The organism is Parasphingomonas frigoris, assembly GCF_036663815.1.
Taxonomy (GTDB): domain Bacteria; phylum Pseudomonadota; class Alphaproteobacteria; order Sphingomonadales; family Sphingomonadaceae; genus Sphingomonas.
Genome location: NZ_JAXOJQ010000013.1, coordinates 1 through 43,804, shown reverse-complemented (window position 1 = coordinate 43,804; position 43,804 = coordinate 1). Strand labels below are relative to the sequence as shown.

32 protein-coding genes and 2 pseudogenes are annotated in these 43,804 nt (G+C 62.2%); 17 read left to right on the top strand and 17 right to left on the bottom strand.

Features of this window, described 5'->3' with window-relative positions; translation table 11 throughout:
• Window positions 1-445 precede the first annotated feature (445 nt).
• The 4 genes from U1872_RS21160 (at window position 446) to U1872_RS21145 (ending at window position 6,406) form a co-directional block, all read left to right on the top strand.
• Complete coding sequence (locus tag U1872_RS21160) at window positions 446-1,150, top strand: ImuA family protein (protein ID WP_332794871.1); 705 nt, start codon at window positions 446-448, stop codon at window positions 1,148-1,150.
• A gap of 163 nt (window positions 1,151-1,313) precedes the next feature.
• Window positions 1,314-2,852 carry a Y-family DNA polymerase gene (locus U1872_RS21155; protein ID WP_332794870.1) on the top strand — a complete coding sequence of 513 codons (1,539 nt, stop codon included), beginning with the start codon at window positions 1,314-1,316 and terminating at the stop codon, window positions 2,850-2,852.
• Window positions 2,849-6,115, top strand: coding sequence for an error-prone DNA polymerase (locus tag U1872_RS21150; protein WP_332794869.1), 3,267 nt, complete (start codon window positions 2,849-2,851; stop codon window positions 6,113-6,115). The genes U1872_RS21155 and U1872_RS21150 overlap by 4 nt, the downstream gene beginning before the upstream one ends.
• A 3-nt stretch (window positions 6,116-6,118) precedes the next feature.
• Window positions 6,119-6,406, top strand: a complete 288-nt coding sequence (locus U1872_RS21145) for a hypothetical protein (protein ID WP_332794868.1) — start codon at window positions 6,119-6,121, stop codon at window positions 6,404-6,406.
• 89 nt (window positions 6,407-6,495) lie between these two features.
• On the opposite strand, the gene U1872_RS21140 is transcribed toward U1872_RS21145, so the two are convergent.
• The 3 genes from U1872_RS21140 to U1872_RS21130 all read right to left on the bottom strand — a co-directional run bounded on the left by U1872_RS21140 (window position 6,496) and on the right by U1872_RS21130 (window position 7,388).
• The gene (locus tag U1872_RS21140) at window positions 6,496-6,786 is read right to left on the bottom strand and encodes a DUF1488 family protein (protein WP_332794867.1); all 291 of its coding nucleotides are present in this window, start codon (window positions 6,784-6,786) and stop codon (window positions 6,496-6,498) included.
• A 6-nt stretch (window positions 6,787-6,792) separates the two neighbouring features.
• Entirely contained in the window at window positions 6,793-7,080 is a 288-nt protein-coding gene (locus tag U1872_RS21135; RefSeq protein ID WP_131534498.1) for a hypothetical protein, read from the bottom strand.
• A 101-nt stretch (window positions 7,081-7,181) separates the two neighbouring features.
• Window positions 7,182-7,388: a hypothetical protein gene (locus U1872_RS21130; protein WP_332794866.1), complete on the bottom strand. Its 207-nt coding sequence runs from the start codon at window positions 7,386-7,388 to the stop codon at window positions 7,182-7,184.
• Between the two features lie 332 nt (window positions 7,389-7,720).
• Between U1872_RS21130 and U1872_RS21125 the strand changes: the two genes are divergently transcribed.
• Genes U1872_RS21125 through U1872_RS21110 form a run of 4 tightly spaced genes read left to right on the top strand, consistent with a single transcriptional unit; the run spans window position 7,721 to window position 12,981 of the window.
• A complete protein-coding gene (locus tag U1872_RS21125) occupies window positions 7,721-8,005 on the top strand; it encodes a helix-turn-helix domain-containing protein (protein WP_332794865.1) in 285 nt (94 codons plus the stop codon).
• A complete protein-coding gene (locus tag U1872_RS21120; protein ID WP_131534504.1) occupies window positions 8,002-9,288 on the top strand; it encodes a type II toxin-antitoxin system HipA family toxin in 1,287 nt (428 codons plus the stop codon). The genes U1872_RS21125 and U1872_RS21120 overlap by 4 nt, the downstream gene beginning before the upstream one ends.
• Before the next feature lie 44 nt (window positions 9,289-9,332).
• Window positions 9,333-10,982 (top strand): ATP-binding protein, encoded by a 1,650-nt coding sequence (locus U1872_RS21115; protein ID WP_332794864.1) that lies wholly within the window; start codon window positions 9,333-9,335, stop codon window positions 10,980-10,982.
• Window positions 10,963-12,981, top strand: coding sequence for a Druantia anti-phage system protein DruA (locus U1872_RS21110; RefSeq protein WP_332794863.1), 2,019 nt, complete (start codon window positions 10,963-10,965; stop codon window positions 12,979-12,981). The genes U1872_RS21115 and U1872_RS21110 overlap by 20 nt, the downstream gene beginning before the upstream one ends.
• On the opposite strand, the gene U1872_RS21105 is transcribed toward U1872_RS21110, so the two are convergent.
• The 8 genes from U1872_RS21105 to U1872_RS21070 form a co-directional block, all read right to left on the bottom strand.
• A complete protein-coding gene (locus U1872_RS21105) occupies window positions 12,978-13,826 on the bottom strand; it encodes a hypothetical protein (RefSeq protein WP_332794862.1) in 849 nt (282 codons plus the stop codon). The genes U1872_RS21110 and U1872_RS21105 overlap by 4 nt on opposite strands.
• Window positions 13,827-13,973: 147 nt before the next feature.
• On the bottom strand, window positions 13,974-14,984 hold the full coding sequence (locus tag U1872_RS21100; protein ID WP_332794861.1) for a DNA/RNA helicase domain-containing protein: 1,011 nt from the start codon (window positions 14,982-14,984) through the stop codon (window positions 13,974-13,976).
• A 25-nt stretch (window positions 14,985-15,009) separates the two neighbouring features.
• Window positions 15,010-20,556, bottom strand: coding sequence for a DEAD/DEAH box helicase family protein (locus tag U1872_RS21095; protein ID WP_332794860.1), 5,547 nt, complete (start codon window positions 20,554-20,556; stop codon window positions 15,010-15,012).
• Between the two features lies 1 nt (window position 20,557).
• On the bottom strand, window positions 20,558-21,646 hold the full coding sequence (locus U1872_RS21090; RefSeq protein WP_332794859.1) for a hypothetical protein: 1,089 nt from the start codon (window positions 21,644-21,646) through the stop codon (window positions 20,558-20,560).
• Entirely contained in the window at window positions 21,643-24,483 is a 2,841-nt protein-coding gene (locus U1872_RS21085; RefSeq protein ID WP_332794858.1) for a hypothetical protein, read from the bottom strand. Before U1872_RS21085 ends, U1872_RS21090 begins: the two co-directional genes overlap by 4 nt.
• Window positions 24,484-24,832: 349 nt before the next feature.
• Window positions 24,833-25,936, bottom strand: coding sequence for a hypothetical protein (locus U1872_RS21080; protein ID WP_332794857.1), 1,104 nt, complete (start codon window positions 25,934-25,936; stop codon window positions 24,833-24,835).
• Between the two features lie 21 nt (window positions 25,937-25,957).
• Window positions 25,958-26,218, bottom strand: a complete 261-nt coding sequence (locus U1872_RS21075; RefSeq protein ID WP_121905624.1) for a hypothetical protein — start codon at window positions 26,216-26,218, stop codon at window positions 25,958-25,960.
• Between the two features lie 242 nt (window positions 26,219-26,460).
• Entirely contained in the window at window positions 26,461-27,561 is a 1,101-nt protein-coding gene (locus U1872_RS21070) for a hypothetical protein (RefSeq protein WP_332794856.1), read from the bottom strand.
• Between the two features lie 221 nt (window positions 27,562-27,782).
• On the opposite strand from U1872_RS21070, the gene U1872_RS21065 reads away from it, so the two are divergent.
• Complete coding sequence (locus U1872_RS21065) at window positions 27,783-28,556, top strand: hypothetical protein (protein ID WP_332794855.1); 774 nt, start codon at window positions 27,783-27,785, stop codon at window positions 28,554-28,556.
• 21 nt (window positions 28,557-28,577) lie between these two features.
• On the opposite strand, the gene U1872_RS21060 is transcribed toward U1872_RS21065, so the two are convergent.
• Window positions 28,578-29,696: a tyrosine-type recombinase/integrase gene (locus U1872_RS21060; RefSeq protein WP_131534523.1), complete on the bottom strand. Its 1,119-nt coding sequence runs from the start codon at window positions 29,694-29,696 to the stop codon at window positions 28,578-28,580.
• A gap of 221 nt (window positions 29,697-29,917) precedes the next feature.
• Between U1872_RS21060 and U1872_RS21055 the strand changes: the two genes are divergently transcribed.
• Window positions 29,918-30,643: an NAD-dependent epimerase/dehydratase family protein gene (locus tag U1872_RS21055; RefSeq protein WP_332794854.1), complete on the top strand. Its 726-nt coding sequence runs from the start codon at window positions 29,918-29,920 to the stop codon at window positions 30,641-30,643.
• A 124-nt stretch (window positions 30,644-30,767) separates the two neighbouring features.
• Here the strand turns inward: U1872_RS21055 and U1872_RS21050 are convergent, their stop codons facing one another.
• The 3 genes and pseudogenes from U1872_RS21050 to U1872_RS21035 all read right to left on the bottom strand — a co-directional run bounded on the left by U1872_RS21050 (window position 30,768) and on the right by U1872_RS21035 (window position 34,629).
• Window positions 30,768-31,217, bottom strand: coding sequence for an AMP-binding protein (locus U1872_RS21050; RefSeq protein ID WP_332794853.1), 450 nt, complete (start codon window positions 31,215-31,217; stop codon window positions 30,768-30,770).
• Window positions 31,217-32,863: pseudogene (locus tag U1872_RS21045) on the bottom strand (acyl-CoA dehydrogenase family protein). Before U1872_RS21045 ends, U1872_RS21050 begins: the two are co-directional and overlap by 1 nt.
• The gene (locus U1872_RS21035; protein WP_332794852.1) at window positions 32,863-34,629 is read right to left on the bottom strand and encodes a class I adenylate-forming enzyme family protein; all 1,767 of its coding nucleotides are present in this window, start codon (window positions 34,627-34,629) and stop codon (window positions 32,863-32,865) included. Before U1872_RS21035 ends, U1872_RS21045 begins: the two are co-directional and overlap by 1 nt.
• Here U1872_RS21035 and U1872_RS21030 point away from each other — a divergent pair.
• Together U1872_RS21030 and U1872_RS21025 are read left to right on the top strand one after the other, a co-directional pair.
• Window positions 34,592-35,338, top strand: coding sequence for a GntR family transcriptional regulator (locus U1872_RS21030; RefSeq protein ID WP_332794851.1), 747 nt, complete (start codon window positions 34,592-34,594; stop codon window positions 35,336-35,338). The two genes, U1872_RS21035 and U1872_RS21030, sit on opposite strands and share 38 nt — an antisense overlap.
• A gap of 412 nt (window positions 35,339-35,750) precedes the next feature.
• Window positions 35,751-36,032, top strand: coding sequence for a hypothetical protein (locus U1872_RS21025; RefSeq protein ID WP_332794850.1), 282 nt, complete (start codon window positions 35,751-35,753; stop codon window positions 36,030-36,032).
• A gap of 219 nt (window positions 36,033-36,251) precedes the next feature.
• On the opposite strand, the gene U1872_RS21020 is transcribed toward U1872_RS21025, so the two are convergent.
• Window positions 36,252-36,830: a TetR/AcrR family transcriptional regulator gene (locus U1872_RS21020; RefSeq protein WP_332794849.1), complete on the bottom strand. Its 579-nt coding sequence runs from the start codon at window positions 36,828-36,830 to the stop codon at window positions 36,252-36,254.
• A 179-nt stretch (window positions 36,831-37,009) separates the two neighbouring features.
• Here U1872_RS21020 and U1872_RS21015 point away from each other — a divergent pair, with 179 nt between their 5' ends.
• From U1872_RS21015 to U1872_RS20995, 5 genes are all read left to right on the top strand, one after another.
• Window positions 37,010-39,385: a TonB-dependent receptor gene (locus U1872_RS21015; protein ID WP_332794848.1), complete on the top strand. Its 2,376-nt coding sequence runs from the start codon at window positions 37,010-37,012 to the stop codon at window positions 39,383-39,385.
• Window positions 39,386-39,462: 77 nt separating this feature from the next.
• On the top strand, window positions 39,463-40,722 hold the full coding sequence (locus U1872_RS21010) for a glycoside hydrolase family 1 protein (RefSeq protein WP_332794847.1): 1,260 nt from the start codon (window positions 39,463-39,465) through the stop codon (window positions 40,720-40,722).
• Window positions 40,719-42,302, top strand: coding sequence for a carboxylesterase/lipase family protein (locus U1872_RS21005; RefSeq protein ID WP_332794846.1), 1,584 nt, complete (start codon window positions 40,719-40,721; stop codon window positions 42,300-42,302). Before U1872_RS21010 ends, U1872_RS21005 begins: the two co-directional genes overlap by 4 nt.
• A gap of 169 nt (window positions 42,303-42,471) precedes the next feature.
• Window positions 42,472-42,870: a GNAT family N-acetyltransferase gene (locus U1872_RS21000; protein ID WP_332794845.1), complete on the top strand. Its 399-nt coding sequence runs from the start codon at window positions 42,472-42,474 to the stop codon at window positions 42,868-42,870.
• A 326-nt stretch (window positions 42,871-43,196) separates the two neighbouring features.
• The gene (locus tag U1872_RS20995) at window positions 43,197-43,583 is read left to right on the top strand and encodes an STAS/SEC14 domain-containing protein (RefSeq protein ID WP_332794844.1); all 387 of its coding nucleotides are present in this window, start codon (window positions 43,197-43,199) and stop codon (window positions 43,581-43,583) included.
• 104 nt (window positions 43,584-43,687) lie between these two features.
• Here the strand turns inward: U1872_RS20995 and U1872_RS20990 are convergent.
• Window positions 43,688-43,804, bottom strand: a pseudogene (locus U1872_RS20990) (IS5/IS1182 family transposase); the annotation flags it as partial.

Below are 43,804 nucleotides of genomic sequence, written 5' to 3'. Positions count from 1 at the left end.
GGGCAACCGCGGCTCGATCACACGCCACTCAAAGTCCGTCAGATCATATCGGCTCATGCCGAGCATGAATCAGAAAATCCCGATCCTGGGAATCATATTTATGGGTTCACGGCCTAACTCGATACCGAAATCGTCGCGCAACCCCGCTCGTTCGACTCCTTATCACTATGCACTTGCGGGATAGGCTAGACATCCGGCGCCCGAACATGTCGCCGACGCGGCAGGGACTAAGCCTGATCCGCATACTCCCACGAATCCCGTTACGGCTCCGTTCCGACCCGCCATCGAGTGTGGTCAAGCTCAAAGACTCCCCAGCGCATTACATAAAGCCGTTGACCAACCGGCATAGAATACGGAACATAAGGCGAACATTCTGAGTCTAGCCATCATGTCAGCCGTCCAAGAATCCTTGCCCCAGAGTATCGCGCACCTCCGCAGCATCGCCATGCCGGTCGCCGATTTCCGGGTCATGCCGTTCGGCATCGGCAGCCTGGACAGCCGCTTGAACGGGAGCGGACTACGTGCGGGCGCGTTGCATGAGGTCGCGTCCCGCACCTGTGCGCTGGTCGACGATGCGGCTGCCACGCTTTTCCTGGCCGGCATCGCCGCGCGTGAAGCCGAGAGGGCCAAAGGTCCCGTTCTTTGGGCAAGCTGCCGCAACGACCTCTATGCGCCCGGCCTGGCGCAAGCCGGATTGGCCTCGGCCAGCGTGATCTACGCACAACCTCGGGACGATGCCGCTTTGCTGGCCGTCGTCGAGGACGCCATCCGCGACGGCACGCCTGCAGCGGTGGTCGCCGAGGCATCAAGGGTCTCCATGGTCGCGACCCGGAGGCTTCAGCTGGTTGCCGCGGAAGCCGATATTCCGGTGCTGCTCCTGCGGCGCTGGCGAGGTCGCGAACACGACCCGTTGAGCGAGGCATCGGCTGCGTGGACGCGCTGGCGGATCGCCAGCGCCCCATCCGCGCGGCTTGAAGTCGTCGGCGTCGGGCGCGCGCGTTGGGCGGTCGAACTCGCTCGCCAACGGACGGGCGAATCCTTCTCTTTGATCGTGGAGGGGTGCGATGAGACGGGTTGTCTCGCTGTTCCTGCCGCACTTGGCCATCGAGCGGCTGAGACGGCTGGACCGGCACGCCACGCCGCGGCCTGAGACGCCGTCGCTCCAGCTTCCGGTCGACGACGAGCCCGGCGCCTGCTCTGTGCCGCGCGGAGGAGGATGGCGCCCGGGTGCGCGTTGGGCGCAGGCATCGTCGCCGACCCCGGCGGAGGTGGCGCAACGGATAGCGGCACTGCCGGCGCACGCACGCCCGCCGATGCGCGAACTCGGCCGGCGCTCGGAGGCCGCCAGCCACCCGTACAAGACGGCGGCGCCGATCACGCGTGCCGGCATGATCGCGGTAGCGCCTCGGGTTGCGCACGCGCCGTTGGCGCTGGTCGGCAAGGTTGGACGTCGCGAGGAAATCGTGGCTGCATGTCCCGCGGCGAGCGGTCTCGGCATCCACGTCGGGATGGCCGCCACCCATGCTCGCGCGCTGGTGTCGGATCTCGACATACGGCCCTCCGCGCCGGCGGCCGATGCCATGCTGCTAGACCGCTTGGCGTTGCTGGCCGTGCGGCGCTGGTCGCCGATCGCCGCTGCGACGCCGAACGATGGACTGTGGCTCGACCTTGCCGGTTGTGATCATCTGCACGGCGGGGAGGAGCGCTTCTGCCGGCGCCTGCGCGCCTTTTGCGCGCGTGCGGGGTTCACCGCGCGGGTCGCGGTGGCGGAAACGGCCGGCGCTGCCCATGCTTTAGCTCGCTTCGGCCAGGACGACGTTACGATCGTCCCGCCCGGCGACACCGTTCGAGCGATATCGCCGCTGCCGATCGCCGCGCTGCGGCTGACCGGCACGGCGCTCACGGCGGCAAAGCGGTTCGGCTTCGAGCGCGTCGCCGATCTCCTGCCCGTGGCGCGAGGGCCGTTGGCACGGCGGCTCGGCTTGCCTGCCATTACCCGGCTCGATCAGGCGCTAGGCGGCGTGGCCGAACCGATCACGCCGCGCGAGGATGTCGCGGTCCCGGCCGTCGAGCGCCGGCTGCTGGAGCCGATCGGCACGGCGGAAGCAATCGCGCAGGTCATGGCGGATCTGCTTGGCGATCTCGCCGAGGTCCTGCAGGCGAGGGGGCTCGGTGCACGATCGCTGCGCCTTTCGGGGCTCCGCGTCGACGGTACGGAGCAGGTGGTGGCGATCGGCACCTCTCGCCCGACCCGTGAGGTATCGCATCTCCTGCGGCTGATGACGCTTAGAATCGAGCGCATCGATCCCGGTATGGGCCTCGAACAATTCTCGCTGGCGGCGCCGCACACCGAGCCGCTGGATGCGGTGGACCTCGGCGCGGTCCTTGCCGGCGAGGTTCTCGTGCGCGATCCCGCACGGCTCGTCGATGTCGTTGCTGGTCGAATCGGTGCGAATGCGGTTTACCGCATCGCGCCGGTGTCGAGCCACGTGCCGGAGCGCGCGGTCACTCAAGCCGACCCAATCGCATTGCCGGCCGGATGGCCGAAGTGGCGGCGGCCGGTGCGTCTGTTCGCCAGACCGGAACCCTTATGGGGCGTCATCGCGTTGCTGCCCGACCAACCTCCACGGCGGTTCGAATGGCGCGGCCGATCCCACAAGGTCGTCGCAGGCGATGGCCCCGAGCGGATCCACGGCGAGTGGTGGCGCCGCGAAGCCGAGACCTGGGCGGTGCGCGACTATTACCGCGTCGAGGACGAGGCAGGCGGCCGTTTTTGGGTCTTCCGCCGCGGCGACGGCACCCACGACGATACCGGCGATCTTAGCTGGTGGATCCACGGCGTGTTCGCATGACTACGCCCTATGTCGAGCTCCAGGTGCTCACCCACTTCTCGCTGCTGCGTGGGGCGTCGAGCCCTGACGAGCTGTTCGCCGCCGCGGCGCTGCTTGGCTATCCGGCAATCGGGATCGGCGACATCGGCACCGTGGCCGGCATCGTACGCGCCTGGGAGGCACAGAAGGCGACGGGCGTCCGCTCGATCGCCGGCACGCGTATCGACCTGTCGTGCGGACGACGTCTGATCCTCTATCCGACCGATCGTCCCGCCTGGTCGCGGATCACGCGGTTGCTGACCGTCGGCAAGAAGCGGGCAGGGAAGGGCGGCTGTCTCCTGCACTGGCACGACCTCGAGCCGTGGTCGGAAGGCATCGTTGCCATCCTGCTGCCGGACGAGGCGGACCAGGAAAACCTCGCTGCGCTGGCTCAACTGAGCGCCGTCTACGGCCGACGCGGATACATGGCGCTGTTCCAGCGCCGGCGCCCGGACGACGCGGTGCGCATTGATGCGTTGGCGCGGCAGGCAGGGGGCGCCGGGGTTCGCGCGGTCGTGACGGGCGACGTTCTCTACCACGCGCCCGAGGCCCGGCTGCTGCAGGACGTCGTGACCGCCGTTCGCGAGAAATGCACCGTCGACGAACTGGGCTACCGACGCGAGGTGAATGCCGATCGCGCGCTCAAATCACCCGACGAGATGGTTCGGCGCTTCCGCGACTATCCGGACGCGCTGCGCGCCAGCGTCGATATCGCCCGGGCATGTACCTTCGACCTCGGCGAACTGGCGTATCAATACCCCCACGAGCGGCTGATCGACGGCCTGAGTGCGCAGGACGCGCTGCAAAAGCTGGCCCTGGAGGCGGTCGAGCGAATGTTCGATGGTGATGTGCCGGTCGCCTATACCGATCAGATCAGCCATGAGATGCGGCTAATCGGCGAACTCGGTTACGCACCCTACTTCCTGACGGTCTACGCGATCGTGCGCGAGGCGCGCCGGCGTGGGATCCTGTGTCAGGGACGAGGCTCGGCCGCCAATTCCTGCGTGTGCTTCGTGCTTGGCGTCACCTCGATCGACCCGATCAAACACGAGCTTCTCTTCGAGCGCTTCGTGTCGGGCGAGCGGCGCGAGCCGCCCGATATCGATGTCGACTTCGAGCATGAGCGTCGCGAGGAGATCATCCAGTGGATCTACGAGACCTACGGGCGCGATCGATCCGCGCTCACGGCCGTGGTCCAGCGCTACCGCGCGCGCGGTGCGGTGCGCGACGTAGGCAAGGCGCTTGGGTTGCCGGAAGACCTGACGTCGTCGCTGGCCGGGCTGGTATGGGGCTGGTCCGCCGAAGGCGTCGGCGAGAAGCAGGTCGAAGAGCTGAACCTCGATATCGGCGATCGCCGGCTGCGCTTGACGCTGGAGCTCGCCCGAAAGCTGATCGGCGTGCCACGTCACATGAGCCAGCACCCCGGCGGGTTCGTCCTGACCCATGACCGTCTCGACGACCTCGTCCCGATCGAGCCCGCCGCGATGGAAGATCGCCAGATCATCGAGTGGGACAAGGACGACATCGATGCGCTGAAGTTCATGAAGGTCGATGTGCTCGGCCTCGGCATGCTCGGCTGCATGAACCGCGCCTTCAACATGCTCGAGCAGGACAAGGGCATCCGCGTCGGCCTGGCCGACCTCCAGGACGACGATCCGGACGTCTACGCCATGATCCAGAAGGCCGATACGCTCGGCACCTTCCAGATCGAGAGCCGCGCGCAGATGTCGATGCTGCCGCGGATGAAACCACGCCGTTTTTACGACCTCGTGATCCAGGTGGCGATCGTTCGACCGGGCCCCATCCAGGGGGACATGGTCCACCCGTATCTGCGTCGACGAGAGGGGCTCGAAAAGCCCGAATATCCTCGGCCCGAGCTCCGCGCGGTGCTGGAAAAAACGCTCGGCGTGCCGCTGTTTCAGGAGCAGGCGATGAAGGTCGCCATCGTGGGCGCGGGGTTCACGCCGGCCGAGGCGGACCAGCTGCGCCGCGCCATGGCGACGTTCAAGGTCACCGGCGGCGTATCGCATTTTTCGGAGAAGCTGGTCGAGGGCATGGTCGCGCGCGGCTATCCCCGCGATTTCGCCGAGCGCACCTTTCGCCAGCTTGAGGGTTTCGGCTCGTACGGCTTTCCGGAGAGCCATGCCGCGAGCTTCGCCAAGATTTCCTACGCGTCGAGCTGGATGAAGCATCACCATCCCGACGTCTTCTGCGCCTCGCTGCTGAATGCATATCCTATGGGGTTCTACGCACCCGCGCAGATCGTCCGCGATGCTCAGGCGCACGACGTTCAGGTTCGACCACCCTGCATTAATGCCAGCCGATGGGACTGTACGTTGGAGCCGACCGGCGGCCGGTATCTCGCGGTTCGGCTCGGCCTGCGGCAGGTACGCGGGCTGTCGAACGCCGACGGCGCGGCGATCGTCGGCGCGCGCAGCACCACGCTGTTCGATTCCATCGAGGATGTGTGGCGCCGATCGGGCGTCCAGCGTGCCGCGATCGAGAAGCTGGCCGACGCCGATGCGTTTCACGCTTTCGGCGCAGATCGGCGGCAGGGGCTGTGGAAGGTGAGGGGGCTGGGCGAGGCGCCGCTGCCGTTGTTTGCCGCCGCAGATCGCGCCGCAGAGACGATCAGCGCTGAGGGGATCGAGCCGATGGTCGCGCTTCGTCCGCTGACCGACGGTCGCGAGGTGATCGAGGATTACCGTTCGCTGCAGTTGTCTTTGCGGGCGCACCCACTGACGTTCGTCCGTGATGAGTTGGCGCGACGCGGCGTGACCAAATGCGCCGATTTGGCGACCGTCCGGGATGGCCGGCACGTCGAGGTCGCCGGCATCATCCTGGTCCGTCAAAAGCCCGGCTCGGCCAAGGGCGTGCTGTTCATCACGATCGAGGACGAAACGGGGATCGCCAACGGCATCCTGTGGCCGGATCGCTTCGAGCGTCAGCGGCGCACCATCATGTCCGCGTCGATGGTCGGCCTGAAGGGCAGGGTGCAGAAGGAAGGCGAGGTGATCCACGTCATCTGCGACCTGATTATCGACCATGGCGATCTTCTGCACCGCGTCGGCGAGATGTCCTTCCCGCACAAGACGGGCAGGGGGGACGCCGGGCAGCATCCCGGCTCCCCCGATCGCGGCGACAAGGGTTGGAACCCCGAGCCACGAAATTGCTATTGGCCGCCTCACGCCGAGGGCATGGATCCCGAAGACGTGGTTCGCTTCAAATCACACGATTTTCGTTGAGCGATGGCAAAGCTCGCTCGCCACCAGCGCGTCGTCATCGCACTCTCGGTTCACATCCTGCGAAGCGGCGTTGCTCGCTGTTCGGACGCGCGCGTGGACGGCGTGGAGGTCCGTCTGGCACTGCGTTGCCTGCTACCTCATTGCCCGGAACGTTGGCCGTTGGAACTCTACTGGGATGCGGCGCGCCAGGAGAATGAGATCGGCAGGGCACAGGGCGTGACCGCCGCGTTCAATGGCATTGTTCGTCAGCTACGCCGTGCAGGCCGGTATCAAGAGGTGCTGGATCAGTGAGCTAGAGCCGCCCGTGTCATCGGCGGGAGAACGTCGGGTGGATGCCGTCGATCAATCCAGCTGCACCGGCCTTCTGCCGCGTTTGACGTTCAGCCCTCTACGTCCGCGGCCGTCAGCAGGATCGGGGGCTCTCCGCCGAGCCGCTTGACGAACTCGCGCTGCGCTATGCGGTGAATATCGCTTTCGAATTGGATGAACACCTCAAGGGCGGTCTCACGATCAAGCGTATCGCGATCGGGCTCGAGGAGATGCGTCAGTGCTTCGCTGGTGATGAGGAACTCGACGATCCCCAAGTTGGTGGTGCCTGTGAAGCCGACGCTCTCGCGTTCGGCAACCCAGTACCAGTCTCCCATCTCGAAACGGACGCTGGAATTGGCCATGCCAGCTTACTCCTCGGTGGGGTTGGAAGCGGGCAGGTGGTCCGCAAGCGCCGAAATGGCTTCGCCGGCGAACGTCGTGATGGAGGCGCCGTCGATCTGCACGGGATGCTCCACCGTCAAGACCGCCGCAGCTTGATGCTGGGGATCAAGCTCCCGCCAATCGCGAACTGCCCGCTCCAAGTTGGTGACTTCCGCAATGTCGCTGTCGCCGCGAGGGACGTTTTCGAGCGACGCGCTCATCCGCCAGTTGATCTCGGGGGTCTTGGCGCTCTCACCCCAGGTCGCTTCCGTCATGATCGTCTACCTTCTCGCGTCTGGTCCGCGGCATGCCGCGATTGTGGATGTGGCGCGATGGCGCATGTCCTCGTTGCTTCGACGCCTATAGCGTTCGGGCTTCAAGGACCATGAGGAGCGACAGCAATGATATCGAGCTTTCGCAACGCTCGCGCCATGCGTTTCGCATCGAGCAGCCCGATGCCATTGGCACGCAAAGCGCGAGTGAGTTGGCGCTCGGTCAACGGCGCCGATACCTGATCGAGAAGGGCGAGCGTTGCCGCGCGCACCTCAGGGGATGCAGTCTTCAGGGCGTCCAGGGCTTTCATTCTGCCTCGTGAAGGTTGCTTGGTCTTATTGGTACTCCAGCGACATAGCCTCTCGCCATGCGACGTGCACGCGTCACGCTCCGCGGCGCCAGCGACCGGACGACAAAGCTACCGCTGCCGGCCCTCGGTCAGAGATTGCCGTGTATGTTAATGTCGCTCGAGCGGCCCCCGCATCCGGCCCGGTCGAATCCCGGCGACGCGTTCATCCCGCTATCTCGACTGTTAGCATAAGGTCGTGTATAGCGCACCATATTGGCCTCACGGGCGTTTATATGAGACGCTAGATGCGATCTACCATCGTTGACACTCTTCCGCGCCGTGTGAGGCGCAGCTTGACCAAGCTGGGCGCCGATATCGCACTCGCGCGCAAGAAACGCAGCCTCACGGTGGTCATGATGGCCGAACGGGTCGGCGTAGCCAAGAGCACGTATCTCAAACTAGAAAAAGGCGATCCGACCGTGGCGCTAGGCACATACGCCATGGCTTTCTTCGTTCTGGGATTCGGCGAGAGCCTTGGAGAGATCCTCGACGCCAGGAAAGACGAGCAAGGTCTGTTACTCGACGTGGAGCGCATGCCGCAGCGGATCCGCAGACCCAAGCCGCCGGTTTCGCTATGAGGCGGACGATCGGCATCCAGATCGGCGGCGAAGCCCGCAGTGTTGGATCGCTGCACTACAATCAGCAGGGGAGTCGCGAGAGCGCGGGCTTCGAATATGACGCGGGCTGGCTGGCCGCTGCCGACCGCTTCGCTCTGGAGCCCGCACTGCCGCTCGTCGCCGGTCCGCAGTTCCACCGCAAGGTGGGCACCGGTTCTGTATTCCATGCCGCTATAGCCGACACCGAGCCAGACGGCTGGGGCAAGCGCGTCATTCAGCGCGACCATGCCAAGCGGCGGCAGGATGCCCGCCGCCGCGGCGACGAGGTCGACGCACGCGCCCTGAACGGCCTCGATTATCTACTGGCGGTGGATGACGTCAGCCGAGTCGGCGCGTTGCGTCTCGTCGACGACCAAGGGACTGCTCAGCGCGCGACCGAGGATGGTCGCCGCACCACACCGCCCCTCATCGAGCTGGGCCACCTCCTGGCAGCCAGTCGGGCGGTCGAGACCAACACAGAAACCGCAGCCGATCTGGCCTATTTGCGCGGTCGCGGCACATCGCTCGGGGGCCTGCGCCCCAAATGCACCGTCGTCGATGAGGAGGGACGCCTGTCGATCGGCAAATTTCCAAGCGTCGCCGACGAGCGCTCTGTGACGCGAGGGGAGGTGCTGGCGATGCGGCTCGCCCGTCGTGCCGGGATCAATGCCGCCGACGCCCGGCTGATCGACAGCGATGGCGACGCCATCGCACTGATCCGGCGGTTCGATCGCCCCGCAGGGGGCGGGCGGCTCATGTACGTCTCTGCGGCGACGATGATCGGTGCTGAGCCCGGCGACGCGCAGGAGCATGCCTATACCGAGATCGTCGATGCGCTCCGTGTAAATGGGAGCGCCCCCACGGCCGACATCGAGGAGCTATGGCGCAGGATCGCCTTTTCGATCCTGATCACCAACGTCGATGATCATCTGATGAACCACGGCTTCCTTCACGTTGATCGCGGCCTCTGGCGGCTGGCACCTGCCTTCGACATCAATCCGTTCCCCGAGCGCCTCCGCGAATTGAAGACTTGGGTCTCGGAAGAGGTCGGGCCTGAGGCGACCATCGACGCCTTGATGTCGGTGCTGCCTTACTTCCGCATTGCTCTGCCACGTGCCCAAGAGATGCTCATGCACGTCGAGCAGGCTGTTGCAGGTTGGCAGGAAGAGGGACGTGCACTCGGCATGACCGCCGCCGACCTCGAGAGTTTTGCGGAGGCTTTTGAGCACGGGGAACGGGCTGCGGCACGAGCCGTGCTTAAATGAGACGTCTTTGACTTCGTGAAAGCTGACAACAGGAGAACCATGCAATGAAGAATGAAAGCCCTGTTTCGACTCTATCGCGTACACGAAAATATGTCGACCGAAGCACGCCGCACTCAGGCGAGCTTGGGCTTGTCGTTGCAGAAGCCTTCGTGCGCGGCATCAGACACATCGGCTATAAGAGCAACATCGAAGCCTTGGCAGAACTGGTCGATAATTCGATCCAGGCATATGCGGAGCGCATCGACCTTGTCCTCGGGTACGCAGACGGCGGTTCCTCTGCGAAACCAGAGCAACTCGCGGTCATAGATGACGGCCACGGGATGAGCCCAGATATGCTCCGGTTCGCCATGATGTGGGGCGGCACACATCGCGAGAATGATCGGCACGGTCTCGGACGCTTCGGCTATGGCCTACCCTGCGCAACCGTCAGCATAGGCCGCCGCTTTACGATTTATTCTAAGCTTCGAGAGGGAAGGGTCCATTCGGTTAGCCTTGATCTCGAACTCCTCGATCGCGGAGATTACAAAAACAGTAGTTCGGTTATCGCGATCCCGGCGGCTCAGCCTGCTGCGCTCCCTGGGTTCGTCGTTGATGCGATTAAGCGAGACCACCCGCAGGGCTGGAAGTCCGGCACGGTCGTCGTAATCGATAAGCTCGATAGGCTCGACTGGGCGACTGCGACCGGGTTGCGGCGCAATCTGGTCCGCCACTTCGGCGTGACGTACCATAAGCTGCTCGCAGCAACCGCAATCCACGTCGAAGGCGAGCAAGTGCGCCCGATCGATCCGCTCTTCCTCGATCCCACCGCAGAGTTTCATTCGCTAGACGACGATCGGGCCCAAGCGCTTGATCCACTGACATTGACCGTTGAATGCGAGGACGGTCGTTCTGGTGATGTCACGCTACGTTACGCCTGGTTACCACCTACCTTTGGCGCCTCCGACAAGACGCGCGATGCCATTGGCATGAATGCCAACACGCGTTTCCCAATAATTAAGCAGTATCACGGTTTGGTATTTAGTCGGAATGGTCGCGTGGTAGACGTGCAATCGCGCACACCGTGGACTACGTTCATCAACAACGATCGTTATATTCGGATCGAGATCGAGTTCTCGGCATCCTTGGACGAAGCTTTCGGAGTAACGACAGCCAAGCAGCAAGTTTCGTTATCACCAGAAATGTGGAATCGTCTGAGGACTGCTGGACTTTCAAAGGCAATCGAACACCTCAGATCAAAGGTCCGGGTGGCCAAGGCGGAACGACAAGGAACTGCCGCGTTGGCAGGCATCGAGGCCTGCGGTTCACCCACTGCCCCGGGCGTTCCGTTTGCCACAGACGTCTCGGACGTCACTTCTAATACCGAGCTCGAACAACCGGGGGAAAAAGATGAATTAGCCGCACTCCTTCGTACAGCCTCCGAAGCGACAGACCCCTCATTTGCGCTTTCCGCATTGCTAAGAAGGATCGACCGGCGGATGTCGGATAGCGAGCCGCGGGTGGTGGCCGAGTATCAACGTCTTCTCAGAGGCTGGGCGCGGGAGATGGTACGCGTATCGTCCATCGAGGAAACCCAGGACCTTCCGTCAGGCCCGTATGTCGGCGCAATGGCCGCTGGCGCGACCGACGGGATCTTGGCATTGCAGCGTGCGCAATCAATGTGGGCAGGGGAGGGATATGGCGAAAAGCGACGATAACCAGTCCGGTCTGCGGAAGTTCGCACCGTTTCTTGCACCTTGCGAGCGCGATCAACTCCACGGTCTGCTGAGCTTTGCCGGCCCTACACCTGAAGGTTTCGCCGAAAGTCTGCGTGCTCTTGCACGCAGTTTCATCGACGATGGCAGCAGCGCAAAGCTGAGGGCCGTTTGCCTGCTGGTTGCCGACCTGCTTGAGCAGGGCTGGGATGTATTGTTCGAAAGGGAGGGATTGCACTTCAAGCCTCCGGGCATCGAGACCAGCACCGAGCACTCGATGGAGGACGTCAAGCTGCGAATTCGATCGGTCCTGCAGGTCGCCCGTCGCCGGCAACTGGCGGAGCCTTCCGTTCGGAACTTCATCGCTCGGATGGAACGCCGCACCCTGAGGACGCCTGGCGTCAAGAGCTCGGTTCTCGACCTGATCGACGATGGTGGCGCGCTGGCCAACGAGCTAGCGACGGTCAATATTCGTCCCGACGCCGAACGCGACATTGCACTCGCAAAGCTCGTTGATCCGGTCGTCGAGATCTGCCAGCCGGGCAAGCGATGCCAAGACACCGGCTTGCCCCTCAACGACATCTGGCGCTATTTTCGGCACACGTGGGCACACGAGTATCGGCCGATCCCGGGTCGCCAGCTCCTCGTGCTAATTAGAAATGCCGCTCGACCGAACCGACCGGTCATGGGGATCGCCATGCTAGCGAGCCCGGTGATGAGGGTCTCGGTCCGCGACAACTGGATAGGGTGGCTACGCGAGGCGGCCGAGACGCACTTGTTCGACGGCACCTGGCAACCGACGACGTTCGCGCGTGCGATCACCGAACGGCTGGAGAGCTCTATTCATTCAGTGAGATGGGACGACCTCGTGAGCCCAGAGGAGATCGAGACACCGGTCGACAACACGGTGCTAAGACTCGAGCAGAAGGCATCTGGTGCAGCCTTTGCGCGCGACCTTGAACTGCGGGCGCACTATCAGACCCATATCGAGGAGGGCGGCCGGGTAAAGCCGATGCGCGGCTCCCTGAAGATGGCCGGCGACGATACCGACTGGCTAACGGCATCGGAGGACCTGCTGTTCGTGCGCAAGCGCGCTGAGCTGCTGGCGCAACTGCTGTTCGCAAAGCAGGTGTTCCGTGCGGCAGACCTTAGTGGTGATTCAACCGCAGCGCTCGATCAGCTCCTCGCGGCGCGCACCGGGCAGCGTGCGATCGACATTGTGCTGACGGAGTTCCGGAAGGCAGGCCTGTCCAGCCGCGTCGCCGACGTGAGCATCTGCGGCGCAGTGGCACCATACAACGAACTCGTGTGCGGCAAGCTGGTCGCATTGCTGCTGGCCTCGAAAGAAGTGCGCGACCACTATTCGGCGCGTTACGGTAGTCAGGTCAGCGTGATTGCGTCACAGATGGCAGGCCGCGCTATTTCGAAGCCCGCGGATCTCCGGGTGCTGACCACGACGAGCCTCTACGGTGTCGGCTCAAGCCAGTACAATCGACTGAACCTCCGGTCCGCCGACCACCACGACTTAGATCATGATCTGCGCTGGGATTCGATCGGCCGCAGCAAGACCGGCGGCTTCGGTACGCTGCATCTCGGGGCGGACACCGCCCACGCGCTCAGGCAGATGGCGCAGACTCTCCACACCTCAAGGCGCGTAAACAACCGGTTCGGCGAGGGCACAAGCCCACGACTGCGTCAGATCAGGGAAGGGCTGGACGCGATAGGCATAGCAAGCGACACCGTCCTTCACCATGCGACGCCGCGGCTATTCTACGCCTGCGAACTCGGCGCGGACGCGAGGATGTCGCTTATGGGCATGGCATCTGAGCAAGCGGAGCCCGCAACGGCAGCGACGATCGCCGGTGCATGGCGACGCCGCTGGCTGGATGGGCGGGCACGGCGCGACGAGACGCTGGCCGCCATGTCAACACTTGGCCCGAAAAGCGTCCGCAGGTCGCTGATCGCCGGGTCGCAAGACGACCTGCTGTCCGATCTCGACTAAAGGTCTGAGGCGCCCAGATCGATCCACTCCACGAAGTCCGGGCGGCGGTCGGCAACGCGTTGCAACACCGACCGCAGGGGGCCATCCGCCGGGCCGACGTTGATCACGAGCGTATCTATAGCACGCGTCAGCGGGATCATCGTCCAGCGTGCCGCGTGCCGCTCAGCCGCCTCGTCCCTGCTTTCCATAAGTGGATCGTGGACGTGGTCCTCCGACAGCCATTGGCGGACCTTGTAGTCCCAAAGCAGGTCCAGGTCGTAGTTGACGGTGGTCCATCCCTCGAGCCCACGACACGAATCGTACTGGACGAAGCGCAACTCGTCGCGGTCGGTCGGATAGTGCTCGCGCACGTCGCGCGCGGTGCCATCCCAGATCTTGCCTCCCGCCACCAAATAGGCCTCCGCTGCCACGCTGCCGGAGACGCCCAAAGTACGCTTAACCGACTGCGGCGGAACACACGCAAGTAGGTCCACGGGATAGTTGCCCAGATCGCGCGCCTCGCCTACCAGTTCCGCGATGCGCGCCGGCTGCGAGGCGAGATCGCCCTCGTAAATGATCACGCGTCCACCCGCGGCATCGGCGTTCGGGACCAGGTCCCAGTCATCCAGGCCAAGCTCGAGCGCGACGTCGGCAACGAAGGACGCCACGTTCGCCTTCATGCGTAAGCACTTCTTGAGGCGGCGCATGGTCGACTGGCCTTTCTCGAGATTAGACGCCCAGTCGGCCACGGACTCGCGGACGTACTGATCGACGCCGTCCGATACGATGAGGCGTTTCGGCCCATAAATCGCATTGAGGATCGCGATCTCGTCGCCAGGCCAGTCCTGACCTTCGTCGACGAACACGAGGTCCCAGTCAAAATCGGTAGCGTCCGACCTCATCATCCCGGCCAAGTCTTCGGCAGTGACCGTGCCACTCCGGAGATAATCCAGCAGAGTTGCCTTGTGACGTTGGTAGTCCTCAAGGAAGCCGTCGTATCCGCCAATGACACCCTATTTCAGTATCACCCTGCCGATGAAGCTGTGCACCGTTTCAATGGCGACGCCGCCGGCCTCCACTCCGCGAGGCACGCCCAGCAGCGACATCGTCCGACGCATGTCAGCCACCAGCGCCTTGTTGAAGGTAAGGACGATGGACCGCCGGTTGGACTGATCGAAGGCACGGTAGGCCATCTGCAGCAGTATGACGGTCTTGCCGACACCCCCGCGGCCCTTCAACAGGATCTGACGCTCGCCCAGATCACCAAGCCAAGCGTCTGGGAGCGCCGACTTTGCAATAAGATCCATGCGACGCCGATCCAAGGGCGTCGGCTCCAAGGTCATGAACAGCGGTGAGTTCGGCGCCAACATCCGATCGAACGCCTCATCGCTACCGTAGGACAACGTGACCCGCCGATCGTTCTCGCGCGGACTGGTGACCTGCCCGAGTACATTCAGGATCCGCTCGAACCTCGTGTCACTCGCGATGCAGACGTGCGGGCGTGGTGGGAGATCGCGCTCCTTAAGACCCGTGAACAGCACCAAGTTCTGGACGTGCACGTAGTCTAATCCGAATCGGTCGAGCCATTTCTTGAACTCGAACATCTGCGCCCTGTTCTTTTCCGTGACGCACTCCCAAGACACCTCGCCGTTGCGAACGTACCGGACTGACGCGACGGAGTTCTCGAACCGAACGCCAGTGGCGGTGTGGGATTTGACCTCGATCACCAGGGCGAAGTTGCGGACTTTGGCCGACCTCGGTGTGAACGGCTCGGCGTCGCGGGGATAGAACTTCCATTCGACATCAAACGAGCGAGCCTCGGCAAACGTACCGATCACGACCAGATCGAGATCCTCGATCTTCTGCCCGTGCATCTTCAGCCCCACGAAGATCCGGACGTGGTCTGTCTTGCTGCGGGCAAGGTCGGGCCAAAGATCCAGCAGCCGCCTCTCGAGCCGCTTTGCCGCCGCGTACTCGTCGCCCTCCGTCACTCCGGAAACGATTATCACCGCCGGGTCGCCCAATGATCCGCCGAGGCGCCGCGATCGCTCATGCTAGCACCTCATCCTCAACTGCCCTCGTTGCCGCAGGGAGATTGCCCCTGACGAGCAACTCGTTGACCGGGATGACCTGGCCACCGTCCCACTTCTCCCTCAACTCCCCAATCAATGGATCCGCCGGATGATCGGCCGTAAGGGGTCCGGCGATCGCGATAATGCTCTTCGCGCCGTCCGCACGCGTCGCCAGTATGGGCACCGTGACGTCGCCCATGCCGGGTACCATCACCGTCGCGTCCCTGGAGTAGGTCACGCCGCTGTCTGCGTTCCGCTGCAGATCGAGCAGCAGGACCCTCGTCGAGGCCGCGACACGTTGCGGACTGAAGGGCTGCATGTTGTCGGTCAGGAGGAACTCCACGAGTTCCGCACCGACGTGACGATCAAGCTGCCCATGTTCGAACTTGTTTTTGAAGCTGCGGAGGCAGCGGTAGCATGAGGAATCGCAGTCCTCCTTGCATGTCTTCATCACGGTCAGCGCCCGCTGGAAGAGCTCCAATCCACGCCCGGCGAGCTGGCGGGCGAAGCCCGCACCGCCAGGCAGGGTGTCGTAGAGGAAGATCTCGGCCTCAAGCCCCGCCATGCCGGCGGGCGTAAGCGCGGGCCGATACTCTGCCATCATCTCGCCGGGTTCGATCTCAAGGATGCTGCAGGCAGCCTTCGCCATGGCCTCGCTGACGGTCCGTAACGCGACGTCCGTCGGATAGTAGCCCGGCTTGAGCTTGAGCGGTGCCTCCACCCGAAGCGAGAAGAGCGCGATGTCGGTGATGAAATCGGTCCCCAGGACGATGTGCCTGGATGTGCGGTTCCCGGGACAAGTCGGATCCTTGTCGGGGAATGGCTTCAAGTGCGGCGCGAACATTGACGCCGTACCTTCGGCAGAGGATTCGATGCGTCCGCAGATAGTGCAATAATTGTACCCCTCATGCTTCGGGCCCGTATTCGAGACCAGCAGGTGCTCGCGGTTGGGAATCACGCGGATGCGGTCGTTGACAGGAATCCACTTGGCGTCGTCCGCAGGGGTCGGCATCACCAGTTTCGCGCGCGTGGCGTAGCTCGTCTCGGGCATGTCGTCTGGCGAAGTCACCTCTTCCTGGTCAATGCGGTGGGCAAAGCCTGGTGGCCGCAGCCAGTAGCGTGCCGGACCGAACGACTCCTCAGAGCCGCATGCACGGCAATCCGTAATCGTGTCGCGCTCCAGCCCCGTGTCGATCTTGACGGTCTCGGCAAAACCGCATTCGCTGCACTCGCGATAGAGCCGCCGGTTCTGCCAAGCGTCAGAACGATCTTCCTTCATGGCCGCGTAGATTGCACCGGAGGTGTAGCACTTCCCCGAGATCCACACCTGCTTGCCCGGCGCATATTGCGACAGGGCAACCGGCAGCCCCTGCGAAGGCGCAAAGCGCTCGACCGGCTTGTAATGCGTGGACCGCTCCAGATCGAAGACGCTGAACGTCGCCACGTCAGTGGGGAATGCGTAGCGGGGCAGCACGCCCTTGTAGAGCAGGCGGTCGAGCAACGTGCCGGTCAACGCCTTCTGGGGAGGAGCCTCCTCGCCGACCTCCTCCTGGAACTCGGTCCCGTCCCCTTCCTCCGATCCGTCGTCGTCCGCCTTCTCGACCTTAGCGCCGCCAACCGCGTCGTTCGTGATCGCCTTCTCGACCTCTGTCACGCAGTCCTCGAACATGCCATCGAGCAGCGCCCTTCGATTCTCACCCGTCACCTCGTGCGGGATCCAGGCTGCGACCCGGGACTTGAGCCCGTCCTCGTTCTCGGCAAGCCATTGCTTGAAGTCGGCCGCGTTCAGCGTCGTCCCGGCGGCTTTGAAATCCTCAACGGACCCCAGGACAGAGAACAGGTCCGGGCTCGCGCTGGGATCGAATACCGGTAACTTAACCTGGTGATACGACTGCAGCAGGTAGGCTCGAATGTGCCGCTTGACGATGTCCGGATTGTCGAGTGTCAGCTTCGGATCGATGACCTTGCCGGAGATCATCTCCTTGGGTTCGCTGAAATAGTGCTCGTCGTGACTGTCGGCGCTCCCGAAGGCAACGACGGTCGCCACTGCGTTGCCACGACGGCCGGCGCGGCCGGCCCGCTGCTGGTAGTTGGCCCGTCCCGGCGGCATGTTCCTCAAGGCGACGCCGGACAGCGCTCCGATGTCGATGCCGACCTCCATTGTAGTCGTGCTCGACAGCACGTCGATCGCCGTCGATTGGCCGGCCGAAGTTCCCCAATTCAACTCGACATCCTGAAACAGCAACTCGTTCTCCTCGGCCTTGGAGAACACGTCGTCACTCTGCGGCGCGTTGAGCTGCGCGGTGTGCTCGGCGGCGATCAGCGCCATCGGGATCTCTGGAGGATCCTTTAGGGCCCCGAGCACCGGCGAGCGATAGTAACCCTTGCGTGCCGAGAATACGCTGTCCGTCGCGGGGTCGAGGACGAAGACTTCGTCGCTACCGCAATCGAGACAGTGCGGGATTGTGCGGACGGGGCGATGGACTGACTTGCAGTTAGAACATCGCCGCCATTCGCCGCTCAACTCGAGTGACAGGTTCTGTCCGGCAAGTCGCCGGAAGCCGCCGTCCATGTCGGTCGTGAAGATGTTGAGCAGCAGCGGCGTCCAAGCCTTGAACGCCTTGCGCGACGCGGCGTCCTTCAGCACGACGTCCATCGCCTTGAAGGTGCCCTTCCGCGAGTTGACGCTGGTGCCCTTGCCCCGTGGCCGCTTGTACCAGCCGGTGGGCATCGAGTTGAGCCAGAACCCGACCGGGCGCCAACAGCGCAGCCAGGCACGCGCGAGCGCGACCTTGTCCTCGTCGTTCTCTGCGACGCCCGAGATAGGCGGCAGCGCGTGGAGTTCCTTGGTCTTGTTCGCGCGCTCACGAAGGGACGCAAGCGCAAGTGCCTCCAGCCCGAGATACCTGTCCTGAACGGTCTTCACGATGTCGTCGAGCAGGGCTGCCGGCGGGGTCTCCCCTCGGACCTCCATCCAAAGCATTGTCAGGCGCGTTTCGTCAGTCTGCGCGTTCTCGGCGACGGCCTTCGCCACCATCTCTTCGGCGGCGGAGAAGTTCTCACCGGACCTCCTCTCAGGCCGGAGCCGCACGCCCAGAGCCTGGGACGCCAGCAGGACGGCAAGGTACAACTCCTCCAAGCTCAGCATCTGCTGGACCATCTGCGGCTTGGACAGCCGATCGTATCCCCAGATGATGAGGGAGCGGAGCGCGTCGCGGACAGAGTACATCTGGAGGTTTGGGGCGAGCCGGGCGGCCACCTGGCGAGAATCTGAGAAGACCAGCACCTTGCGCCCGCGAAGCGGGGCGAAGCGGCTGGCCGCCTGCTTGCCGGGCGGCTGCACCGAAAGTTGCCGGGACACGATGGCCTGGAAAGGCTGATCGCCTTTCGTCTGGTGGTTCTGGACGGTCGTTCGGCCGCTGGCGGTCTGCCCGCAGACGCCGCAGGGTACGAACTGACCCCGGCGTTCCGAATTCGTGTCGGTCTCCCCTTCGTCATCGACCGGCGACGTTATGCGGTCCTTGCGGATGTATACGGTGCGCGTCCGTAGACCAGCCGAAAGACGCCCCGTGTCGAGATCGTATTCCGCGAGTTCGGCAGCGTCGATCCGCCTGGGCGTCTCCAGCAGAAGGTCGAGGTCCAGGAGCGGCAGGGTGTCGCCCCCCGGCATGCGAAGCCTGCGTCCGGACTCCGACCAGAGCGCATCGGGCGAGTCCAAATCGTCTGAATAGGCCCTGGCGTATGCGGACCCACAACTGCGGCACGTGAATAATTCGAGTACGCGAGATCCACAGCCGCACACTTCGTGGGGTTGACTGTACATCCGACCGCAGAATCCATTCCGCTCCTCCTCGACCATGTCGGTGCACTCCGGATCCATGCAAACCCAGAGGCCGGGCAGGCCGCGGTAAAAGTTGTGGACCCGGCACGGCAACGGACCTGAGGCATCCGGCTGTTCACGGGCGACACTGCCGATCGCGAGCAGGGCCGTGACGGCCGCGTCCGCGGTGTCAGGTGAATCGGGGAAGAGCTCGGTTCCGAGTTCTGCGACCGGCTGCGCCGAACCCATCGTCGTATTGACGAGCTGGCCGAGCGGTGCGAACTCCTTCAACGCCTCGAACAGATCTCGCTCCACGCCCGCCGCGGCGGAGACGCCGCGGTGGGCGAGGAACGGGGCCACGGCTGCCGCGCGGTTAGCCTCGACCGGGGAGTAGAACAGGCCCATGTCCAGCGCGGCGAGAACCTCGGCGTCCGCCTTGGTTCCTGCCGTCGCATGGGAGCGGTGGTCGAGATCGCCGGTAACGGCGACGAACGTATCGGCCGGCACCCCGGATAGTTGAGCCCCGAACTCGGTCGCATACTCCTTGCTGTCGAAACTTGCCGTCGCGCAGATAACCTGGAAGCGCTCGGCGGGAATGTCCAAACGGTCACGAAGCCGCCGCAGCAGCAATCCTACCTCGGCGCCCGCGGCGCCCCGGTAGAGATGAGCCTCGTCCAAGACCACGGTGAACTTCTCCGTGGGATTGGCCGCCAGCCAGGCGCGGGTGCTGTCGAAGATCGGCCGCTCGATCGGCCGCATCATCATGTACTCGAGCATCGAGTAATTGGTGACCATCAGGTCAGGGCAGGATGCCTGGACCTCGTGGCGCGTGATGAGTTCGGAATCCTCGGGAAGCGTCGTGGCACGCAGGAACTCGGCCGTCTTCGGATTGTACCAGCGCGAGCCCTTGGTTCCGAACCACTTGTCGAGGTCCGGCTTGGCTGGCCACTTCCCGCGTTCGTGGAGCTGTCCGCGCAGTCGCGCTGCCGCCGCCTGCGCCTCGGATGCCGGTCCCGCCGCCTGTCGCTCGATCTCGACGTAGAACTCCTCGAACGAGGACAGCTTACGGCCGTCCTTCTTGCCCGAGCGGACGCCAGCATATGGAGTCCGGCTGGTGTAGCGGGCGAAGCGTGGCGGTCGACCCGCCCAGGTCGTGAACTGATCGACGAGGTCTGGATCGCCGAAGATCGCTCGGAGGCGGCCCAACTGATCGTTCACCAGCGCGTTCATCGGATAGAGAAGGAGCGCCCTCATCGCAGGCTGTCCGAAGGATGCCGGACGCTCGGATGCCTCGCGAGCGAACTTGCCAAGGATGGGAAGCAGGAATGACTCCGTCTTACCGGAGCCGGTGCCCGTCATGATCAAGAGGTTCTTACCCTCGATCAGCGCATGGCGCACTGCGTCGCCCTGATGGCGGTAGGGCGGATCGAACAGGAGCCGCGCACGATCCTGCTGCACACTCGACAGCTTCTCGAAAATCGTGCGAGCGGCGGGCGGCAGGTTTTCGACTTCCGCGAACCGCGAGCCGACCTGGTATCTCGGTGTCGTCTCAAGGAACGGCTCCTGATGCGTGACACCCGTGCGGTTGAGAAGCTCTCGACGCTGATCGATTAGCGCCGGATCGCCAATGTGGTACGTCGCCTCGATGTACTCTTTCAACGAGGAGTGAAGGCGGTCGATCGTCTCCTGAATCGTTGCGGACATGCTAGTGACCCTCCTCGTTCGCCGACCGGTCCAGGTACAGCATCTCTTTCAGAAACTTCTCTTCCGTCGCGAGTTCGCCGGCGGCCACGCGAAACGACATCAGGCAGCCATCGGGATCGACCTCGCTCCCGACCACGGCTAGGCGCCGTCGCGCCCACTTCGGGATCGGGGAGAACAAATCGATCGTCGCGCCATGCTCGTCGCTCCGCAACCGGTATCCCTGAGAACGGAGCGCCACGGCATCGATCGCCATCTGCAGCCGCCAGGCCGCGTCACAACCGCGAAACCGATCCCCATGCAATGGAAGGTCCAAGAGCGTGAGCGGAATACCGTCGCGAAGCTGCGCGTAGCCCCAGAGGTCCGATCCGAAGGTTTGCGGGCGTCGAACGACGAAATTGCCGGTCAGCAATCCCGGTAGACCCCAGCGCCTCCTGTAGCTTCGTGTCTCGCGTGACCCGTCAAGCACAAGCAGGTCGGGGATCCCGCCGGAGGGCAGGCAGGCGGAGAGCTTGGCGTTGTATGAAGCTAGCAGGTCGGTAGCCGGTAGCGTCTTTGGACACTTCATCCAGGCGGCGTTCGACAGTTCCCGCAAACCGAGTTCGCGAAGCGCCGTCGCCAGATCCTCGCCCGGCAACGGTTCGATATAACGGACGCCAAAACGGTTGACGACGCGCGTGCGCATCTCCGTTGGTAGAGGCGTTTGCTCGTCGGCCGAAAGGCCGAGAATGAAGGCGCTTCCACTCGGCCTGGCAACGAACGCCGGGGGCGCAGCGACCAGCCAGGTGCTCCGCACCTGCTCGCCGACTAGCGCTACGTCGCTTAACTCGAGCAAGTCGCCGATTGCCACCAATGCCTCGATCGACCGTTCCACCAGTGCCTCGAACGAGTCCTCGTCGGCAACCAGTCCGCGATGGCTGTCGATCATGGTGCGGACAAGCGTGCGAGGCGAGCATGGACAGAGGAAGCCCGCCAACCTCCGGAGGACCGCCGCGAGATAAGATGGCGCAAGCACGCCAGTCTCCTCCCGGTCCATCCCGAAAAGGGCGACAGTCGTTGCAACGACTGTTCCCGGCTCGATCACCTCGATCACGTGCTGCCCCCCGTAGTCCCCTGGTGACCGACCTCTGCTCGTCCGAGCAACTGGATGATGCGTGCTCCCGCAGTTAGTGCCTGATGATCCCAAAGGTGGTCGATTATGGCGATGAGCTCGGCTTCCGCCGGCCGCGATTCACCGTCCAAAACTGCCGACAGATCGAGCGCGGGCTTCGACGCTACACCTGGGGCTACGGCGTAGCGATGCGCTAGCGAGGCGAACTCTCGCTGGCGCACGTGGTCCGCAAGGCGTGCGAACTTGCCTGCGTCGCGCGCCAACACCAATGCGAACACTCGCTTCTTCTCAAAGCACTGGAGCAGTGCCTCTATGGCGGCTTCCACCGGCAGGCCCATTCTCAGGCCCCGCTCGGCGTTCGCCCAGTTCGGACCGCACATCACCTCGAAGAAATGCTCTTTGAGGCGCGCCACGACCCGGGCTCGACGTTCCGTTGCGAGGGCGCCGGCCACTCGCGCGTCGGACCAAGAGAAGATCGCGTGTACTATGGCGAGCGCAAGCTCCTTGGAGCGGGGCACTCTCGCGAACTGTGGTTCAACCAACAGCCCCCCGAAACCGTCTATCTTCCTCATTCCAACGACAAGGGAGACACGGTGGTCGCCGAAGCGCGCGACAAACAGGCCGCCTGGCGCCAAGGGCTCGACCCCGGTACCGATCGCTTCGGCGTCGAGGTGCTCCTCCTCCAATGGCTTCGCGAACGAGTGGAACGACACCCGTACCGGCGCGTCACCGTCGTGGTCGTCTATGAGGCGAAGGAGGGTGGTCTTGTTGGTCGCGCGCCATATCCACCGCACCGGCGAGACGTCGCGGTGCAGCGGGATGAAAACGGTCCCCAGTTCCTCGCCGTCGATCAGTATCCTGCCCGAACTTGCCCCGAGGTAGCCCCATGGTTCCTTCTCCCTGCGCTCGAAGGTCTCGAATGCCGTCCGCCACGCGCCTTGCCCCAGGGGAATGGTCAACTGCCCGACCTGCTCCACTGCAATCCGCCCGCCCGAGCCGTCGAGAAGCTCGACGCATACCGTTACCTGCCGCCCCTCAGGTCCCAAGACACTTACCTGCGCGAGACCTTCCCAGAACTCGTCCAACGTAGGCTCCGCCGGCTCCGAGGTCGCGATGAGGCCCGAATGCCCTATGGAGCCGCTGACCCACGGTGCGGGTGGACGCACAGCTAGTGAGATCACTCCCTCCACTGGCGTGCCCGCCGCGTCCGCAGCCGCATCCTTGGCCACGCTGATCGATAGAACGTGAGTGCCGGCGGGCATTGGCTGTAGCCGGACGAAAGTGGGAATCCCGGCGGCCTGGGCCGCCACCTTCAGCGCCGGTCCTGCTCCGAGCCGGAGCTCGTATTCGGCAACCGGGTGGTCGTGCTGGATCGCGAAGCAGGGACACTCTGTCTCAAGCCACTCGGTGGCACCCTCGCCGTCCCAGCCTCTCGCCGCGAGGCCCACGGGCCAGACGCGGATCGTCTGTGCGACCGACAGTCCCGCCTTCTTGAGTTCCTCCGCGTGCGCCAACGTTAGAGCCGCTGGGATCTCGATGCGGATCGCCGCGGCGCCCTTGCACAGGATCCGCGTTGGGCTCGCGGTTGAAAGAGACGGAAGATCGGCTCGTGCCACGAGGACGTAGGACTGCCCAGGCCGAACCAACCGGCCTAGGACCTCCACGGCGCGTCCATCCGATCCTGTCCGGAACAGCCAGTATGGCCCCGGCGAGATCCGGCCTTCACTGGAAAGGAGATGATCCATGGCCGCATTGGCGGTGGCGAAAGACAGCACCGGGGCGTCCGCAGGTGGCCAGGTATCTAGCACCCGCATCTGCGAGCCGTTCAGCAACCAGCCGGGAGGGCGGACGCCTGGCGATCCCGCCACCGAGCATCGGGTGCGTTTCAGGAACTCGCCGAGTTCAGGCGATAGGTCCGCCACGGCGTGGAAACTTGGAAGCTCGACGACAGGCGTCCATCCGTCCGCACCGGTCCGGCGCAGCGACAGCGCTGGCCGAATGGTGGGCCGCCGCAGTTGCGGTGTCGCGTCGGCGCGACCCACCACGGACGCGTCGGCATGCGACGGGCGCGCCGCGCCGCGCATCCTCGCGACCTCCACTGCCTTGCGCGTGTCGTGCAACCACTGACGGGCGTTCCGCGCCTTCTCGAGATCCCGGACGATCCTGGCCAAAGCCTGCGGCAGGATCGCGCCGTCGGCCTCCGTCGTTCGCTGATCCAGAAGCCCGAGCACGATCCGACCGACCAGTTCCTCCTGCTCGAGGAAGTTGTCGAAGCGCGAGCTTCCGCCACGGGTCATGCGGGCCACGTAGCGTCCGACTTCCAACGGTGACTGATCGAGGCGCGAGACCAACTGGTACCGCAAGCCGTAAAGAGCCCGGGCCAATTGGCCCTGAAGGTCCTTCGGCAACAGCGCATGGGTGATCGGCCACGATATGATCGAGAAAAAATTTGCCCACCGACCCATCGGAAGCAATCCGCCGTACGTCTTGTGAAACTTGCCAAACCACGCGCGCAAACTGGGGCGCCATCCACGATCCCACATTGGCATGCGTCGCTCAAACGTGTGCCAATATTCGTCGCCGTCGTAATCGTACCCCTGCTCGGTCGCGTATACGATCCATACCAGCCAATGCTTCGATAGCCGGTAGCCCCCGGTGCCCAGAGCAGCCTTCAAAAACCCGGGGAGCTTAGATAACTCATCGGGATCGAGGCCATGCTCGAACGCAAAAACAGCGAGCGATCGGTCCTTTCGCGCGCTTGCGAGCGTCGCGAAATGGACCTCCAAGCGTGCTTGAAGGGCGTTTAAATCAGCGATCACAAAGAGCGGCACCCATGTTCACGTAAGTGCTGCTACCTCGCTCAGATTTCTCACTCCCACTCCCCCGTAGCAACGCGCCCTTATCAGGCCGCCGTTACCAATGGATGGGCAGCTTACATGAACAAACGGTTCGCGCTACTTGAAAGCCGGAAAAGCGCTGCGACCTCCTAGTTCGAGGATGAGACCTCCAGAACTCGTCGCGCTCCGTTCACATAATGGTACGATTGGCAGGTCCGGCGATGTGAAGCAGCCTGCGTGTCGCGTCGCAGGGTTGTCCACGGCTGAATTTCAGCTCGCGCTAACGCAGAGCAGGCATCGACGTTCAAGCGACGGTCAATCGTTCCACGCTTCAGCTTTTCCTGAGAGACGGAAAAACCGCGCCCCAACCTGCGACAAGGGCTCCGGCAAACATGATAGCGCCAATCCCCCAGTTCATCTTATCCTTATAAAGGACGCCGATTATCGCCGGTGCCGCCGTACCGCAGGCGATCAGGAGAATGCGCAAAAGCAGGCGTGGCCACCAGCCGTTGAAGCGCGCTTCCAGCACGATGTCGCAGCGCGTTTCGCGCGTCTCGGGATGAGCATCGTCGGGGATCGACAAAGCTAGCCGTAGGCCCGCTGCGACCGCATCAAGCTGCTCGTCGGTGGTGAAAGTGAAGCGGTTAAGGTCATAGCGCGAGTCTAGCGCCAGCTCCTTTGCCGTCGTAAAGCGCACGGCCTTTTCGTCGCATCCGATGACCAGCTTTGTCACGCCCTTATCGGTTTGGCCACCGCTTGGCGAGTAAGTGTAGATTTCGATATCGTAGCGATAGCCCGACTGGAGCGCGTAGCGGCGGTCGGCGTAGGTAGCACCGCGCCGCCCTCGGTTCCAACGTAGCGGCCGCCAGTCGTCGGCGGTCACCAAGTCGCGCACTGCAAAAAACGCGATCTTCGTGCCTTTGTCAAACCGCTCGAACGCACTGAGAGCGGTCGCCGCCGCCTCAAACGCCGCCATCTCTTGGCTGCGTTTGGCCGCTTGTTGGCTATCGATCGCGGCATCGACTTCGATCACATATTTGCCGAGCGGATAGTTGGGATCCGTGCTCCAGGCGGGGATCAACGCCTGCTCTCGAGCGTCAAGCTTGCCCCGCAGATCATGGTCGGTCAGCGGCTGAAGATAGTCCCCAGCGGTGAGAGTAAGGATGCAGGATGAGCCGACAAGTGCGCTGCGGCGTACCGTAACGGCGCGGCATAGTACCAGAGATACCGTCCGAGCTGATTTGTCCCCGTTGAGGAAAGCGATGATCGCTTTTTGGCTGGCAAGGCTATCTGAATTGGCTCGGGCCAGCAGCGCGGGATCAAAATATTTTAGGTCATAGCGGAACTGAAAATCGCTTCCGCGTGGATGGGCAAGCGCGCGAACAATATCGTCGCCATACCGACGTGCGCTATTCGAGGAGAGCAAAAGTAGCACGCGTTTAGGGCCTTTAAGGCGTCACTTTACGAAATTCGGAGCGCCGTCCTTGACTGTCCATTTCAGATGGATCCACCCAGCAGGAACGTAATGCGAAATACCCTCTGCGTCGAATATTCGGTGGCCGCCGCTTGCGCTGACATTGAGCTTGAGGGGGGAATTAATTCTGATCGCCTGGCCGTTCAAGAATTGATACTCACGCCACTGCTCGCTGGAGATATCAGTGAATTCGAGGCCAGACGCATTGTTGAACTCAGATGCGTCGGCAAGCGCGGTGGCCATGGTTTACTCCTATGCCGTCCTCTCATAGCACCTTCGCGCAGCAATTGAATCCCTTTTCGACCTAGCGAATCCGGTCCCACCAAACGCCGAGCTGACGGCCCTCGATCGGTTTGAGGCGGGGCTTAGGCAGCGATGCAGACGCTTCTCGTCGTCGCATCCAAATCAAACGCTGAGAACGGTCCTTGCCGATCGCGATGATGATTTCCGCCTGGGTCTCGATGAGACAACAGGCGTAAACCTGTCTAATAAAGAAGCTTTAACTCGCTTCGAAACAACTTTCCGATACTCATAACCACCTCGTTCTTATCGCTTTCAAATTCGGCAACACCCAAAACGCCGGGGTCCAGCTTCCGTTCTAAAATACTCTCTTCCAAGAGATAGGTCGAATCATCTCCTATTAACTCAGGGTTCACCCCTTGCTGCAGTTCAATTCGACGTACAATCTTGTCGTTCAAAATCAGAGGAGCCGGCAACTCAATGACGGACCGTCGTCCGATCAGCGGACCGCGATCACTTGTTAGGTCCTCTGCCCTTGGCCGCTCGGCTAGCTCTACGCGCGCCTCTCGGAAGCGCTCTGCGCGTTCCTCGATCGGTGCAAAGACATAGCGTTCACCTTCAATCCCCCTTGGTCGGCCCTCAGGGAAAGCTGCCAAGTTCGCCGCTTGTGGGAAGCCCGAAGCTCGCAGCATCTGAGCAAGCGTTCCACGCGCGATTGGATCGAAGGCCATCGGGCCGTTTTCCTCACCAACTTCAAGCAGTGGCGGTTCCTCGGGATCAATGATTTTTAGCGATGACCGCTGCTCTAAGTCGCTAGATATAAAGGTCCCACAGGCCAGCCGTTCTCCTGCGATATTGGCGGGAAAAGAGACCGTTCGTTTTTGCGCATTTCCGCCGCGGGGGCCCTTACTCAGTGGCAATCCGAGTTGTTCGTCTCGATACGCGGTCGATGTCTGCGTCCCCTTGCACTCCACAACATGGAATCTACCATTGCGGCTGACGCAAACGAAATCAGGTGCTTTGCCCGGCCCGCGTTTGGCCGCTTTGCCGGTGTAGGTTCCGCCATACGTCGCCAAATAGCGCTCTATGAAATATCGACCGTCGCAGATGCCGATGAGGCTCATGCGACGGCTCAACCAATGTAGCGGCAATCCCATCCCCACGTCGTCGCTCAGTATCGTTTTCTGATGTGCGTCAAGCTCTGAGAATTCCGCGGTCAAGGTTAGCCGCTCGTCACCCTGCCAAGCGAATATGTATCGAGCGTACGCCCAGAATTCCGCTAGCGATGCACCGGAGGCCAGAACAGGTATGGTCAGCCGGCCAATCATCAGCAGCACTTCTGCCATGTCAGCCTCGTAGACCCGCGGAAGAGTCGGAAAGCGTGGCGGGAGCTTCTTATTCGGCCACGTCGATGGTACCGTTCCTACAGTGAACTTTTTCGGTAGAATGGCCATAAGCTCACCTTTAAACAGCGTTCTACGTTCCGCCTTGGAGCCACGCTTGACCGGTTGTGTGGTTGATGTCGACATCAGGGCGGGCATTGAGGGCGACCACTAGCGAAATGACTATGAAAAATCTGGTCTTGATGGCCGTCAAAAGCCGCGCGTCGGTCGCTCGTCGACGCGCGGCTTTGCGTGGTCCAGTCCGCGGGTTGGGGGCGTTTGCCCTTGGACTGCTGTCGCCAACGTGGGGCCTCGCTGAGTTGGTCAAGCGACAGTTGGATGATGACTGGGCAACCGTCTTCATCCGTCTCATGAACGGCGTCTACCTAACACTTGCGATGACGCTGATGCTGGTTATTCTGTGGTGGCCGTTGAGCCTGTCCGATTTACAGTCGACAGACTGGAACGGGCGATTCCTCCTCCTCGCATGGTATCCATTTTCGCGCTGCACAGAGGTGTTCGTCGCCTTTCTAAGAGATGCGACCCACAAATTGGATCCAGCTAGGCGGAGTCGAAGTCTGCTAACTTGGAGAGGTCGGGTCGCACTTGCGCTTCGGAGTTACCTGGAACTCGTAATAGACTTTGCCATCATCTACGCCCTTGTGCCGAGTTCTGGGTGGCAATGCGGCTACGCCGTAAAAAAAGTTACCGACGTTATTTCATATAGTGCTACAATAATCACGACGAGCGGTGGCGGCGGCTATACTGCGACCGACTGGAGGTTGCAGGCGCTAACTGGTTATGAAATCGCCTGTGGAGTGATTCTGCTGGTAGTCTGCTTTACGATCTACGTTGGGCACGCGCTCGCAGAATTTCCCGCTAAACCATCGATTGGGGATCCACCTACAGGTGACGCGGGTGAGACAGTCTCCCAAGCTCCGTCGCTTGCAGGCCACTGACCGGCAAAGTTGGCCGTCGGTCTATAAAAATCCTTCGCCTGCATGCTCCCGAAATCGTTCATGATCCCGCACATATTCCGCCACCATCTCCAGCGAGGAATGTCGGCTGTGCTCCTTCATCTTGAACAAATTGGCATTCTGGCGACCGGCTTCGGTTAAGAAGCCAGCGCGGAGCGAGTGGCCTGAGAACAGCTCAGGCGAGTAGCCTGCGGTGACCGCAGCCGCCTTTACCACCAACGCTACGCTTTGGGCGCTCATCGGCTTGTCGGTTAGCCGGCCCTGTGGAGTCAGTTTGCGGAACACCGGCCCGCTTGTGATGCCTGCCTGCTCCAGCCAGGCGCGGTAATGCCTCACCGGCTCGAGCCTGCGGCCGTCGGGGATCGCAACGGTGTGGCCCTTGCCCTCCTGGTCAGTTTTCGAGGTCGCGATGCGGATCAGCAGCCCGCGGCTGTCCTCGCTGACGCGCCCGACCGTGATCGCCACGAGCTCGGAACGCCGGAACGCACCCGCCATCCCGATCGCGAGAAGTGCACGGTCGCGGTAGCTGCGCAGATCCTCCCCGACGATCGCGCGTACCATGTCGCGCAGAACGTCGCCGTCGGCGGGACGCTTCTTCCCGGGCAGTTCGCCGCGCTTGTCTTTGCGAATTCCACGCATCGCGCGCTCCAGTCGCGAAGCATCCGGTTGGGAAGTTGGTGGCTCGACGTCAGCGGCTCGGTGCGCAAAGACGATTGCCGCGAGCCGCCGGCCGATCGTCGCGCGGCCCAGTGGCGCCGGCTCCTTACGCGGCAGCATTGTCCCGCGCTTGGTCCGGCGGAGCTCCTGAGGACTGAACCCACTCTCGGCGAGGAGCGTTAGAAACGCAGCGACGGTCGCAGGCGTCGCTGGGAGCGGCCGATAACCGCTTTCTTGGCACCATGCGCAAAATAGCCGCCAATCCGATTTGTAGGCGCGGAGTGTTGCATCGGCCGAGGCCCGGCGGACATAGTCGTCGACGCGCTCGCGATCTTGGGGAGCAAGCTGCGGGAGATAAGGTTCGAGCGTCTGGACCTTTTCAACGACTACCAGCGCCTCAGCTACGATCGCGTCCAAGTCCGCGCGGTCGATACGAGCCGCTTCAACAATGTCATCATCGGCCAAGTCGACCTCCTGCGCCGCACGTTCATCCAACCGGCCGGTGCGTGAGATCGCCCGTAATCCGCGAAACGGGCTAACCGATCACCGGAATCTGCGCCAGCGTGTAATTAGCGGGAATCAGCGTTATCGCTAATTATAAACCGCGGCAGGTGAAATACGCAGAGCACCTTCGGCCATCAGTGTGTCCGGTGAAAAATTGTGGTACAAAGTCTCACTGTGCCACGATGGTCCGCGGCCTGCCGTTCGCGGTGCGTGGATGTGGTATCGGCAGCTTCCAATCGCTGTTCTCCGCCTGCCAGTTCGCCAGCGGCCTGATCGTGCCGTTCTTGACGCGCAACGTAATGCATAGCGTGCTATCGGCCTTCGCGCTGATGGGCGTGATCGCGGTCGTGATGGCCGCGATTGCGTTCGCCCGCTCGGTGATTGGCACCCGCGCCCGGCGGACGCTGCCGCGTGACGACGGGCGCGCGCACGCTGGGGCGCATATCGTGCTGCTGGACGCCGTTCCGGTCGGCGCGACCGATTCGCGAGTCCAGGCCATCCAGGGCGACCTGACCAACCCGGCCGTCCTATGTGCCGCGATCGGCGACGGCGTCGATCTGGTCTATCATCTGGCCGCTATCGTAGGCGGCGCGGCGGAGGCAGATTACGCGCTCGCCCGCCGCGTCAATATCGACGCCACGCTGTCGCTGTTCCGACGGCTGCGCGACACGGGCCGACGCCCCCGAGTCGTTTATGCCAGCTCGATCGCGGTGTTCGGCGAACCGCCGCCGCCGCTGGTCGATGACCGCACCGAGCCGCGCCCGACCATGACCTATGCCGCGCAGACGCGGATGATCGAGATCGCGCTGGCGCAGTTCTCGGCGCGGCTGGCTCGACGGCGTGTCGCTGCGGCTGCCAGCGATCGTCGCCAAACCCGCGGTGCCGGGCGTCGAGCCGGTGTTCCTTAACCGCGTCTTCCATGCATTCGCATCGAGCGAGGATGTCGCGCTGCCAGTATCGCCCGAGGGTACGCTCTGGGTGCTCTCAACCGCCTCCTGCGTAAAGGCACTGCTCCACGCCAGTCAGCTGTTGTTAGCAGCGATCGGCGACGATCGTACGCTGACGCTCCCCGCGCTTCGGGTCAGTCTGCGCGTCGGAGAGCGCGGTGATCGTTAGCCCCGTCACCGTTGCGGCCAACGCCGCTGCGCGATCGGCTAGATCGGCCGAGTAGATCAGGCGTCGAACTCCGATGCCCTCCAGCATCTGCGCCTGCTCGGCAGGTGACAGCCGAGCGTTGAGCGGTACCCGCGTCAACCGCGCCTTCAGACAGGCGAAGTCGAGCGGCACGCTGAACAGGCCATTGTTGGTCATCAGGCCCACCGTCGCGCCCGGAGCAGCATCGCTCGCCAGCGTCGCTGCCATGCGGCTGGACAGTGCATCAACCTGAGCGAAGGTCAGATTCTCGCTGCCAAATCGCACCGCGACCCCGCTTCCATGCCGATCCGCGCCCGAGCGGATCATGTCGGTCGCCAGCGGCGTCATCAGGCTACGCCGTGCCGCGCAAGGATCGCGTTCAAATCGGTTTCGGCAGGCAGGACGCCGAACGACCAGCCGCCCGCATCGGACAACCGCGTCGTGCAAAACGTCTCGGACACCACGGCTGGCGCGAACCGCACCAGCAACGCGCCTTGCAGCACGAGCGCCATGCGTTCGGCGACCCAGCGCCCGCGAGCTTCGGGAATTGCGCCCGCGTCCAGAAACGCGAATAGCCCTTGCGCCGCCGCGTCCAGCACGCGGTTGCCACCGGCGGCCGCCATCACTTCCGCACGATAACCGGCCAGTGCCGCCGGTTCGCGCACCAATGTCCGCAGGATATCGAGGGCGATCACGTTGCCCGACCCTTCCCAGATTGCGTTGAGTGGGGACTCGCGGAACAGCCGGGGCATGGGCGTTTCCTCGGTGTAGCCACCCCCGCCGTGGCATTCCATGCACTCGAAGACGAAATTGGGATTGCGCTTGGTCAGCCAATATTTGGCAAGCGCCACTGCCAAGCGCGCGTATCCCCGCCCCTGATCGTCGGTCGCGTCGAACGCGCGCGCCATCCGGGTCGAAAGCACGACCGCCGCCTCATATTCGATTGCCAGGTCGGCGATCACGGCGCGCATCAGCGGCTGGTCGATCAGCGTCTTCTGGAACGCGCGGCGGTGCGCGACGTGATGCACCGCCTGAGCAAGTGCAGCGCGCATGATGCCCAGCGTGCCCGCGACTGTGCCCAGCCGCGTGTGATGGACCATGTCGATGATGACGTGCACGCCGCGCCCTTCCTCCCCCAGCAACATGGCAGTGGCATCATGATATTCGATCTCGCTCGACGCACTCGATTTGTTACCGAGTTTGTCCTTCAGCCGCATGATATGGATGCCGTTGCGCTGCCCGTCGGGCGTGATGCGGGGAACGAGGAAACAGCTGAGCCCGCCCGGCGCCTGCGCCAGCGTAAGGAACCCGTCGCTCATCGGTGCCGAACAGAACCATTTGTGCCCTATCAGCCGGTACAGCCCCCCTCCGATCGGCTCGGCGCGGGTCGTGTTGGCGCGGACGTCGCTGCCGCCCTGTTTTTCGGTCATCGCCATGCCGATCGTCAGCCCGGTCTTTTCGCGGATCGGACGCAGCGCGGCGTCGTATTGGCCGCCCAGCACGCCGTCCAGCCACGGCTGAGCAACGTCCGCATGCGCCCTTAACGCGGCGACTGCGGCATAGGTCATGTTGATCGGACACATCGCTCCGGTCTCAGCCTGCGTGAACAGAGCGACCAGAGCCAGATGCGCGACATGGCCGCCCGGCTGATCCGTCGTTCAGGCGATGTCGGGGATCCGGTGCTCCGTCGCCAGCGCCATCAATTGGTGATAGGCGGGATGGAACCGCACCTCGTCCAGCCGCCGGCCGAACCGGTCGAAGCTGACCAGTTCTGGTGGGTGGCGATTGGCGAGGTCGCCCAGTTCCAGCACCGCTTCCGATCCGACCGCCGCGCCCAGCACGTCCGCGCGCTGGTCCAGCCACGCCCCCGCTTCGCGCAGTACCGCCTCCCGCAGCGGCTGATCAATGCGGTACAAATTCTGTCCGGCGAATTCGGGGGGCTGGTTGGTGACCTCATGCGTTTCGAGGATCGTCGCGGGGGCAAAGCGGGGCATCAGGCGTCTCCTCGAACGGCCGCAGAGGCCGACGTGTCTTGGGCGTCGGCGAACATCGAGCGAAGCACTGGTTTCATCACCTTGCCAGTCGGCGTGCGCGGCAGCATTGCCGCCTCCACGAAGCGCCGCGGGATCTTGTAGGCTGCCAAATGCTGACGCAGTGCGCCGCGCAGTGCGTCGTGGGACAGACTCGCGCCGGCTGCGGGCACGATGACGGCAACGATGGTTTCGCCCCATGTCTCGTGCGGCAGGCCGATCACCGCGCAGTCGGCGATCCCGGGAACCTGGGACAACGCATCTTCGACTTCCTTCGAATAGACATTCTCGCCGCCGGTGATGATCATGTCCTTCAGCCGATCGACGATGAACAGGAAGCCGTCGGCATCGACGCGCGCGAGATCGCCGGTCTTGTACCAGCCATCGGCGACGACCGCTGCGGTAGCCGCGGGATCGTTCAGATAGCCGAGCATCAGCGATTCGGATCGCAGCCAGATTTCGCCGACTTCGCCCGGCATCGCATCGCCGCCATCGGTTCGCACGACAAGCATGTCGGTGCCTGGCTGCGAGACGCGGCCAATCGATCCGGCCTTGTCTTGCTGTTCGTCCGGGTACAACAACGTGCCGCCCGGCCCAGTCTCGGTCATGCCGTAGACCTGGTAAAACCGGTCGGTGCGATACGCCTCGGTAAGCTGGCGCGAAAGCGTGGCACCGATCGGGCCGCCGCCATAAGCCAACACCCGTACCGACGAAAAGTCATAGCCATTCAATCCTTCCGGCAGCGCAAGCGGCAGCGTGAATGACACGGGCGCACCGAAATACACGCTGACCCCATCGTCCTGGAGCGCGCGCACGAACGCCTGCGGCGCATATTCGCGCAGCAGCACGATCGTTCCGCCGACGAACAGTGTCGACATGCAGAAATTGTCGAGCGGTGCGGCATGCCAGATCGGCATTGCGATCAGGGTGCGGTCCGTCGGCACCATACTGAACGAAATCGCGCTGAGCATCGCCGTGTTGCGCACGGTGCGATGGCTATGGACGCACCCTTTGGGCCGCCCGGTCGTGCCGGAGGTATAGAGGATTTGCGCCGGCGACTGCGCGTCCACCGAATGAACGATGTCGCGCGTCGGCGCGGCATCGCGTTGCACCAGCACGGTGCCGTCGCGGGACGTGCCGTCCAGCGACAGGATCAGCGCATCGTGACCGGCCTTAACCGCTGTTGGCAATCCATCCGAGACGAGGATCAACCCGGCGTCGCAATGGTTGAAGATGTACCGGCATTCGGCAGCGGTCAGCTTGTGGTTCACCGGCACCAGAACCGCGCCCTGCCGCCAGATCGCAATCATAGCAACGATGAATTCGGGCGTGTTGTAGCTCATCACCGCCACGCGTGCGCCAGCCGTGACGCCGCGCGCGTGCAGCAGCGCGGCAGTGCGATGGCTTGCTGCGACGGCCTCGCCATAGGTCCAGATCTCGCCCGCCGCCTCGATCATCGCCTTGTGCGGATGCTTGCGTGCGCTGCCATCGATCAGGTCCAGCAACGTCATGGCGTCCACTGCCATTCCCCTCCGCGCGATGATTTTGTCGGATCGCCTCGTCCCTCCTGCCGCAAATCTTCCGTGACTGTCAACACGCCGATTGTTAACAATCATATGGAATTTGCAATAAGTGACTTTGACGGTCATTGCGAAACCGAGCGGCGTCGATCGACCACTCGATGGAGGCGAATTGAAGGACGTCGAGTTTTGCAACGCGATGCGCAGCATCGGCTTCGGCGACCGGTCGTTTGCCGTGCTGCGCGGCATGTCGGGCCAACGCCCGCTCGCGGCAAGCGAGCAGATCGCGGATCAGATAAGTTACGACATCGCGCGCGAAATCCTGCCCCCGCTAACTCCGCTACGCGAGCAAGCACTGGCTGAACGGTTCGGAGTCAGCCGTGGCCCAGTACGCGATGCCCTGCGTCTGCTCGAGCGCGATGCGCTGGTCCGCGTCTCGCCAAATCGTGGTGCGGTGGTGACGGGCTATTCCGCCGCCGAAATGCGTCAGATTGCCGACATTTCGCGTGCGATCACATACCTGACCCTGTCGAAAGTAACGCAACGCGCATCCGATCTGGCCATCGTCGAGATGACTGCGGCACAATTGCGTACGGGTCGTTTGCTGCACAATGAGGATCCGGTGGCCTTTGCCCTTGCGGTTGCCGCGATCACGATGACCCAGGCACGCTTCGCGACCGGTCGCCACGGCGAAATGATCCTGCAACTGCTGTATCGCCCGTCAATCCGGTACACGGTGGCAGGTCTGCGCCGCACCGGCGCCGCTGACCAGGCCGAGACGATGTGGGACCGCCATATTGTTGCCATGCAGCGACGCGATCCCGAGACTGCCTCCAAGACATTCCTTCACATGCTGCGCGACATCCACCTTCCGGTGATCGTCCAAGACGAGCGCCATAATTCGGCGGAACCGCGTTAGGTCTAGAACCCGGTTCTTCCCGATCGCCCGATTACTATTATGAGCTGTCAGCCGCCCGGATTTTCACGACCGCGTTTGCCGCCGATTACCGCCGTCGTCGGCAGCCAACGGATTCAAGCCCACAACCTCGTACGCCACGCGCAGCTCGTTCAAAAGCCACTGCACGCTAATGGCCCGGGTTGGCGGTGTTCCCCCGAGCTTCATGGTCTCTCTCCGTCGGCCTGCTTAAATGTCCGGTACATCTCTGGAGCATTCAGCGTTGCGGGCGACCATTCGGGGCCGTCATGTGATTCAGGGCAGACCAGCGCGATCAACCGCGTTTTACCGGAGAAAGCATATCGACAAACACAGCTCGACATGCTGATTTCCTCCGACAAACCGCCGCAACGACGCAGGCATAGGGGGGAGGATAATGCGCCAGACGGCCCGTGCGTTCGCAGTACCTGTGATCGATCGCCAAAGCTTCCAGCGGCTCGAAACTTATTTTATCGCGCCGGAAATCTATCGCCGGGATGACGTGGCGGATCGCCAGGCCCAGCTGGCGCGGATCGTATCCGACACCATCACTCCGCGCTTGCTGCGCCTTCATAACGAAATCCTGCCGACCGCGCCGCCGCCGGCGGCGCTCGTCAAAGCACTGGCACCCAGCGACGCCGACGCTCTGGCCGTACCAATATCGTTACCGGTGCCATGATCGGAAAGTACGTCCCTACGTACGACTGTAAAGACGTACTCTATCCCTGATCCACACTCCGCAAGGCGGCACCCACCGGATGGATACGGTAAAGATGATGATGAGATCGAAATAATTGATCCAGGCTTGATTCTTAGTAGGTTGTGCGCGTCTGTCCTATTACAGTCTTGGGGTGAAGGGCCATCCTCCCACACGATAACGGGAACCGGCAGGATGAAATCAGAGTTCGTCTTCGAAATTCGCGGTCAGTTCGGGAATCTGGCCGGCTGGGGCAGCGATGCGTAGCATTCGAGATAGTAGGTCGACCGCTGAGCGGGTCGCCGCGGGATTCGGCATGAAGCGATCGGCCATTGATAAGCCGCGGACGGCCCACACCATCAAGCGCATGACCGTCAATGCCTCTTGTTCTGTCCCCCCAAGACCCGCGCGCATACCTTGAATGGCGAATGCCTCTACCGAGATCTGCGTCGCTCTTACGTCCTTAGCGAGTTCTGGATCGCTGTTCGCCGCCTGAAGAATATCAAGCACCGCTAGTCCGGACGGCTGGCTTAGCACGTTCCAAAGAATCGTCGGCCAATCCCAAACCCGGTGCCCGACCTCGCCAAGAGCAAGCAGAGCACCGTATTGGCGCCATTCGCGCTGAAAAACCGTATCTACCACCTGCGCCATAAGCGCGGCGCGGGTGCCGAAGTGATGAAGAATGGCGCCCCGACTGACGCCTGCACGCGCCGCGATCAACGCCGTGCTGGCAGCGTCATATCCTTTACGATGGATGACCTCAATCGTAGCCTCGACCAACGCTGATCGCGTCTCGGTTGTGCGTTCCTGCTGCGTACGTCGTTTTACCACAATCCCACCCCTCGTTTTTTTGCGTCACAGGTTTTCGCACGATTGGCAAAGCCATAAACATTCTCGCTTGAATGTATGTTCTCTCGTCGCTAGGCAGTCACGATAATATTTTAATCGGGGAGGAACTGATGATGTTTGCAAGGGCGCTTGTCGGCGCGAGCCTGATGGCTATCGCGGCCTCGGCACAGGCTCAAACGCAGCCAGCGACATCTCAGGCGCAACCGGTCGCAAACGCAGACAACAGCGTTGGCGACATTGTTGTCACTGCGCAGCGTCGCAGCGAAAGCATCCAGCGCGTACCGGTTAGTCTGACGGCGGTAAGCGCCGACGTGCTTCGCCAGAAGCAGGTTAACGAACTTTCGCAACTCAATATCCTGGCACCCAGCCTTCAGGTCGGCGGCGACAACACGTTCACCGTTCGGGGTGTCGGTACGCTTGCCTTTTCCGGTACGATCGATTCGAGCGTTGCGGTTTCGGTCGACGATGTCAATTATAGTCGTCCGCTACTCAACACTGCTAAATTCATGGATCTTGATCGTGTCGAGGTGCTTAACGGACCGCAAGGGCTTCTATTCGGCAAGAATGCTTCGTCGGGGCTGCTGAACATTGTCACTACCAAACCGCTGCTCCATAAGCTGTCGGAAGGAACGGACATAGAATATTCGTCTCGTGATAGGCCTGGCACAAACAGCAACGCGCCGGGACTCATTGTAAGGCAGACGCTCAACATTCCGATCGGCGAGATCGCTGCACTTCGGGTTGCTGGCCTTATTGGTTACGAAGAGCCACCGACGACGCTTGTAGGCAGAATGCCCGCTGGCGTCCGTTACGACATCAATCGCGGCACACGCCAGATTAAGGCCAAGCTGCTGATCAAGCCTGACGACTCTTGGTCGGTCTACATCATCGGGGATTACAACAAGCTGAGTGGCAGCGGTGGCTATTTCAATACCTCATACCGCCAGCTTGCACCCAACTCCACAAACGTAGCTCCATTGGCGGCGGACGGCATCACCGCCTCACCTGATAACTTCCTGTACGCCGGTGACGGCGGGTACTATCGCGATATCGAGACCGGCGGCGCTCAAGCGTCGGTTGGCTATACGTTTGGGTCGGGCCTGGAATTAAGCAATCTCGCGGCGTGGCGTTTCTACAATCAGAATCAACAACTTGACGTGGATCTCACGTCCTCGGATGGCGCAAACATCAATCATTCCATCGGCAATTATAATCAATATTCCGATGAACTGCGCCTAGCACTCCCGTCCGGGAACCGATTGACCGGACAGATTGGCCTTTATGCGTTCAAGTCGACATTGAACTACGATTCCACAATCGCCGGCAACAATTATTTGCCTTCGTTCGTAAGCCGGGGCTTTCCATTTTGCGTTGGTGCGATCGCAGTGCCCGGAGCTTTCCCCCCGACGTGTTCGGTAAGTAACGCCTATTTTCTGGGTAGCGATCGTAAATACACTCTCGATACTCGCAGTCTCGCCGGATTTGGCCAGTTAACGTTTGCACTCACCAATCGCCTTAAGCTGATCGCAGGGGGTCGCGTTACGAACGACAAAATTGATATTGACCTGCTGCAAGGTCGCAATCATTATTTCGTTTCCTTGGGAGGCCCAAGCGTTCACGTCGCACAAAGTTATTCTGACACAAACTTTAGTTGGAAGTTGGGCGGGCAGTATCAGTTTACGCCCGTGATCATGGCCTATGGTTTTTATGGGCGAGGCTATAAGGGGCCCGGCTTCAACGACCAAGCGGTCAATGCGATTAATTCCTTGGTTGTACGACAGGAAACTTCAGATGGCGGAGAGGTGGGCATAAAGTCGAGCTTTTTCAACCGGCGGCTGACCATCGACGTGTCTGCGTTCGTTACGACCTTCGATAATTTTCAGGTCCAATCGTTCGACACAAATGCGCGCGCGTTCATTGTTCAGAATGCTGCGAAGGTACGCAGCAAGGGCGTGGACCTTACGGTCAACTTGGTACCATTCAGAGGCCTGAGCCTCAACACAGCCGCATCATTTTTGTCGTCGAAATTTGCCAGTTTTCCCGGCGCACAATGTTATGCGACGCAGACTGCCAACGGCTGCTCGCCGACGGTCAGCACCTTCGACGCAGGCGGTAATCGCCTGCCGGGTGCGCCCCGCTTCACTTCCACAATAATTGCTCATTACGATATTCCGGTCGGTGGTGGGATTGTTCCTTTCGTCCAGGGCGATTGGTATCACCGTTCGCAAATATGGTTCTCAGTCAACCAATCACCTGGCACACAATTCCACGCTTATGATCAGTTTGGCGCCTCCGTCGGCGCCAAGATCGGCGATGGGCTGCGTGTGTCGGTTTTCTGCAAAAATTGCACGAACGTCCATGTGCCGATCGGCATTGGCACCGATGCCGGCGACGGGACCGCGAGCCCGCCGCGGCTGACGTACAACCAATCGTTCACCTTCGACTCAGTGCGTTCGCTTGGCTTTACGTTGAGCTCGCGGTTTTGAAGAGGGACGCGACAATGGAGTTGACTCGGCGAAACTTCGTGACCGCTGGTGCCGTAACCGCTCTCTCGGGGGCAGCGATGCCGCTTGGCGCAGCGGGGCGCGGCAATTCGCACTCTTTCCCACCGGGTTTCCTGTGGGGCGCGGCGACGGCGGGACATCAGACCGAGGGCAACAATACCAACTCCGATATCTGGGCGGTCGAGCATCTTAAGCCGACCTTCTACGCGGAGTCATCGGGAGACGCCTGTGACAGCTTCAACCGCTGGCCGACTGATCTCGATATTGTTCGCTCCCTTTCGCTCAACACCTATCGATTTTCGATCGAATGGGCGCGGATTGAGCCTGCGCCCGGGGAGTTCTCGATCGCGATGCTCGATCATTACCGGGCGATGATCGATGGTTGCCGGGCGCGCGGGCTAAAACCCGTTGTGACGTTCAGCCACGTCACGTGTCCGCGCTGGTTCGCGATTGCTGGCGGCTGGTCCAATCCCGAAGCAGCCAATCTGTTCGCGCGGTTTTGCGACCGCGCCGCGCGCCACCTCGCCGGTGGGATCGACCGCGCGGTAACGCTGAACGAACCCAATCTGATGCAATTGCTTCGTTGGAAGCTGCCCCCTGCCGTGTTCACGGATACGGGCAGAGTCAAGGCGGCAGCCCTCGCTGCCTATGGTACCAATCACTGGGTTTCGCTAATGGTGGAGACACAGGCCGAAACCGACGCGATGCAGCCTTTAATGATGGAAGCACACCGCCAAGGCAAGGCCGCGATCAAGGCCGCGCGCGGTGACCTGCCAGTCGGATTCAGCCTTGCGATCGAGGACGATCAGCCGGCGGGTCCGAACAGCCGTCGCGATGTAAAGCGCGCACTCTGTTACGATCCTTGGCTAAAGCTCGCACAGGCCGACGACTTTATCGGAGTGCAGAATTACGAGCGCCAGCGCGTCGGCGATAAGGGTGATCTGCCGCCGCCGGCCGAGGCGCCTAAGAGCAGCCGCGGCACTGAGATCTATCCTGCATCTCTCGCGGGTGCCGTGCGCTACGCTTGGGAAACGGCGAAGGTGCCGGTCTTGGTTACGGAGCATGGCATTGGCACCGATGACGACCGACAGCGTGCGGCACTGATCCCGGCGGCACTCGTCGCTTTGAAGGCGGCAATGGACTCCGGCGTGCCCGTCTTGGGCTATATTCACTGGTCGCTGCTCGACAACTTTGAATGGGTATTCGGTTACGGCCCCAAATACGGACTGGTCGCCGTCGATCGCACCACTTTCAAGCGCACTCCTAAGCCAAGCGCAGGTGTGCTAGCCTTCATAGCCAAGCGTAATGCGGTTTCATGATCGACCTCCGCCCCAATCGCCGTGCACTGATCGTCGGCGGGGCGGCGCTAATGATTGGGGCGCGAGGAGCCGCAGCCGCGCGACCGGGAGTGTGGCATCAAGGGGGGCTTTCCACGCTTGCGCAAGGTCATATCCAGGGCCGAGCGGAAGACGGCGTCGTCGTCTTCAAGGCCATTCCGTATGCCGCGCCGCCGATCGGACCAAATCGTTTCCGTCCACCTCAGCTAGCGCCCGTTTGGCAAGGTGTTCGTGATGGTACGGAGTGGGGATCAGCGCCGATCCAGCCTAATCCAAGTTTTGGTATGTCGCCACGCGACGCGCTCGGCACCGACAGTCGTTCGGAAGACTGCCTGTTACTGAACGTATTCGCACCCGACGGGCCCGGGCCGCATCCGGTTTATGTTTGGGTGCATGGCGGCGGCAACGAAACCGGCGCTGCGTCGCAGCCTCCGTTCGATACTGGCAGCTTCGCGCGTGCTGGGATCGTATGCGTCACCGTGGGCTACCGCCTTGGTGTACTCGGTTTCCTCGAGCTTGGCGGGCTGTTAGGGCCTGAGTGGCGCAGCAGTGCGAACAACGGTCTGAAGGATATCGTTGCCGCGCTGCGCTGGGTGCGGCGGAACATCGCTTCGTTCGGCGGCGATCCGGCGCGTGTGACGCTTGGTGGCGAATCCGCAGGTGGTAAGAACGTGGTATCTCTAATGGCCGCGCCTTCTGCGCGCGGGCTGTTCCACCGCGCAATCGTCGAGAGCGGCGGCGAGACATCTCACGATCCGCAGCGCGCGGCTACGTTAGGAGAAACGGCGCGCGGCTGGCTCGCTGAGCGGGGCTTGTCGGCAGACGCGCTACGGACGCTACCGCCTTCAGAGATGTTGACACTGCAAGACAGTATCCGCGCTCGCTTCGACCGGCCGTTCCCGTTCCGCGCGGTGATAGACGGCGCTTTTCTTCCACGCGCACCGTTGGCCGCCGCGCAAGCGGGGGCATCCGCGCAAGTCGACCTGCTAATTGGCACTAATCGCGACGAATCCATCGTCTTCCTTGATCGTTCGCGCATCGGCCAACCGCTTGCGCAGTCCGAACTTAGCAATATGGACCTGACCGTCGCCTCGCCGGTGTTTGATCGCTATCGCGCCAACTATCCCAACCTGACACCCATCGCACTGCGCGCACGCTTCTTAACGGCCGAGGAATATTGGCGCCCGTCGATGGCGTTAGCGTTGAACCGCGCAGCGCAAGGCAGCGCGCGGACTTATCTGTATCGCTTCGATCATCCCGCGGTGGCGGGTCCGTTCAAGGGATCGACCCCGCACGCTGCTGAACTTGGCTATGCGTGGGACCGACTGGACACTCCGATCGCGCGGCGGTTTGGCCAAACCACTACGGCGGCGGATTTAGCGCTCGCCGCCGAAATGCACGGTCGTTGGAGTTCGTTCATTATGACTGGCTCGCCGCAGCGCGCCGGTTCACCGACATGGCCCGCATTTGCGGCCTCCAGCCGCGAGGCGAGGATTGGTGATAGCGCCACCTATATCGCGGAGATCGACGACAACGAATGGGCGCTCTGGTCGGGGAGGTAGACAGATTAGCCGACAACCGGCGGTGATTCCGCAACCAAGCGCAGCAACTCGGCGATGATCTTGGCATGACGCTAGCCAAACGCGCGCACGCGGATGATACTGACAATGCACTCGCTTTGTGGAAACTGCGCGGCAAACGACGGTTCGGTAAAGTTGAAGGTGAAACCGCATGATCCGTCGCTCTCTGTTGTCCGACCTGACCGAGATCAACGCGTTCGACATTTTTGGCGGCAACCGCCTGCTGGAAATCGCGGACGACCACATGCTGGTCGCCGAGATCGACGGCAAGGTGGTCGGTTACGTTTCTTGGGTGCCCTGCGGGTTCGTGGGGCACGATTATATCACTCACTTGGGCGTGGACCCCGCGCACCAGCGACGTGGCCTCGGCAGCGCCTTACTGCTTGCCGCAGAGAACGCGACTGGTACCGGCCGCCTGTTCGCCTCAACCGATGAAAACAATGTCGCCATGCTAGCGCTTCTGCCGATAGAACGCTGGAGCTCCGCAGGCTCTGTTGCCTGTGTCAACAAAGGCGATCGGGCAGAGCTGTTCTTCTACAAAGATCGGTGACCCAACGGAACGGCACCAAGAATTGACGACAAAGTCGAAACAGAGCGGGCCTTTTCGTTGGTCTTACACAATGCACGTATCGATATGCCTCCACCGGGCGAGCGGCGCGCTCATTTGTTGATCTTGCTCAAATTTGGTTCGAAACGCGGGCGGTTCGTTAACTAACCCTGGCGATAGCTGGCATGAGATATTAACCGTAATGACTAATTATTTTATGCACAGGCGCGCGTTCAGGTATGCTTTGTATATGGTTATTCCTGATCATAACTGCTGCCGCTAACATCGCGATAGCACACTGTAGTCGAAGTATAGAATTCGGGGGATGTATGATAGAAGTCAGCTCTGACCTTGCTCGCAAACGGGTAATTGCTCATATGAGCGGCATGCTTACGGTTGCCGATGTTACTAATTTCTCTGAACAGCAGCAGGCCGCTGTAAAGCGCATGGGGCTGAAATCCGGTGGATATGACCTTTTGATAATCGCCGAGGGAAATCTGGTGCAGACGAAAGAGGTAATGGAGGCGTTCACTTCGCTTGTCCTTCGTTCTCCCGTAAAAGCCCGTAAAATGGCGACAGTGCGTGACGGCGCACTCGCCCGAATGCAGGCCCGACGAATGTCGCGCCTGCATGGAGGTGCCGAAACCTTTGCAACTCTTGAAGAGGCAGAGGCATGGTTAGGCTTGGAGCCCATTGATGTGAGCGTTGCGATCTGATTCAATCGGATTGCGGACAAGATGCGCTTTCCTGTCCCCGGCGTAGATTTCCAGATGCATAGGTGGTCATTGACGTGCTCCCCAGAAATCATGCCATTGGTAAGTTAGGCCGTAGACTCATAAGCGCGCAGCCACAGCCGCATTGAGGCGAGCTGGACCATCGCGAGGAAGTTCTCGGCGAGTTTGTCATATCGGGTGGCGACGCGGCGGAAGTGCTTGAG

Bases quoted from the DNA above. Each gene is read 5' to 3' on its own strand.
- U1872_RS21160 (WP_332794871.1), top strand. From the start codon at position 446: ATGCCGGTCGCCGATTTCCGGGTCATGCCGTTCGGCATCGGCAGCCTG.
- U1872_RS21155 (WP_332794870.1), top strand. From the start codon at position 1,314: ATGCGCGAACTCGGCCGGCGCTCGGAGGCCGCCAGCCACCCGTACAAG.
- U1872_RS21150 (WP_332794869.1), top strand. From the start codon at position 2,849: ATGACTACGCCCTATGTCGAGCTCCAGGTGCTCACCCACTTCTCGCTG.
- U1872_RS21145 (WP_332794868.1), top strand. From the start codon at position 6,119: ATGGCAAAGCTCGCTCGCCACCAGCGCGTCGTCATCGCACTCTCGGTT.
- U1872_RS21140 (WP_332794867.1), bottom strand. From the start codon at position 6,786: ATGGCCAATTCCAGCGTCCGTTTCGAGATGGGAGACTGGTACTGGGTT.
- U1872_RS21135 (WP_131534498.1), bottom strand. From the start codon at position 7,080: ATGACGGAAGCGACCTGGGGTGAGAGCGCCAAGACCCCCGAGATCAAC.
- U1872_RS21130 (WP_332794866.1), bottom strand. From the start codon at position 7,388: ATGAAAGCCCTGGACGCCCTGAAGACTGCATCCCCTGAGGTGCGCGCG.
- U1872_RS21120 (WP_131534504.1), top strand. From the start codon at position 8,002: ATGAGGCGGACGATCGGCATCCAGATCGGCGGCGAAGCCCGCAGTGTT.
- U1872_RS21115 (WP_332794864.1), top strand. From the start codon at position 9,333: ATGAAGAATGAAAGCCCTGTTTCGACTCTATCGCGTACACGAAAATAT.
- U1872_RS21110 (WP_332794863.1), top strand. From the start codon at position 10,963: ATGGCGAAAAGCGACGATAACCAGTCCGGTCTGCGGAAGTTCGCACCG.
- U1872_RS21095 (WP_332794860.1), bottom strand. From the start codon at position 20,556: ATGTCCGCAACGATTCAGGAGACGATCGACCGCCTTCACTCCTCGTTG.
- U1872_RS21075 (WP_121905624.1), bottom strand. From the start codon at position 26,218: ATGGCCACCGCGCTTGCCGACGCATCTGAGTTCAACAATGCGTCTGGC.
- U1872_RS21070 (WP_332794856.1), bottom strand. From the start codon at position 27,561: ATGGCAGAAGTGCTGCTGATGATTGGCCGGCTGACCATACCTGTTCTG.
- U1872_RS21065 (WP_332794855.1), top strand. From the start codon at position 27,783: ATGAAAAATCTGGTCTTGATGGCCGTCAAAAGCCGCGCGTCGGTCGCT.
- U1872_RS21055 (WP_332794854.1), top strand. From the start codon at position 29,918: ATGGTCCGCGGCCTGCCGTTCGCGGTGCGTGGATGTGGTATCGGCAGC.
- U1872_RS21050 (WP_332794853.1), bottom strand. From the start codon at position 31,217: ATGACGCCGCTGGCGACCGACATGATCCGCTCGGGCGCGGATCGGCAT.
- U1872_RS21035 (WP_332794852.1), bottom strand. From the start codon at position 34,629: ATGCTGCGCATCGCGTTGCAAAACTCGACGTCCTTCAATTCGCCTCCA.
- U1872_RS21025 (WP_332794850.1), top strand. From the start codon at position 35,751: ATGCGCCAGACGGCCCGTGCGTTCGCAGTACCTGTGATCGATCGCCAA.
- U1872_RS21015 (WP_332794848.1), top strand. From the start codon at position 37,010: ATGATGTTTGCAAGGGCGCTTGTCGGCGCGAGCCTGATGGCTATCGCG.
- U1872_RS21010 (WP_332794847.1), top strand. From the start codon at position 39,463: ATGCCGCTTGGCGCAGCGGGGCGCGGCAATTCGCACTCTTTCCCACCG.
- U1872_RS21005 (WP_332794846.1), top strand. From the start codon at position 40,719: ATGATCGACCTCCGCCCCAATCGCCGTGCACTGATCGTCGGCGGGGCG.
- U1872_RS21000 (WP_332794845.1), top strand. From the start codon at position 42,472: ATGATCCGTCGCTCTCTGTTGTCCGACCTGACCGAGATCAACGCGTTC.
- U1872_RS20995 (WP_332794844.1), top strand. From the start codon at position 43,197: ATGATAGAAGTCAGCTCTGACCTTGCTCGCAAACGGGTAATTGCTCAT.